The organism is uncultured Lacinutrix sp. (genome assembly GCF_947500605.1).
GTDB lineage: Bacteria > Bacteroidota > Bacteroidia > Flavobacteriales > Flavobacteriaceae > Lacinutrix.
Window position 1 is genome coordinate 115343 of record NZ_CANMSJ010000006.1, and the last position, 57671, is coordinate 173013.

A 57671-nucleotide genomic window follows, 5' to 3' on the forward strand; every position below is an offset into this window, starting at 1 on the left:
GTTGGTCCGCCACCAACTATTACAAAATTTAGTAATGCTTCGCGATCGGCTTTATTATTACTTACTGCCGCACTTTCAAAATTTTGAAGGATTAAACTACGAATATTAAGTGCTTGAGGCACTTTTTTCATTGGCATACTATGAGCTTCAATTGTTTTATTACCAAAGTAATTTGTTTTTGTTCCTGTAGCCAGTATTAAATAATCGAAAGTAAGCGTACCAATATCTGTATGGATTTCCTTTTTGTTGGCATCTATTTCTTCTACTTCCGTTAAACGGAAATAAGTATGCTTATGGTTTTTTATAATTTTTCTAAGTGGATAGGCAATAGAATCTGGTTCTAATCCTGCCGAAGACACCTGGTATAATAAAGGCTGAAAAGTGTGGTAATTCCGTTTGTCTATTAATACTACTTGTACATTCTTGTTTGCTAAAGACTTAGCCATACTTACACCTGCAAAACCGCCACCTACAATGACAACTCTGGGTAATTTAGATTCTGGAATATTCATAAAGTAAGATAATAAAAATAGAGAATCAAAGATACGGTTTACTGCTTACAAAGACTATTGATTGTAGGTTAAACAAATGGTTAAATAGATTATTCGATTGTTGGATTCCGCGATACTGTCATTCCTGCGCAGGCAGGAATCTATTATTCTTTTTTACTTCTCTTTATTGTGAATTCCTGCCTGCGCAGGAATGACAATATGGTTGAATAAATTTTAGCGTAATTAATTTTTAATATTGAATTAGTTGACGGATGGATACAATCGATTATTAGATTACTCGACTTGCTGGATTGTTAGATTAGTTCGATTCTACTTGTCAATGTGAGGAGAGACGAAGGAACGACGTGGCAATCTTTTGTTGAATTATTGTTTTTTTTGGGGACTTTTGGATTACTCGCTTGTTCGATTGTTGAATACTTCGATTCCGCAGTACTGTCATTCCTGCGAAGGCAGGAATCTACTATTCTTCTTTACTACTCTTTATTATGGATTCTTGCCTTCGCACGAATGACAATGTGGTTGAATAGATTTTAGCGTAATGAATTAGTATTTTATTAGTTGATGGATAGATACAATCGATTATTAGATTACTCGACTTGTTGGATTGTTAGATTAGCTCGATTCTACTTGTCATTGTGAGGAGAGACGAAGGAACGACGTGGCAATCTTTTGTTGAATTATTGTTTTTTTGGAGACTTTTGGATTACTCGCTTGCTCTATTATTGAATACTTCGATTCCGTAATACTGTCATTCCTGCGAAGGCAGGAATCTACTATTCTTTTTACTTCTCTTTATTATGGATTACAGCATGCTCAGGAATGATAAAGCATTTTAAATTACATACTTTTACATAACTCAAACCAACTTTAATGAAATCAACCTCATCATTTTTCTTTTACATTGTATTTGCCATTATTGTTTTATTTGAAACACTACTTGCTAATTGGCTAAACCTAGATTGGATACATTACATATCTAAACCATTAGTTGTAATTAGCCTTATTCTGTTTTACAAAAAACATAGTAAACTATTAAATACAAACATTAGAATACTTACAATTCTAGCATTGGTATTTTCGTTATTTGGTGACGTGCTTTTATTGTATGTTAATCATTCTCAATATTTTTTTATATCGGGATTAATTGCTTTTTTAATAGCTCACATTTTCTATTGCTTAGTATTTTTAAAACATAGAAATAAAAGCAAAAGTCCTTATGGTTTTATTGCATTACTTTTAGTTTATGCATTAGGATTATTTTGGTTATTAAAATCGGGATTAAACAATTTATTAATTCCTGTAATTTTATACATGTTTGTAATTTTAGCAATGGCAACTTTTGCATATTTAAGGCATGGAAAAGTTAATGTGCAAAGTTATAATTTGGTGTTTTATGGCGCGTTGGTTTTTATGATTTCGGATAGCCTTTTAGCACTTAATAAATTTTATTTATCATTACCATTTGCAGATTTTAGTATTATGTTTACTTATGCTTTGGCACAATTACTTATTGTTAAAGGCTTACTATCTCAAGACAAAGAAGAAACACTATAGAGAACGCCTATACAAACAATTAACACAAATACAATCAGACTATTAACCTCATTACATAAAGCTTTAATTTAATACTAAACCCCAAATTTATGATGATTTGCGTTAGGGATTGTAGCGGCATCCTTTTGTTTTTTTCGACAAAAGATATAGCGTAAAGCCCGACCTTTAGGTAACGCCCAAAAAAATAATATTATATATTTTTGTAACAAATTATATTTTTAAACTACTTATATAGTAACCTAACCAAAAACATTGAATAAAGAACTCGAACATAGTTTTGTAGAACTGCTGGAAAAACACCAGAACATCGTACACAAAGTCTGTAGATTATACACCAATAATTACGACGCGCACAACGATTTGTTTCAGGAAATTACTATCCAGTTATGGAGAGCTTACCCGAAATTTCGTGGTGATGCAAAGTTTAGTACGTGGATGTATCGTGTGGGTTTAAATACCGCAATTACACTTTACAGAAAGTCTAAACGTACTATAAAAACAACCGAGTTTGATACTGTGCAGTTTAAAATTAAGGCTGAGGATTATGATGATACTGAGGAGCAGCAATTAAAATTACTATACAGTGCTGTTCACCAATTAAATGATATTGAAAAAGCGTTAGTTTTCTTGTATTTAGAAGACAAAAACTACAAAGAGATTAGTGAAACAATGGGTATTACTGAAGTAAATGCCAGAGTGAAGATGAATAGAGTGAAAACGAAGTTAAGAACCATTTTAAATCCGTAATTATGGATGAATTAGAATTATTAAAGAAAGATTGGCAGAAGGAGGATAACAAAGATTTTCCTGTTTTGAGCTATAAAGAAATATACAAGATGATATTAAAAAAATCGTCTTCGATAGTGAAGTGGATTTTTATTATTAGTCTACTTGAACTGGTGTTTTGGCTTGCACTGTCGTTTATTTTTAAAGCGACGAGTAAAAATGATCAAATTACAGATCTTGAATCTACTACTGTTTTTATAGTTTTATCTGTAATATCTTATGCTGTATTAGTGTACTTTTTCTACAGGTTTTATATGAATTATAAAACGATAAATAGCACGGATAACGCCTCTACTTTAATGAAAAACATTTTAAAGACTAGACGTACCGTTAAACAATATGTGTTCTTTAATCTTGGTTATTTAGTGCTTAGTATGGCTATTCTATTGCCATACATTCTAGATCACGATCCTAAAACAAAAACAATTATAGAAAGTGCCACTGCTAATGGAGACCTCTTTAAGTTTTACTCTGCAATGATTGTAGGTACCGTATTAATTGTTGGTATAGTTATAGTAATTTTACTTTTATTTTATTGGTTAATTTATGGTATTCTTTTAAAACGATTAAACCATAATTATAACGAATTAAAGAAACTAGAAGTTTAAGTTTATGATAAATAAAACCATTCTTTTTCTTAAAAATTTAGCTTCTAACAGTAATAGTAAGAAAGAGATTAAGACATACAATCGTTTTATTTATATACTAAAGGATATAGAGCGTAGAGACTTAACAGATGTTGATAAACACGCTATAGAAACAGAATTGGCTATTATAAATCCTGAAGCTAATACTGATGACTTTAAAACCTTAAAAAAGAAATTTAATGCTTTTATGTGTTTTGCTAAGAAGAAACTAAATTTAACTTCTGAAGGGCATTACATGTCGCTTGGAATGACTTTAGGTCTCTCTATTGGCATGGCTTTAGGAATGTGTTTTGGTATTCCTTTTAGCGAAGACAAAAGCCTGGGCGTAGTTTTTGGGATGAATATAGGTATGATAATTGGCATGGCCTTAGGTATGGCCATTGGAGCCTACAAAGACCAAGAAGCTAAGAAAAAAGACACCATTTTAAACAGTAAAGCTTCTTAAGTTATTAAGAAGCTTTACTGTTTAAGTATAAAATGTTTTTGCTTTAAATTTTTATAAAATTCTTTTAAAACTTATTACTCTCCAAGCCACTCACGTTGCTTATTAAGCTCTTCTTGAGCCAATAATTCTTTTTGGGAAATAACTTTTAAAAATGAAGGATGTTGCTCGATAGCGTATTCTATTTTTTCTACAATACTTGCTATAGATTCGTTTTCGTAATCAATTTCTAAAGGCTTTTTAATTTCGAAAGTTTGATACACGTTTTTCTTTTTAATACGTAATCCTTTTTTATCGAAAGAGCGTCTAAAACCATCTATTACTATAGGTACTACAATAGGCTTATAACGCTTAATAATATGTGCAGTTCCTTTACGAATAGGTTTAAATGGTGTTGTTGTACCTTGTGGAAAAGTAACCACCCAACCATCGTCTAAGGCTTTTGATATGGCAGAAATGTCACTCATTTTAACCTGTCTGTTAATATTTTCTCCTTTACTTCTCCAAGTACGCTCTATACTAATAGAACCTGTATAAGCAAATATTTTTGGTAGTAAACCAGATTTCATAGTTTCTTTTGCCGCTACATAATACATGTTTAGCTTAGGATGCCATAAATAACCTACGTTTTTAATAGAGTCATCCCTATTGCTTAAACTCGCATTAAAAACATGAAACATAGATATTACATCTGCAAAGTATGTTTGATGATTAGATATAAAAAGGACGTTAGTATCTGGTAAGTCTTTTATAATTTCGGAACCTTCAATTTGCAATTCATTAAAGCCACGAAAACGCCTGTGTGTAAGCACACCAAGAATTCTAATTAGCCACTTTTTTACAAATAATATATGTCCGAAAGGATTTCGTTTAAATAAACCCATAATTTTTTTTAGTTCTTAGGATTAACAAATGTAGCGAAATACAACTATTTAAAGGTAGCCTTTAACAAGTCTTTCACTTCACTTAACATCATAGCTGTTGCTCCCCAAACCAAATGATTATTTAAATTATAAGCTGGAACACTCACTTTTAGACCGTTAGCAAGCGTTACTATTTTTGTAGTTATTATTTTTTCGTTTAAAAAATCGCTAAGTTTTATTTCTAAAAGATCTTCTACCTCTGTGTCTTGCTTAATAAACTCTGGTGTATTTTCTACAAAACCCAAAAATGGTTTAACATAAAAATTACTTGGCGGAATATACATTTGAGTCAATTCTTTTAAAACAGTAATAGTATTTTGCTTTACTCCTATTTCCTCCTCTGTCTCACGTAAAGCCGCTTGCTTGTTGGTTTCGTTAGCTTCTAATTTTCCACCAGGAAAACCTACTTGTGCAGAATGGACGCCTTTATACGTTTTTCTTAAAATTAAAATAAGATAAGTTTCTCCTTCGCTATTTGGATAAAACAAAGCCATTACAGCACTTTTTCTTGCTTTTTTTATTCTTTCTGCTTGCTGCTTAATTAAATCTCCTCTGTAAGGAGGCGACATTTTAAACTGTGAGGTTTCGGCTGGCAGCGGTAAATTTTCTATTTTTACGATAGATTTTAAAAACGATTCAAATTTCATTTATGAGAGGACTTCTAATACTTGCTATATTACTATTATTTAATTGTGAAGATAAACAATCTAAACCTAAAACTGTCGAGAAAATTACAACTAAAATCGACACTATAAAACCTGAGATTGAAGAAAAGGTAATAGAAATAGACAGCTCTAAACTAAGCTTAGAAGAACGCTACCTCCCTTTAAACGATAAGAATGCTATGGATTTCTTTCGCGAATATGGTAAAGTTCACAAAGAAAACAAAGTGCGTATTTTTACGCAATATGGCACTATAGATTTAGAGTTATTTAACAACGTAGAATACCATAGAGCAAACTTTATATTTCTTACTAAAAACAAAATATTCGATGGTACACAGTTTCATCGTGTGGTTAAAAACTTTGTTATACAAGGTGGAAATAGTGATGAACCAGAGGTTTTAAAAAAGCGTGGTAAAATTGGTCGTTACCTTTTACCTCCAGATGTTAGACATGGCTACAAGCATAAGCGTGGTATTATCTCTATACCTAGTGGAGAAATTGAAGATGCTTATAAATTAGCTTCTCCTTTCGAGTTTTTTATTACACAAAGCAATCAGTATCATTTAGATGGAGAATACACTGCTTTTGGTCGTGTTACAAACGGTTTAGATGTGGTAGATAAAATTGCAGAACAGGAAGTTGATGGAGGCCATTGGCCAATGCATAATATTTATATTGATAAGGTCGAGGTTTTAAAATAGCTAAATTTACTATTCTATTTTATTGCTTTATAAATGATTATCTATACAAACTTGGCAACCTCAATTTAAACTTTACAGCTAAAATTCTTACCGTAATAACTACCAATCCAGCAATTATAAATACAAGGTTCCCTTCTATTGGTAAACGTTTTATAATAAAATAAACAATACCTCCAAGAATACAGGCTGTTGCATAAACTTCTTTTCTGAAAATTACAGGAATTTCATTACATAAAATATCACGAATTACACCTCCAAAACAAGCAGACATTGTACCTAATGCAATACAAATAATTGGGTGCAAACCTGCGTTTATTCCTTTTTCTATTCCTACTACGGTATACAAACCTATCCCAATAGTATCGAATAAAAACAGTGATTTACGTAAATAATCTATTTTAGATTTAAAAATTACTGCTAAAATTGTTGATATTAAAACCACGTAAACAAAGGTCATATCCTTCATCCAACTTACAGGTGTATCACCAATAAGTACATCTCTTAAAGTACCACCACCAACAGCTGTTACAAATGCAATTATAAGAACACCAAAAGCATCCATTCTTTTATTAAGAGCAATTAAAACTCCAGAAATAGAGAATGCTAAAGTTCCTAAAATATCTATTATGTAAAACATTGGTTACTATACTGTTTTATTATTGAAATAATTATACTGCAAACTGCGTTAAGTGATGTTCTAAATGCTTGTAGAAAGAATTATTCCACTCTTTTGCTGTTAACTTACCAAAAGAATGAGATTCTTTACCTTCAAAATAATCTTCACCAAGCTCTTGTGTTTTTAGTATATAATCTACCAATCGTTTCTTTTCAACTTCGAATGCTCTTGCATCTGTAATTATAAATTGTGGAGCAGTTCTTCCGTTTTTAGGATACGGTTTTTCATTTACAACTGCTTTTTTTACAAACAGTTTTAACATCGTTTTTACAAAAGCATTGGGTTTTGCATGCTTATCTGTATACACCATTTCGTAAGAAACAGAACAATGTGCTAGCATTTGCGAAACAGACATTTTTCCCCAACTTGGTTGTGTTGCTTCAGTTAAATTATTAATTCTATTAACAACCTCGTTTGTAATTTCTTTATCGAAAATGTTTTTCATTTTATCTGTTTTTTAACAAAGTCAAATTTACTACTCTACTTACATGCTTTGTGTATAGTAGTTATAATCTTTTAAAATAGTTTCTACAAAATCCTTATCGTACATCTTGCTTTCAATATTTAAAATCTCACTTATTTTTTTCCTTAAAAGAATAAATGTTTTATAGTCGTTAGTCTTCTTAGCAATAGTAAAAGCTTCCTTAATTATTCTAACATCTTTATCTTTTAACTGGGTTACATTAGTAAAAACAGGCTGATAATCTTCAACTAAATCTTCTAATATGGTGCTTGAAATTTTATGTTTGTTCTTTGTTGAAATTACCACTGTACCGGCAGCAGAATCTCCTACACGTTGTTTTTTATCTGAAAACAAAATACTTAATACACCTATAGAAGCAAAAAACATCCAAATGTCTATTAAGCGTAACATCCAACGTACAAACAAATTATACCATTGTGTTGGTGATCCATCTATGCGCACCACTTTAATTTTCATTATCATTTTACCAATGGTTCTACCTTCAAATATAATATGGCATAACACCGAATAAAATAAGGCAGGCAAAGTAATTAAACCTAGTAATCCTCTTTTTCCCCAATCATCAATTTCAAAAATATCTGAAATAGAAACTAAGTTTTCCATTAAAGACATATAAGTAAGCAGAATAATACCGTCTATTAAAAAAGCAAGTAGTCTTTCTCCTAACCCAATAAGTTTGTAATCTAAGTTTACATTTTGCGCAGTGTTAATTGCTAAATTGCTCATGGAAATGTATATTCGTTAAAATTATTATTTATAATATGCGCGAGGCATCTTTTGTGAAGCAAAATAAGGAAAAATGGATTGCATTTGAAAAATCATTGCATAATAATCTCAAAATAAATCCAGACACCTTAGCTTCTTACTACATTCAACTTACAAACGATTTGTCTTATGCGCAAACATACTATCCTGATAGTAAAACTTTAGCATACTTAAACTCGTTAGCTTCAGAGGCGCATCAGAAAATTTATATCACAAAAAAAGAAACTAATAATAAGATTGTTTCTTTTTGGAAATACGAGTTTCCCTTATTTTTTAAACAATACCATAAAACCTTACTTTATACTTTTCTGTTTTTTATGGCTGCTGTAGTTATTGGAGCTGTTTCAACTATAAACGATGATAGTTTTGTACGTTTAATTTTAGGCGATGCTTATGTTAATATGACAATTGAAAACATTGAAAAAGGAGAACCAATGGCTGTATATAAAAGCAGTGGAGAAATTGGGATGTTTTTAGGCATTACAATTAATAATATAAGAGTTGGAATATTTGCCTTCGCTATGGGTATTTTGTTTAGCGTTGGTACCATTTATGTATTATTTAGCAATGGTATTATGCTTGGTGCTTTTATTACTTTTTTCTACAACTATGGTGTTCTAGAAAAAACATCTACCGTTTGGCTGCATGGTACCATTGAGATTTCTGTAATTGTAATTGCCGGATGTGCTGGGCTTGTAATGGGTAATAGTTTTCTGTTTCCAAAAACTTATTCTAGGCGCGTCTCCTTTATGAAAGGCGCTAAAGATGGTTTAAAAATTATTGTGAGCACCTTTCCATTTTTTATTATTGCTGGTTTTATTGAAGGTTTTATTACAAGATATGGCGATAATATGCATTGGATAATTTCATATAGTATTATCTTAGCTTCTGCAGCATTAATCAGCTATTATTATATTTTCTATCCTATTATACTTAACCGAAAATTGAAAATTAATTGAAAACAAAATATATAGAATTACGTACCAGAAACACTTTTGGATCCATTATAGACAACTACTTTACTTTTTTAAAATATAATTTTAAAGACTACATTAATCTGTATTTAAGATACAATGCATTAAGTGTTATTTTTGTATTACTATCTAGCTACCTATTAGTAACCGGTTTTATGGGTTTAGCAAGTAGAGATTTTAGATTTGGGATGGGAAGCGATGAAACCGAAACTCAATTATATTTAGGTTTTGGAGCTATACTACTAGTCTTAATTTATTTTATTACTGCTTTAATTAATTATAGCTTTTCTAGTTCATATATTACACAATATGTAAAGACTCAAGGAAATCAAACCTCTAAAAACATATGGGACAGTATAAAAGATAATATTGGAAATATATTCCTATTTATTCTTTTAGGTATCTTAATTTATATAGGTTATTTTGTAATTTCATTAGTACTCGCCTTTATTCCGGTTGTTGGTACTTTAGTACAATATGCTATTAGTTTTATCCTTTCTACTATGTTCGGTATTGCTTTTATGGCTATATTTTCTAACGAGTTATCTACTGTAGAAGCTTTAAAAGAAGGCTGGGATTTTTCGATTAATAATTTTTTAAAAGTAATAGGTTATAGTTTTGTTATTGGTTTTTTAAACCTGATGATTATGACTCTAATTCTAGCAATTCCTGGTTTCCTTTTATCCATTTACATTTACTTTTCTGCCGAAAGTAATATTGATATAGTTACCAGTAATTTTGCAAGTATTTTATTTACAATCTCATTTGCAGTTTTCCTTTTAACGCTTATTTTCTCTCAAGCATTATCACAATTAGCTTACGGTGTACTTTTCTATAATTTACACGAAGAAAAGTACAACACCTATTTACAAAGTAAAATAGACTTGATTGGCAAAGATGAATAAAGCACTAAAAATCACATATCTGTTATGCTTGACTTTTTTTAGTTTCACGTCTGCGAATGCGCAAGACTTAGATATTAAAAAGGATTCTTCTACTGTAAATGTTACTTATTTTAAAGATAATATAAAGGAACGCTATACAGGCAGCGATTTCAACTACTCTATTAACGATACCGGTGGTATTAATTTAGTACAAACAATTTTTAAAAAATTCTTTGGATGGCTTCAAGATATCTTCGGAATTGATATAGATGTTAACTATCAAGTTTTAGAATACATAGTGTATGCTATATTAGGCCTTGGCACCTTGTTTTTACTTATTCGCTTCCTCATGCAAACGCCAATAAGTAGTGTGTTTAAAAATGAAGCTCGCACCATAGATTCTATTCATTTTACTGAAGAAACCTTAACCGAAACTAACTTTGATAAGCTTACTAAAAAAGCCATTAAAAAAGGAAACTATAGACTTGCAACGCGTTACCTCTATTTAAGAGCTTTACAACAGCTCTCTAAAAAAGAAATAATAAAATGGAATTTCGATAAAACCAATAACGAATACATAAGTGAAATTAAAGACCACAATACTAAAGACTTATTTAAACGTGCTTCTCATGTTTACGATTATGTTTGGTATGGTGAGTTTGCTATAGACGAAGAGAAATTCGTTCAAAATCAAGAGCTTTTTAACCAATTAAATAAGGCAACTAATGGATAAACGCTCAAAAATAGCACTGTACAGCATTGGCGCAGTTATCTTGTTAATGATTATTGGAGAAATTGCAAAACCTAAAGCCTTAAGCTGGAGAGATTCTTACAATTCTCAAGATAAAATTCCGTTGGGTTGCTATGTTCTTTTTAATGAATTAGAAACATTCACAGATAAAGATATCATTACCAATACAAACGATTTCTACTCTAGTTATAAAGACATAGATTCTACAAAAAAATCTACTACAATTTTTATAAATAAAAATGTTTCTTTTTATGGAGAAGAAGCAGATGCTTTACTAAAATATGTAAACCAAGGAAATACAGCATTAATATCTACCACTAGTTTTTATGGTAAGATTGCAGATACCCTAAACATTGAAACTAGAAACGTACAAACAAGTTTCATTAAAAAAGAAACAGAACAAGAGTTTACTAACCCTAGTTTAGCAGATAATAAAACTATCTTTAAAGATGTTATCGAGAACAGTTATTTTGTTTCTATAGACACATTAAACACAACTGTTTTAGGCACCATCTATAATGATGAATTAGAAGAAAAGGTTAACTTTATAAAAGTAAAATTTGGCGAAAATAACGGTGCTTTTTTAATACATACAAATCCTTTTGCTTTTACTAATTACCATTTACTAAATAATAATGAGGATTATGCAGCAACCGTTTTATCTTACCTACCAAAAGATCAAATAATTTGGGACGATTATTATAAATCTGGACGAAGAGTAATACAAAGTCCGTTACGTTATATTTTATCGCAACCGTCTTTAAAATGGGCTTTCTATTTAGCAATAACAACCTTAATAGTGTTTGTTTTATTTAAAAGCAAACGTACACAGCGTATTGTTCCTGTTATAGAGCCTCTAGAAAATACAACGGTAGAATTTACAAAAACTATTGGCGGATTATATTTTCAGAATAAAGAATACACAAATATTATAGATAAGAAAATAACCTTTTTCTTAGAAACCATTAGAACACAATATTATTTAAACACCACCAATTTAAATAGTGATTTTATAGAAAAACTTGCTCTTAAATCGGCAACATCACTAGCAGATGTAAAAGCATTAATAGATTTAATAAAGTATTGTAAGCAAAAGCAAGTACATACAGAAAACGACTTAATTGTATTGAATACTAAATTAGAAGAATTTTTAAATAACGAAAATTAAATGGAAGATCAAAACAACCTAGAAAACCAAAATATAGACGCTACAAATAATACTAATAACGAAGCCGAAGTTAATACTACTGCCGAAACAAATAGTAACGAAACATTTAATAGCCGTATAGATTTAGCACCATTACAACACGCTGTAGAAAGTGTAAAGAATGAGATTTCTAAAGTTATTGTTGGCCAAAGCAACATGATAGAATTACTTATTATTTCTATACTTGCAAATGGACATTCGCTTATAGAAGGTGTTCCTGGTGTTGCAAAAACAGTAACAGCAAAATTACTAGCAAAGACCTTAGATGTCGATTTTAGTAGAATACAGTTTACTCCAGATTTAATGCCTAGTGATATTCTTGGAACCTCTATTTTTAATGTAAAATCTCAAGAGTTCGAATATAAAAAAGGTCCTATTTTTTCTAATATTATTTTAATTGATGAAATAAACCGTGCGCCCGCAAAAACGCAAGCAGCATTATTTGAGGTTATGGCAGAACGCCAAGTCACTATAGATGGTAGCCGTTACATTATGGAAAAACCATTTTTAGTTTTTGCAACTCAAAACCCAATAGAACAGGAAGGAACTTACAGACTTCCAGAAGCGCAATTAGATCGTTTCTTATTTAAAATTGAAGTAGATTATCCGTCTTTAGAAGAAGAAATAGAAATACTTGTTGGTAACCATAAGAGTAAAGATGCTATAGATTTCGATAACGTTACTAAGGTTTTAAACGCTAAGGAAATAGCAAAATACCAAGACATTGTAAAATCTATTTTTATAGAAGATAACTTAATAAAATACATAGCATCTATTGTAAATAATACAAGAACAAATGCTAATCTTTATTTAGGCGCTTCACCAAGAGCCTCAATTTCTATTATGAATGCTGCTAAAGCCAACGCAGCCATTAATGGTAGAGATTTTGTTACTCCAGACGATATTAAACGTTGTACTAAAGCAGTATTAAAACACCGTTTAGTGCTTACACCAGAACGCGAAATGGAAGGCTTTACAAATGCTAAAGTAATAGACCAGATTTTAGAAACTATAGAAATTCCGAGATAGTGAAATCATTTTTTAAAAATAGTTATTTAACCTCTCGATTTTTTTTAGTCGTAGGAATCATTATTGCCTTATTTATCCTGGCATACATTTTTCCTGGATTATTAAACATCATAAAAATGCTGTTTTTTGTTTTCTGCGGATTAATGATAATAGATTTTATTATTCTTTATAAGCAGAAAGGAATACATGCAACTCGTGTATTGCCAGAAAAATTAAGTAATGGCGACGATAATGAGATTGCAATATCTATAGAAAATCATTACAACTTTAAAACTTATATTAAGTTAATCGACGAGCTTCCTTTTCAATATCAAAAAAGAGATTTCAACATCAATACTGTAGTAGAAAAAGGAGATTCTAAAAAAATAAAATACACGTTACGCCCATTAGAACGTGGCGAATATCATTTTGGAAATCTAAACCTTTACACCAACTCGCCTATAGGACTCGTTTCTAGACGTTACAAATTTGGTAAAGACGAAATGGTGCCCAATTATCCATCTTTCTTACAATTAAGAAAGTATGCGCTTATGGCATTTACCAATAAACTATCGGAATATGGCCTTAAAAAAATAAGAAGAATTGGTCATACCATGGAATTCGAGCAAATTAAAGATTATGTTCCTGGTGATGATATTAGAAATATTAATTGGAAAGCAACTGCAAAACGCAACCAATTAATGGTTAATCAATTTCAGGATGAGAAATCTCAACCTGTATATTCTGTTATTGATAAAGGTCGTGTAATGCGTATGCCTTTTGAAGGTTTAAGCCTTTTAGATTACGCCATAAACGCAACGCTTGTAATTAGTAATATCGCACTAATGAAACAAGATAAGGCAGGTATGTTTGCGTTTTCTAGAAACGTAAGCAATAGAGTTGTTGCACAACGTAGGCCATCTCAAATGAATACTATTTTAGAAACCTTATATAATTTAGATACAGATTATGCCGAATCGGATTTTGCGAGGCTTTATATAGATGTAAAAAGAACTATTAACCAAAGAAGTCTATTCCTACTTTATACTAATTTTGAAACGTTAGATGCGCTACATAGACAATTAGGCTATTTACAAGCTTTGGCAAAAAACCACTTATTAGTTGTTATTTTCTTTAAAAACACCGAATTAGATAAGATTACGACTAAAAAAGCAGATAATACCTTCGAAATTTTCGAAAAAACTATTGCCGAGAAATTCATCTACGAGAAAAAACTTATTGTAAACGAGCTCCAAAAGCACGGCATCTACTCTATTCTAACTACACCACAAAATTTAACGGTAGACACTATTAATAAATACCTAGAAATTAAAGCTAGAGGCTTGCTGTAAAACCAATATTATCGTATTTTAACTAAGGTTTAAGCACTTTAATCGCTTAAGTTTCATTTATTTTTTATTTTCTAATTTTTAGTATATCTTGCTATTGCTATTAATTAATCTCAAATAAAACCCAATGAAACCATTTGGCTATATTCTTATTGCAATTGTTTCAGCTTTAAGCTTTCAAACCGTAAATTCTCAAACTATAAACAATCCTTGGACCACTAGTTTTGGAACCAATGCTATTAACAATCCTGTTCGAGAACAAGAAGCTGGCTTAGGCCGTTTTAAAACTTGGAACCTAAATCCTGCAGGTTTTAGACTATCTGCCGGGCGCTTAATAAAAAACAGAATTACTTTTGAAGCTATCGCATCGCTTAACAGTTTAGAAGAAAATTATCCTACAGAAGACACTGCCGATCTTGAATATCCATATGTTGCTTTAGATGGTATGTTTAAATATCAATTTACCAATGGACTTAGTGTATTAGATCCTTATGTTACTATTGGTGGCGGTTACACTTGGCTAGACACTATAGGTGCCGGAACTGTTAATGGCGGGATTGGTACAAATATTTGGATTGGAACTTCTTTTGGATTTAATATTCAAACAACCTATAAACACGCTTTCGAAGATTATGGTTTAAAACACTGGCAACATTCTGCTGGAATAATTTTTAGATATGGCGGAAAAGACACAGATAAAGATGGTATAAACGATGACAAAGATGCCTGTCCGGAATTATTTGGCTCGTTCGAAACTAATGGTTGTCCAGATGCAGATAAAGATGGCGTAATTGACAGCGAAGATCTTTGTCCTAATAATTTTGGTCCAGCAAACATGCGTGGATGCCCAGATAACGATGGCGATGGTACACCAGATAAATACGATAAATGCCCAGAAGTAAAAGGAGCAATTAATGATGATGGCTGCCCAGTTTTCGATACAGATAAAGATGGTGTAATAGACAGTAGAGATAAATGCCCGCAACAACCTGGACCAGCCAGTAATGCTGGATGTCCAACAAAAGAACAATTACAACAAAAAAGCATAATACAACACCAAGAGCAAACAGAACGAAATAATGCTATAAAATTAAAAGTAACTAATGAGTTAAAAGAATTTGCACAATTTGTAACGTTTAACAATAGTAAAGCAACTTTAACAAGTACAGGCATGGCAGCTTTAGATAATATTTCTAAAGTTATGCTAACGCAACCAAACATGAAATTTCACATTGCAGGACATACAGACAATTTAGGAAGCAATGAAACAAATATGTTATTATCTGAAAAAAGAGCCAATGAAGCCAAAACATATTTAATTTCTAAAGGTGTAAATGCTAAAAGCCTAACATCTCAAGGTTATGGTGAAGAAAAACCTGTTGTAGATAATAGTACTGCAGAAGGCAGATTAAAAAACAGACGAATAGAAATTTTTATTGTTAATTAATCTATTGGAATAGGTTTTAACTAAGCATAAAAAAAAAAGCGACCTAATGGTCGCTTTTTTTGTTTAAAAATGTATTAATTAGATACTCTCTCCTAACCAAGCATTCATCATCCAAAGCGTTTTTTCTTGCTCTGTAATAAAATCGCTAATCATAGAATTTGTTCCTTCGTCGCTAGCATCTCCCGCCTTATCAAGTACTTGTCTTTCTAATTTTAATAACTCAGCTAAAGAGTTTACAATTAAATGTACTGCGTCACTATCTTTAGATATGTTTTTTCCAACAGGTACTTTTGCTTTTTTAATATAATCGTCGAAAGTATGTAAAGGTGTTTCGCCTAAAGTAAGTACACGCTCTGCTATTAAATCTACTTTCATGTTCGCATCTGTATACAACTCTTCAAACTTAACATGTAAATCGAAAAAATTTTTTCCTTTAATATTCCAATGTATTCCTCTTAAATTCTGGTAATAAGTTTGGAAATTTGCTAATAAATCATTCAAATCACCTGCGATTTCTTTCGTCTTTTTTGCGTCTAATCCTAAACTATTTAATGCCATAATATTTGTTTTTTATCTGTGTTATTTATTACTCAAATTTACCACGAAAATAAATGATAATTAGTATAGCTTTTATTGATAGATTTTATATTTTTATAGTTGAAACCTATATAGAGAATGACAATCACACAACTAACATATGTTCTTGCAGTTGCAGAACAACAGAATTTCACAAAAGCAGCAGAAAAGTGCTTTGTAACGCAACCAACTTTAAGTATGCAAATTCAAAAATTAGAAGATCAATTAGATATTTTAATTTTCGATAGAAGTAAAAAGCCAATAGAACTAACAGGAGTCGGTAGAAAAATAGTTAGTCAAGCAAGGAATATTGTAAACGAATCGTATAGAATACAAGACATTGTAGATCAACAAAAAGGTTTTATTGGAGGTGAATTTAAACTAGGAATAATACCAACGGTAATGCCTACATTATTACCAATGTTTTTAAAAACTTTTATTAAAAAGTATCCTAAAGTTAAACTTAAAATAGAAGAACTTACTACAGAAGAAATAATTACTAGAATTAACGAAGGACATTTAGATGCTGCCATTGCTGCAACACCTTTAGAAAATGAATCTATAAAAGAACGCGTACTTTATTTCGAGCCTTTTATGGCATACATACCACAAAGTCATCGTTTAAGTAGTAAAAAAACAATTAGTACTGATGATCTAGACATTGAAGATATGCTTTTGCTTGAAGACGGACATTGTTTTAGAGATGGTGTTATTAATTTATGTCGTGCGTTTAAAGCTCAAAACGAAGACAGTTTTCAAATAGAAAGTGGTAGTATAGAAACACTAATAAAACTCTCTAACGAAGGACTAGGCATGACCTTACTTCCTTATTTACATACTCTTGATATTAATGAAAAAACAAGAAGTAATTTAAAAGAATTTAATGCACCTTCTCCAGCTAGAGAAGTGAGTATTATTTATCATAAAAGTGAATTAAAAATGCAAATTATTGAAGCATTGCAAGATGTTATCTCTGGAATAATTAGAGGTGCAATAGCCTTTCAAAATGTACAAATAATAAGTCCTTTAGCTAAATAACAGGTCTTTATTAAAACAACAAAAGCGGCTTAAAAGCCGCTTTTGTTGTTTTAATAGTTAACTACTTTTATAAAGCAAAATTTACATAAACTGAAAAACGTTGCTTTGACTCTACATTATCACCAAATAAACTTTGGCTTACTGGCAAAGTATAACTTGCTCCAAATATAAACTTCTCTATTGCTAATTCCGATCCTAACGACGCATTAAGGATATTTCCATCTGTGTCTTGCAAGGTTTCACCATATTGCTTTATAGAATCATAAACATCGCCAGAAAGTCCTACAAATGGCATTATATTCATTTTTTCGGTAGAGAAAGCAGTAAACATATTAACTGCATAACTAAACTGATTACCAAACTGATATTCATTCTTGTTCTCGCCTTTTAAATAATAACTTAGTAGTGTATTTACTCCTATTTTATCTCCGCCATAATTATAACCTAAAGAAAAAACACCATCCACACTTCCTGTTCCTACTTGAAAACCTGGGTTAATGTTATCTGTCAAGCGTTCTTCAAATGTACCTGTTGGTAATTTTATACCTAACCCAAACTGTATAGAATGTCCAGAAGGTTCTTTTTCCGAATTAAAATCTACAGTTTCACCTGCCTTTTTCTTCTTGTAAAAAGCTAATTTATACCAACCGATTAAACTACTATCTCCTAATCCAGAGATATTTTCGGTAGAATTTGTATAGCTTCTATTTAAGTCTTGATACGGTAAGTTTGCCGTAACATAAAAAGCATCTGTTATAGGTATTTGAGCCCATAATTGGTAAGTATTAAAGGTTTCTTCACTTTTAGGTGAATCATCGAAAATCCCATTTTTAGATTCAAAATTTTGATAGATGTAACGTACACCTATAAAATTTGCGTTACTTAATGTACCAAACCCAAAACTTCCGCTACTTGTAGAGCAACCACATAAGTCGCAAAAAAATGAAAATGTTTCATGGTTTGAACACGAGCCTTTAATCTCGTGAGCGCTAACTTTAGAGATGCCGAAAGCAATAAATAAAGTTACTATTACTATTTTTTTAATATTCTGAAAATCTTTCATCTTCTAAAAATTCGTGATCTGTTAATGTGTTTAAGAATGCTATTATGCTTTCTTTTTCGTAATCTGATAAATCGATACCATAACTACCATCTGCTTTTAATAGTAATGGATCTACATTACCATTATCTGTAATTCCAGAATCGTAAAAATCTAAAACAGCTTCTAAAGTAGCAAAACGTCCATCATGCATAAAAGGATAACTAACCTCTACGTTACGTAAACTTGGAACCCTAAAGGTGTATAAATCGTCTGGATTGTTTCCTATTTCATAACGGCCTTTATCATCTAATTGAGGATTTACAGGCAAACCATTATTTCTAAAATTTTGGTCTGTAAATAAATCACTAGAATGACAAGACGCACATTTTACCTCAAAAGTATTTAAGCCATCTTGCTCTATTGATGAAAGTGTCGTGTTTTCTTCATTTCTAACATACTTATCGTATTTAGAATTTGAAGACACCATAGTAAGCATAAACTGAGATAACGCTTTTAAAATGTTTTCCGAGTTTATTTCACCATCATCAAAAGCACGAGTAAACTGCTCTTGATAGTAAACATCTGTACTCAATTTTTCTACAATATTACCCAATGTTTCTCCCATTTCAAGATCACTTGTAATAGGTATTATAGGTTGTAAATCTAGATGCGTAGCTGCGCCATCCCACATAAATGAAGTTTGGTAAGCTAAGTTTTGAATAGGCTGCGCATTCCTTAATCCAATACCTCCATTTACACCATGACTTAAATTGTGTCCATGATGTGTAAAAGCAAAAGCTTGCTCGTGACAAAAAGCGCAAGCAATAGCGTTATTTGATGATAATCTACCTTCGTAAAACAGTTTTTTACCAAGTTCGAAACCTGCATCTGTTAAAGGATTATTGTCTAAATTATAAGTGATTTCTGGGAAATTTGAAGGCCAATCTACAGTTAAAGGAACAGCTTCGTAAGCTACTACTTCTTCTGAATTTGAACACGAACAAAACACCATTATACTTATAAAAAAAAGAACTGTTTTTTTCATAATTATTGATATAGTAAAACCATTGAAGGCAAAATACCTTCAATGGTTTAATTACTAATTAATCGTTGTGTACGTGGTGTACTTCAAACATTCCATTAATGTTATCTGCAATAATTGGAGTTTCGTTTACATCTGTATGTACTTGATCGTATCCATCGGCAAAATTAGCTGTAGTAGAACCATCGAATACTTTAGAAATATCTGCTTTTATATGTACTTCTGGAGAAGTTGTTTCTCTAACCAATACCGTGTTTGGAAATGGTAAAGTAACCTCACGGTAGTTATCTAATGATGTTCCAACGCTTCCCATGTGTACACTTAATGGCTGATCTGTAACTGTAGCTGTAGAAAAAGTACCATCTAATCTAATAAATTTGTATCCTGAAGCCCAGCTCCACATCATACCTTCGTCTGAAGCTTCATCTAAAAAGTCTCCTTGTCCTTCTGCTCCTAAAGCAAAACGCTCTTGATCGATACCAACACCAAAAGTAACTTCAGTATAATTTGCAGCATCTATATTATCTAGCGTTATGTAAATTTCTCCTGCATTGTTACCATCTGCTTCATTAACAATAAATACGTTGTTATTAATTGGATACATAAAAGTATTACCATCTGTATCTTTAACTCTTACATTACTAATAATGTATTTTAAAGTTTCTAATTGAAAAGATTCACCATTAGATTTGTTATAAGTAGTACCAAAGATAAAATCACTATCTCCAACACCGTTGTCGAATTTAAGCGTTAATTCTCCTTTTTGACCTTCTAATCCTTCTGTACTAGAAATTGAATCGTCGTCTGATGAGCATGCAAATATTGTTGCGCATAGTAATAGCGCAAATGTAGATTTTAAAGTTTTCATTTGTTTAAATTTTATTAATTGTAATTGTAATTTTTAGACTTACAAAGAATGTAAGACTAGACGAAATAAAAATTAAACTATTGGAGGTCTAAAGTGTATGTGCTCAAAAGAGAATGAGTACAATTGTTCTTGTAGTGTGTTTTTTCTTAAATCTTTTTTTAAAGATTTTTTTATGTCTTTATCGTAGTTATAGTCTACATAAAACACAGGGAAAAAAGATTCTGCTAAACTATTTAAAGTCGCATCGCCATCATTATCTGTAGTTGTAGTGGTTGCTATTTGTTTTGCCAAATGACACTTACCATTACATTGTAATTGTGGCTTTTCTTTATTTACACAATACGTTTCTATTATATAATCTATGTTTAATTCAAAATAAGCAACATAACCAACAAAGTACATTGGTCTAATTGCAAATGAAACAAAGAGTAATATAGCGAAAAAAGATTTCAGTGTAATTTTTTTTTTGCAAATATAAAGTTGAAAAGTAAACTTTACTAATTATTAACCGTTAAAAAAGCGACTACAAAGAGTCGCTTTTTATTATGCTTTAATATAGACTAAACATTGGTTTAAATCTGGATTTTCATTTATTAAAGATTCTATATAAATTTTTAGTTCTTCAATTTCGTAAGGTAATAAACGTTGTAGTGCTTTTTGTACCTCCTTACAAAACAAGTTAGCATCAAAACTAACTTTATTAAGTATCGTTTTGGTGTACTCGAACATTGCTCTAGCCATAATAGTTTGTGTTTAATTAAATAATAAAAGTAGATTTACAGAATAGGCAAATGGTTTATAAATTCGATTAAATGTAGTGAAAAAAATCAATTAAAGAAGATGATATTCTTTATTTTCATTGTTAATTTATTCACAATTAACAAATTTAGAACCTATTATCACCGTCTAATAAATCTCCTAATCCACCTAAAATACTACCTTCTCCTTTACTCTTTCCACCTTTGGGAATACTTGATAAAACACGACCAGCTAATCTACTAAATGGTAAGGATTGAATATAAACTGTACCAGGCCCTTGTAATTTTGCAAAAAACAAACCTTCGCCTCCAAAAACAGTATTTTTAATTCCACCAACAAACTCTATATCGTAATTAATGCCTTGTGTAAAACCAATAATACAACCCGTATCTACACGTAACGTTTCTCCTGCTTTTAATTCTTTTTTTGCAGTCGTTCCACCAGCATGAACAAATGCCATACCATCACCTTCTAATTTTTGCATTATAAAACCTTCGCCTCCAAAAAGACCACGACCTAGTTTTTTACTAAACTCTACGCCTATACTTACTCCTTTTGCTGCGCACAAGAAAGCATCTTTTTGACAAATAAATTTGCCGTTAAACTCGGTTAAATCTATTGGAATAATTTTTCCTGGATATGGAGATGCAAACGAAACATTGCGTTTTCCATCTAAATTATTGTAAAAAGCCGTCATAAATAAGCTTTCTCCTGTAAGAATTCGTTTTCCTGCTCCTAGAATTTTACCTAGAAAACCTTCATCTTTTTGAGAACCATCTCCAAAAATGGTTTCCATTTTAATACCATCGTCCATCATCATAAAACTACCAGACTCTGCAACTACACCTTCTTGAGGATCGAGTTCTATCTCTACATATTGCATTTCTTCTCCGTAAATTCTGTAGTCTATTTCGTGTGATGTCATAATGTCGTGATTTAAGTTATACTTTAATATGTTGATTTTATTTCCGTTTTGTTACAAGTTCTTTTTAATTATTATTAATAACTAATAACGAGTTATTCGATAATTCCTATTCCAATGCAGATTTTTATTGAAAATTAAGTTTTGTAAATTTTTCAATTCAAGATTATCAACAGCAAGCTCTTCAACATAATCAATCATTTTTTTTAGCATAGCATCTGTTAAATTTTCATTCCATATAAGTTCAGTTCCATATTTATTAACTCCATTAATATCTTTATACTCTATCGCTTTTTCAAATTTACTCCAATCTAAATCTAAGCTTACTAAATGTCTTTTTTTTCTATTTTTAATTAAAACATAAAAAAGCAATAGTATTACTACTGGGATAGTAAAGGTTATTATAAGTATTAATCCATTATTCATGCTTATATATTGATTTGTTAACTAAAATATTACAATTATCTTAACGCTTCACTCTTACAGACCACTCAAAATTAAAACTAGAAACTACTATCCCGTCTTGGTTAGTACCTATAGATTGCATCCAGAATGATTGACCATCTCCTGTCTCTATAGATTTCTTTAATGCCGCATCAATTAAATGGCCATCTACACAAGTAAACACAATACGTCCTGTCGCTTTTTTAGTAAAACTTGCATTATTATTAGTTACTAACATAGACACTTGCTTTCCAGATTCTCTAATTTTACCAAGTACTAATGCACCAGTAGATAGCTCTGCTGCCATACCTTGTACTGCCCAAAACATAGATTTAAATGGATTCTGATTTATCCAACGGTGTTTAACTCTCACTGTGCAAGAGTTATCCTCTATCGTTTTTACACGTATTCCTGTAAAGAATACAGAAGGTAATTTAAAGAGGTTGAAAGTGTTTATTTTACTTGGTGTAAGCTTCATATATAATTAGATTTCTTCAAAACTATCGAAAATATTTCATATTTCAATATGTTAAAAATTTGTTAATTTCTAGTACTATGCGTAACACAATACCTTTTTAAAGACATATATTTGTATAAGCAACTATTATATACTTTTAAAATGGAAGAAAAAAATCACACTAATATCGCAACCTTTATTCACCTATCTACCTTTTCAAGATTTCTTGTTCCTTTCGGGAATTTTTTAGGACCATTAGTATTATGGATAATAAATAAAGAGAAATCTCAATTTATAGACGAAAATGGAAAACAAGCGTTAAACTTTCAAATAAGTATATTAATTTATTCTTTAATTATTGGATTAATAACTATTCCGTTTTTTGCCTTTAGTATATTTAGTGGTTTCGATTTTATGGATTTTAATTTATTTGAAGGCATTCATTTAAACCTTAGCAAACCTTCTCCTCTATTTTATATAGGAGGTTCTTTAGGCTTTTTAGCAGTTGTAGGCTTTGTTCTTGAAATCGTTTTTATTATTAAAGCAAGTTTAAGAGCAAGAGACGGAGAAATTTATGAGTATCCATTAAGTATTAAATTTTTAAAATAAATATAGCTGAAGTTATTTTCAGTTTCATCAATAATCAATCAATCAAAAAATGAACAGTTTAACATCATTAAATCGCATGACAATATGAAGATAGAAAACACAAAAGCACAAATGCGTAAAGGTGTTTTAGAGTATTGCATTTTATCGGTATTAAAAGACAAAGATGCTTACGTTGCCGAGATTTTAGGCACTCTAAAAGACGCTAAGTTGCTGGTAGTAGAAGGTACAATCTATCCTTTACTTACACGACTTAAAAATGCAGGTCTTCTTAATTACCGTTGGGAAGAAAGCACCTCTGGACCACCAAGAAAGTATTACGGATTAACAGAAACAGGACAATTGTTTTTAAAAGAACTAACCACTACTTGGGACGAATTACAAACAGCAGTTAACATTGTAACACCATCTAAAAACAACACTAATGAATAAAACAGTCAACATAAATTTAGCAGGTATATTTTTTCACATAGATGAAGATGCATACTTAAAATTACAGCGCTATCTTGAGGCTATAAAACGTTCATTTACAGATTCTCAAGGACGATCAGAAATAATTGCAGATATAGAATCTCGTATCGCAGAATTATTTTCGGAACGTATATTAAACGAAAAACAAGTTATTGGAAACAAACAAGTAGACGAGGTGATTACCATTATGGGACAACCTGAAGATTATCTTGTAGACGACGAAATATTTGAAGACGAACCAAAACAAAGAACACATACTACTGGTAGATCTAAGAAATTATATAGAGACACAGAAACGTCTTATGTTGGTGGTGTATCTGCTGGTTTAGCACATTACTTTGGCATCGATGCTTTATGGATTAGAATTATCTGGCTAGTATTAGTTATTGGTGGTTTTGGTACAGGAATATTAATTTACATTTTACTTTGGATATTAGTACCAGAAGCTAAAACTACTTCTGAAAAGATATTAATGACTGGAGAAAACGTAACCATTTCTAACATCGAAAAAAAAATTCGTGACGGCTTTGGAACAGTTTCAGATAGTGTTGGGCAAAATCTTCAAACCGCTGGAGACAAGCTAAAAGAAGGTTTTGAAAGCGCAAGTGATAATATTTCTAATTCTGTAAAAAATATAGATGTTAATAAATCTACAAACAGAATAAAATCAAGCTCACAAACGTTTTTCGATACTATCGCAGATATTTTCATGTTCTTTTTAAAACTGTTTGCTAAGTTTATTGGTATAATATTAATGTTTACTGGAGCCGTAGGATTTATTGCAACTACTGTTGTTTTTATTTCTTCAATATTTATGGGACGAATGGATCAAATTCATTTAGGAAATTCAGATTTAGTATATCTAGCTGAAGCATCAAGTACTCCTATTTGGTTAGTATTCTTAATAGTCTATTTTTTAATTGGCATCCCACTATTATTACTTTTCTATCTAGGTCTTAAAATTCTAGTAAATAACCTTAAATCTATTGGTAGTGTTGCCAAGTTTACTCTTTTAGGAGCATGGTTATTGTCTTTAATTGGAATTTGCATTATTGGTGCAAAGCAAGGTTTATCTTACAGTGAAAAAGCACCTTCTATTTCAACAGAGAAACTAGAAAGCATAACTAAAAAAGACACGTTATATTTATCTATGAGAAGCAACGAAACTTATTCTGATAGTAATAATAACAACTTCAATAGTTTTGACACAGCTTTTAACGATAATGGAGATAAAATAACTTTTGCTAGAAGCGTAGCGTTTAAAATTCGCTCTACAAGAGATAGCGTTGCTAAAGTTAAAGTTATAAAAACAGCTAGAAACTCGTCTTTTGAATCGGCAAAAGTATTAGCCGAAAATATAAGCTACGAATACGAATTGATAGGTAACGAGTTGCTTTTAGACAACCATATTCTTATACCAAATGACGACATTAAAAGAAGCCAAAGAGTAGAAGTTACAATTTATTTACCAGTAGGAACAACACTTTTTCCAGACGAAAACACGCACAGGTTCCATACTAATAATTGCTTATTATCTAAAACCAAAGAAGGTCATTTTTTAACCGTTTCAAACGGAAAATTATTATGTAACGATTGTAATGATGAAGACGATGATGACGACGATTTTGAGATAGATGTAAACATTAATAAAGATGGTGCAAAACTTAAAATAAATTCTGAAGGTATTGAAGCTACAAGCAATACAAATTCATTAGAGATTAATGAAAATGGAGTTAAAAGTAAAACCAATAACGTAGAAGTTAATATAGACGAAGATGGTATTAAAATAACATCAGACAAAGAATAGCAATAACCAATAAAAACAGAAATTATGATAACCATAGCAGCGTTTTTAATTGCATTAATACTAAATATATTTGTGTAAAAACAACCAAAAATTAACCAACCAAAATCCATCCCATTCTTTATAAAAAGTTTGGGATGATTTTTGTTATATATTTGCTGAACAATAAATAAGAGTTCCGCTTTCTCGGAAAATAAATATGAAAATAAAAATACAACACCTTATTATCGCTTGCTTAATAGCCTTTTCTGGATTTTCTCAAAGTACAGAAAAAGTAAAAGGAAGTAGAAATGTTACTACACAAACTACAGAAATAGATCCTTTTAATAGACTAGTAATTGGTGACGATTTTAAAGTCAACCTAAAACAAGGTGAAACACCATCTGTACAAGTAGATACAGACGATAATTTACACGAGGTTATAGCCTTTAATGTACAAGAAGGTAGTTTAAGTTTTAAAACAAACAAAAGAATTACTTCTAGTAAGAAAATGGAAATTACAGTAATATATAAAGACTCTTTAAATATTATTGAATTGAAAGAGGATGCAGAATTAAGAGGTGCAAGTACTATTAAGGTTGATAATTTAATAATAAGAGCTAAAGAATCTACTGAAACATATTTAACTATTGAAGCAGAATCTTTTGAATATATTGCAGCAGGAAAAACAAAAGCTGAACTAAACGTAACATCGAAATCTACAATTTTAGATTTAAGCGACAACACATCTATTGAAGCTTTGATAAACTCTGAAACTATTACATTAGAAATGTTGCAACGTGCCAATGCTAAAATTGAAGGAGATGCAAGCGAGTTAATAATTAACACCGATAACTCTTCTGTTTTAAAAGCTGAAAAACTTACCGCAGAAACATGTAATTTAATTACAGAAGGCAGAGCCGATGTACATGTAGAAGCTACAAAAGATTTAATAATTGAAGCTTCAGGAACGTCTGAAACATACATATATGGTAGTCCAAAAATTGAATTGAAAAAATTTGAAGACGACGCTATTTTAAGGAAGAAATAGAAAAACTAGTTAATCATAAAAACAAAAAAAACCGAAGCAATTGCTTCGGATTTTTTATATTCTAATATTTATATTTCTAACGTAAGTTAGAATAAAACTAATTAATTGTAATTAGAAGTGCTTACCTCGAAAGTAGAGTCTTTAGCTGCTAAGTAACGTTCTGCATCTAAAGCTGCCATACAACCTGTACCTGCTGCTGTTACTGCTTGTCTATAAACATGATCTGCTGCATCACCACAAACAAATACACCTTCTACATTTGTTAATGCACGTCCTGGAACATTTTTAATGTATCCTGTTTCATCCATATCTATAAAACCTTTAAAGATATCTGTATTTGGTTTATGTCCAATAGCGACAAAAAATCCAGTTGCATCAATATCTTGTGTTTCGTTTGTTTTATTATTTTTTACACGAACACCAGTTACTACTTGTCCATCACCTAAAACCTCATCAGTTTCAGTATTAAATAGTATCTCTATGTTTTCTGTATTTTTTACTCTTGTAGCCATAATTTTAGAAGCTCTAAACTCGTCTCGCCTAACTAGCATAGTTACTTTTTTACAAAGCTTAGAAAGGTAATGTGCTTCTTCACAAGCACTATCTCCCGCTCCAACTATTACAACTTCATGATTTCTGTAAAAGAAACCATCGCAAACTGCACATGCCGAAACACCTCCACCAAGCTTTAAATATTTTTGTTCAGACTCTAAACCTAAATATTTAGCACTTGCTCCTGTAGAAATTATTACAGTATCTGCGTGTATTTCTTTTTCTTCGTTTACCCAAACTTTATGCACATCTCCAGAGAAATCAACTTTAGTAATCCAACCATCTCTAACATCTGTTTCAAAACGTTCTGCTTGCGCTTGAAGTTCCATCATCATTGCAGGTCCGGTAATTCCTTCTGGGTAACCTGGAAAATTTTCAACTTCGTTAGTTGTTGTTAATTGTCCACCTGGTTGTGTTCCTTGATATAAAACAGGTTTCATATTCGCTCTGGCAGCATATATGGCAGCAGTATAACCTGCTGGTCCAGATCCTATAATTAGGCATTTTACTTTTTCTATTGTATCAGACATGTTTTCAATATTTATTATAACAAAAGTAGCTTTTTTAGTAGATAACTTACAGCTAAGTTATCAACAGTTACTATTGTTTAATAAGTTTAACTTATTAATCTATCAAGCTTTAATTTTTCTTATATTATTCAAAAATAAGAATCAGTTTTTCATTCTATTCATTGGTAAAAGTAAGATATACGGCTAAGTACTAAATATAAAATATTGCAAAAAAAAAGAATCCCTCTTCAGAAATTCTCTTTTTATAAACTACTATATAATTGTATCCTTTTGTTAAAATCTTTAATTTTTAATAAACTACCTGTTTTTATTAATATACTCTTGATATTCTTTAGAAAGTGAAGATTTCTCTTTATCTGTTAATACTTTGCCTGCCATCTGAAAAATGGTATGCTCCTCATCGTCTAAATGATGTTCAACATCATGTTTCAATTTCTTAGCAATTGTTAACCAACCTGTAGAGTCATAATCCATTTCTTCAAGCTTATCAAGTAATTCATCGATTTCATGGTGTTCAGCTATTGCATGTCTTGATTGCTCTTGTGTTAAATCATCTTCGATTAAAGGCAGATAAAAGTAACGTTCCTCTCCATCCTCATGAATTTTTAATTCATGTTTAACTGCTTTAAAAATTTCGTCTCGTTTTTTAGTATCTCCAGATGTATTTACTAATTTACTCAATAAATCGCGTTGTATGTCATGGTCTTTTCTAAGTGCTTCAAATATGTTCATATATTCCTTATTTTGTGGGTTATATAATTAATTTTTAAAATAGATACAGACAAATTTTAACCTAAATACATCTATCTTCTAAAGAGTTTTTTAAGTAGTACCATAGAGCCTATTTTACCTACCATTTTTACACCGGTCTGCATCCATTGCGCAGGTTGCAAGCTCTCTTTTAAATCTCCTTTTACAGCTTTAATTTCCTCTTTAGCAATTTGTCGCTCTAGCTCCAAACGCCTTAACTCTTCATCAATTTCATTAAAATTACGGTAAACTTTTTTCATGGTTAAAAAAATGTTTTAGAAAGTTTTTGAATCACTTTTTCATCAATATAGCCTCTAAACACATACAGTAATATTGCACATAATGAGAATATTAAACCAACCACAACAAATCCCATAGTATAACTACCTAGTAGTTTACCTATGTAAAATGCTAATGCAATCGATAAAAATATTAAACCAATTAAAAAAACACCTCCTATGGCAACAGCTTTAAATATCATACTTACAGATATAGAAAGTTGTTGGAATATTTTAAGTTTATAAAAATCGTGAGATTTCCTTAAATATTCTTCAGATTGGTCTATAGCTTTATTTGAAGCTTCATTTATAGAATCTATTACAGACATAAATTATGATGTTTTCTGTAACTTCTTATTTCTAGCTTTTAACACTTCTAACTTCTTCTCTAATGTGGTAATTACATCTTCTGCTTTATAACTTGCATTCTGTACAACACTTTCTATTTGCGATTCTAGTGTTGCTTTACCAGACACCATTTCTTCTTCCAATTGCGCTCTTAAATCTGTAGCAGTAGCTGCAACTTTATCTTTAGCTAAAACAGCTTCTTCTGTTAACTTTTTTCTTGTATTACTTCCTTTATCCGGTGCAAATAATATTCCTAATGTTGCTCCAATTGCTGATCCTAATAATATTCCTAATGCTGCATTTCCATTCTTGCTCATAATTATTTTTGTTTTAGTTGTTAATATTTATTTTCTGAGTTAACTATATGACGCTAACTTCATTACAAAGTTACAAAACAACTTCTAAAACTCTCTTAAATAGAACATAATGAAATATTAAATCTTTGTTAATTCAATAATTAAATTGCTTTTTTTAAGAATTTTTATATTAAATTATCAACAAATCAATTATAAAATGAATAAAACAATAACCACTTACAACCCATATAATGGTGATGAATTAAATAGATATACTCTTTTTTCTACCGAAAAAACCCAATCTATTTTAAACGCAGCCGAAAACACTTTCCACGATTGGAAACTTACACCTATTAAAAAGCGCGCAAAATTACTTAGAAAGCTTGGAGACGTTTTAAATGAGAATATTGAAAAGTATAGCGAATTAATAACACTCGAAATGGGAAAACCCATAACAGAGAGTAGAGCCGAAATAAAAAAATGTATTCTATTATGTGATTTCTACGAAAAGAATGCTGCTCGTTTTCTTTCAGATCATATTATCGATACTGAAGCTCACGAAAGCTTTATTAGTTACGATCCTCTTGGTGTTATTTTAGCTGTAATGCCATGGAACTATCCTTTTTGGCAAGTATTTAGATTTGCTGTCCCAACATTAACCGCTGGAAATACAGGCTTACTAAAACATGCTTCTAATGTTACTGGATGCGCTTTGGCTATTCAAGAATGTTTTGAACAAGCGGGCTATCCTATTGGATGTTTTCAAACATTACTATCAAATCATGAGGATATTGAAACACTAATTAAAAATGATAAAGTAAAAGCGATATCATTAACAGGTAGCGAAAAAGCAGGAATAAGCATCGCCGGAACAGCAAGTACTGTCTTAAAAAAATCTGTTTTAGAATTAGGAGGAAATAATGCTTGTATTGTTTTAGATGATGCCGATTTAGATAAATACCTAAATACAATGGTAAAAGCCAGATTTCAAAATTCTGGGCAAAGTTGTATTGCAGCAAAGCGCTTTATAGTTACCGAAGGTATATACGATACGTTTTTAACACGTTTTAAAGCTGAAGCTGAAAAACTTAAATACGATAATCCTTTAAAGGAAACTACTGAAACCTCTGTACTTGCAAGAGAAGATCTTGCTGATGAATTACAAAAACAAGTTGATGCTTCAATAAAAAAAGGAGCAAAAGTTGTGCTTGGTAACATTAAAAAAGGAGCTTACTTCTCTCCAACAATCCTCACAGAGGTAACCGAAGACATGCCAGTTTTCACCGAAGAAACTTTTGGTCCTGTTGCACCAATTATAAAAGCAAAAGATTTAAATCATGCTATTAGTTTAGCCTCTAACAGTAGATTTGGATTAGGAACAATGCTATTTACCAAAGATATAGAAACTGCAAGAAATAAAATAGGAAGTATTAACGATGGTGCTTTTTTTATTAACGACATGGTAAAATCTGATCCTAGACTTCCTTTTGGAGGAACTAAAGCTTCGGGTTATGGAAGAGAATTATCTCAAGAAGGCATCTTGGAATTTGTAAACATTAAAACGATATATATTAATAAATAAATTAAAACAAAAAAACATGAGTTTAATTAAAGAAGAAAACGAAGAAAGAGAAAACTATATTTTACAAAAAGATAAAACAACTAAAGGCGTTTCGGCTTTTGTAATCATCACATTAGTAGTGTTAGTGATTGCGGTAATAGCTTCAGGTCTATTTTTTAAATGGTTTTAATACCATAACTTTAAGTATAGAAAACAAAAAAGCCCAGTATAAAACTGAGCTTCTAAAGTCGGGGTGGCAGGATTCGAACCTGCGGCCTCCACGTCCCAAACGTGGCGCGATAACCGGGCTACGCTACACCCCGAATGATTATCTTTCTAAAACCTTAAATTTTAGAAGTGCAAATATACTCTACTTTTTCACATAACAAACTATTTTATTGTAAATTGTTGAAAATATTTCAATTTAATTATGCGCGCTCAAAAATCGATTTACTTTTTACTGTTATTATTCGCCTTTTCTGCATGTGCTCAAGACAAGAACCCTATCAACCAAAACAACAGCTATGAGGTTGTTGTAGAAGACTTAACCAATCCTTGGGGATTTGTATTTTTACCAGACAACTCTATGTTAATTACAGAGAAAGAAGGAAAACTAATTCATTATAAAAATAAAGTAAAAAAAGAGATAAAAGGCCTGCCAGAAATTTATGTTCGTGGTCAAGGTGGCTTATTAGACATTAATATTCATCCAAATTATAACGAAAATGGTTGGATTTACTTTTCTTACGCTTCTCCCAAAGGAGAAGGAAAAGGTGGTAACACCGCAATTATGCGAGCAAAAATTAAAAATAATGCACTTGTAGAAAAAGAATTACTTTATAAAGCGGAGCCAAACACAACTAAAGGACAACATTTTGGTTCACGAATTGTTTTCGATAATGAAGGTTACCTCTACTTCTCGGTTGGAGAACGCGGTAATCGTGATGAGAATCCGCAAGACTTAAAAAGAGATGGTGGAAAAATCTATCGCTTAAATGATGATGGTTCAATACCAAACGATAATCCTTTTGTAGATTCTAAAGGAGCTAAAAAAGCCATTTGTTCCTATGGACATCGCAATCCGCAAGGCATGGAGCTTCACCCAGACACTCAAGAAATCTGGACACACGAGCATGGACCAAAAGGAGGAGATGAAATAAATATTATTAGAAAAGGCAAAAATTACGGCTGGCCTGTTATTACTTATGGTAAAAACTATTCTGGCACATCAATTACCAACGAAACTAAAAAAGAAGGTATGGAAGAGCCGCTTCATTATTGGAATCCTTCTATTGCACCTAGTGGCATGTCGTTTATCTCTTCAAATAAATATGGCGATTGGAAAGGCAGCTTATTGGTTGGCTCTTTAAAATTTAGCTATTTAGATCGTTGCGAGCTAAAAGACGGTAAAGTTATTAAAGAGGAAAGACTCCTTGATGGTATTGGCAGAGTACGCTCTATAGAACAAGGCCCAGATGGTTATATTTACGTAGGAGTAGAAAACTTAGGTATTGTTAAATTGATAAGACATTAAATATAAATGAAAAACTTAAGCTTCAGCTTAGCGCTTCTTTTTTTGCTTTGCGCTTGTAATTCTTCAGATAAAAAAACAGACAAAAATAGTCTTGCAATAAATTATGTAAATCAGGATTTTTCTGAGGGCAAAGAAATTTATAACGACTTTTGTGCACAATGCCACATGCCAAACGGTAAAGGTATGCCTAAGGTTATTCCGCCATTAGCGAAGTCCGATTTCTTAATAAATAACAGAGAGGAAAGTATTAAAGTTATTAAATACGGGCTTTCGGGTGAGATTACTGTAAATGGAGAACACTATAACTCTGTTATGGAAGCTCAAGGTTTAAGCAACGAAGAAATTGCTAATGTAATGAACTACATTACAAATAGTTGGGGTAACAAAAACACATCGTTAATAACTGAAGAAGAAGTTTCGAAGGTTGAACGCTAATATTTTATTTCAAATTCCTAAATTTGCTCGGTTAAATTAAAAATAAAAGAATGTTAATAATAGGAATTGCTGGTGGTACTGGATGTGGTAAAACTACTGTGGTAGATCAAATAATGAATGAATTACCAGAAGGAGAAGTGGGAATAATTTCTCAAGACTCTTACTACAAAGATACATCGGAGATGACGTACGAGGAGCGTACTAAAATAAACTTTGATCACCCAAAATCTATAGATTTTAAATTATTAAGACAGCATTTAACAACTTTAAAAGCTGGAAATAGTATTGAGCAACCTGTTTATTCTTTTGTAGACCATAACAGAACAAAAGAAACAGTAACTACACATCCAAAACATGTGATGATTGTAGAAGGTATTCTTATTTTAAGTAAACCTAAAATTCGTGATATGTTCGATATTAAAATATTTGTACATGCAGATAGCGATGAGCGTTTAATTAGACGTGTAAAACGTGATATTGCAGAACGTGGTAGAGATATAAACGAAGTGCTTACACGTTACCAAACAACGCTTAAACCAATGCATCAACAGTTTATTGAACCAATGAAAGAGTATGCAGATTTAATTATACCGAACAATAAATACAACACTGTTGCTGTTGATATTGTACGTACAATAATTAACGAAAAACTAACTTAATGCTTAAATATTTCAAAAATATATTCTTGATTATCTTTATAGCATTTACTATATGGATGCTGTTTTTTGATGGTAACTCACTAATAATTCACAATGAATTAAATAATGACATCGAAAAACTTGAAAAAGAAAAAGAGTATTATAGAAAAGAAATAGTTAAAGACAACAAAGCCATTAAGGAATTAAAAAGAGAAGAAGGTCTAGAGAAGTTTGCTCGCGAAGAATATTATATGAAACGCGACAACGAAGACATCTATATTATTGAATATCAAGACAGTTTAAAAGTTAAAAAAGATGAGTAAAAAACTATTTAGCGATTTTGATAGTGTTTCTGCAAAAGCATGGAAACAACAAATTCAGGCAGATTTAAAAGGCGTAGACTATAACTCTACTTTAATTTGGAATACTCCTGAAGATATTAATGTAAAACCATTTTATCACGCAGACGATTTTAACGGAGAACCTTTTCCAGAGATTCCATCAAACTCATGGTCTATATGCCAATCTATATTTGTTTTTGATGTTGAAAAATCGAATGCAAAAGCTATAAACGCAATCGAACGCGGTGCAGAAAGCATTACATTTATTATTCCAAATAAAGACGTTGCAATAGAAAGCTTATTAAAAAATATAGATACCACTTCTACTCCATTCTATTTCGAATTACAATTTTTAGACGCAGATTATGCTAAGCAACTATCTGCTATTCCTGGAGTTTCTTTATTAACAGATAGTATTGGAAACCTTGCTAGATCTGGTAATTGGTTTAATACTTTAAAAAGTGACCATGAAGAATTAGAGAAAATTGTTTCAGAAAAAAACAACACTCTTAGCGTAGATTTAAGTTTGTACCAAAATGCTGGAGCAACCATTGTACAGCAATTGGCTTATAGTTTAGCACATGCTAACGAATATTTAAATATTTTAAATAGCGACTTAAAATCTCAAATTACTTTTAAAGTCTCTGTAGGTACAAATTACTTTTTCGAAATAGCAAAGCTTCGTGCTTTAAGGCTACTTTGGAAAACTTTAGCATCAGAATATGGTGTTATAGAAGATTGCCATATTATGGCTACACCAACAAAACGTAATAAAACACTTTACGATTATAACACAAATATGTTGCGCACAACTACAGAATGTATGAGTGCTATTCTTGGTGGTGCAAATACTGTTTGCAATCTTGCTTACGATGCTATTTACCATAAAGACAACGAATTTGGCGAGCGTATTTCTAGAAACCAACTTTTGGTTATAAAACACGAAAGCTATTTTGATGTAGTACAAAATGCATCAGATGGTGCATATTACATCGAGAGCTTAACACAACAACTGTCGGAAAAAGCATTAGCATTATTTAAAGATATTGAGCAAAAAGGAGGCTTTCTTAAATTATTAAAAGAAGGAATCATTCAGAAAAAAATAAAAGAAAGCGCAGCTAAAGAGCAAGCAAGTTTCGATAATGGTGATATTACATTACTAGGCACAAACAAGCATCCAAATACAGAAGATAGAATGAAAGACAACCTTGAACTCTATCCTTTTTTAAAAATGAATGCCAGAAAAACGCTACTTGAACCTATTTTAGAAAGACGATTAGCAGAAACAATAGAACAAAACCGATTAAAAACTGAATAAACATTTTACAAATGCAAACAACTTTTAAATTTTTAGCTTTATTAATTTTTGTTACATTTTCAAGCTGTAACAATTCTAAAACAATCGATTACAAATACTCAGAAAGCCCTAAGGTATTGGCTTGCGATTTCCCAAATGGAGATTTATTGCAAGAAGCCGTTTATGCTTTCGAGAACGATATTATTAACAGTTACGATATGCAATACAGAAATGCAGCAAAATCGTATTCTAAACTTATTAGCACTCGATTAAGAGGACAATTAAAGCTAACCGATATTGCTAGCGAACACAGTTTAAAAATTGCGAAAGCCTTAAAAGAAGATTCTAGTTTATGGGTTACTAATAATGGTGTAACTTCGCTTAACACCTCGCATCCTGTAGTAGATTGTATAGCCAACAATATAAAAGACAAAGGCATTAAAACAACCTACAATGCTTTACTATCTACTAATAGCTTAAAACCGAATTTAATCTTACCGCTTTTAAGTGGTAGCACAAGATTTATTCAAGCAGATGGTAGTTTAAAAACTTATGTGGCTTTAGAATTTTTTTACTCTCAATTACTAAACACAACAGTAGAAGAACTAAAAAATCCTAATCCGCAAGCACAACCTGAGCCAGCAAAGCCTAGTGTTAATGGTGTTGATTTAAATAGAACACCTAAACAAGAAGTTCCTAAAAAAGGAGCTACAAATGATCCTCACGCAGGACATAACCATGACTAATGAACAGAAAAGACCTTCAACATATCGCCATTAAATCTGAAGTAAAAAGTCAAGAAACAAAATTTGTTTCCTCTTTAACTGCTGAAGACATTCCTGTAAAATCGAAGTATTCAAAATCCGATTTAGAAAACTTAGAGCATTTAGGTTTTGTAGCAGGAATTGCTCCAAATTTACGCGGACCATACTCAACAATGTATGTGCGTAGACCTTGGACTATTAGACAATATGCAGGGTTTTCTACTGCCGAAGAAAGTAACGCTTTCTACCGTAGAAATTTAGCCGCAGGACAAAAAGGACTTTCAGTAGCATTCGATTTGGCAACGCATAGAGGTTACGATAGTGATCACGAACGTGTTGTTGGAGATGTTGGAAAAGCAGGTGTTGCCATAGATAGTGTTGAAGACATGAAAGTGCTTTTCGACCAGATTCCGCTAGATAAAATGAGCGTTTCTATGACTATGAATGGTGCTGTTTTACCAATCTTAGCCTTTTATATTGTTGCTGCCCAAGAGCAAGGCGTAGCACTTAAAGATTTAGCAGGAACCATACAAAACGATATCTTAAAGGAGTTTATGGTACGTAATACATACATCTATCCTCCTACACCATCGATGCAAATTATCTCAGATATTTTTGAATACACGAGCAAGAACATGCCAAAATTCAATAGTATTAGTATTTCTGGTTACCACATGCAAGAAGCTGGAGCCACATGCGATATTGAGTTGGCTTACACGCTTGCAGATGGTTTAGAATACATAAGAAAAGGATTAGCCGCAGGAATGGACATTGATACTTTTGCACCAAGACTCTCTTTCTTTTGGGCTATTGGTATGAACCATTTTATGGAAATAGCAAAAATGAGAGCTGCTAGAATGTTGTGGGCAAAAATGGTAAGTCAGTTTAATCCTAAAAATCAAAAATCGTTGGCATTACGTACGCATTGCCAAACTAGTGGATGGAGTTTAACAGAACAAGATCCATTTAATAATGTAGCACGTACAACTATTGAAGCTGCTGCTGCTGCCTTTGGTGGCACACAAAGTTTACACACCAATGCCTTAGATGAGGCTATTGCATTACCAACAGATTTTTCTGCTAGAATTGCAAGAAATACACAAATATATTTACAAGAAGAAACCAATATTACCAAAACGGTAGATCCTTGGGCTGGTAGTTATTATGTTGAAAAACTAACCGATGACATCGCACAAAAAGCATGGTCTTTAATTGAAGAAGTTGAAGAACTTGGTGGTATGACCAAAGCTATTGAAGCCGGTATTCCTAAATTAAGAATTGAAGAAGCTGCCGCAAGAAAGCAAGCACGAATAGATTCTGGACAAGACCTTATTATTGGTGTAAATAAATATGTTTTAGACGAAGAAGATCTGCTTCATATTTTAGAAGTCGATAACCAAACCGTTAGAAAACAACAAATAGAGCGCTTAGTAAAAACAAAGGCAGAACGTGACACTAATAAAGTAACCGAAGCTTTACATAATTTAACCGAAGCGGCTCGCTTATCTAATAAAACTAAAAATTCTAGCGTTAGTGCCGAAAATAATTTACTACATTTAGCTGTAATAGCGGCAAGAGAACGCGCTACTTTAGGCGAAATTAGTGATGCTTTAGAAGCCGTTTATGGCAGATATAAAGCACAAATAAAATCATTTTCTGGTGTGTATAGTAAAGAAATAAAAGACGATAAATCTTTTGCAAAAGCAAAAGAACTGGCCGATACCTTTGCAGAGCAAGATGGTAGACGACCACGTATTATGATTGCAAAAATGGGACAAGATGGCCATGACCGTGGTGCAAAAGTAGTTGCAACTGGTTATGCAGATATTGGTTTCGATGTCGATATTGGTCCGTTATTTCAAACACCACACGAAGCTGCAAAGCAAGCCATAGAAAACGATGTTCATATTCTTGGTATTTCGTCTTTAGCTGCTGGACACAAAACATTAGTGCCACAAGTTATAGAAGAGCTTAAAAAATACGGTAGAGAAGATATTATGGTTATTGTTGGTGGAGTAATACCAAAACAAGATTACCAGTATTTGTTTGATGCTGGTGCAGTTGCTGTATTTGGTCCTGGAACTAAAATTAGCGAAGCTGCTATTACTATTTTAGAGGTTTTAATCGATTAAAATCTCTAAAATAGTGCTTGATACCGCTATATTAATACTCTGAATTTATAGCATTTATTCTCATTAAACATGGGAATAAATCGACTAAAAAAATAGTACCTAGTAACAATATCTTAGTGCTTTATATTGTAAAAGCACAAAACAAATTAAAGCAATAAAAAGCTAAAGTAACTTCCAGAAAAGTCACAAAATAGTAAACGTAATCACGTTTTTTTAAGTTTAATTTGAAACTTAGATTCAATATAAAACACTCCTTTTGCAATGCCATTTATAAAACTAAAACCATTCATTTTATTCTTATTAATTGCAACCATTACTATAAACTACGCTTTTTGTCAAGAAGAAAAAATGGAAAATAAAATAGAGACTACAAAAGCTTTAGGTAAAGACGCTATAATAAAACAGGCCATTAGTATTCTTAAAAATAAACATCCTGATTTAAACATAAAACTGGAAGATTACGAAATTACTGCTTGGGCCAACAAGGAAGAAATTATCGTCAACTTTCATAGAATTTTAATGTTTACACCTCTTAAAGAACAAAAAACGACCTATTACAACCTTATCATTAATGTATTAACGCAAAATATAAATCCTTTTGATGCTTTTGGAACCAGTGGTTTCTACATTCCAACAGCAGAAGATGTAATAAAAATAGAAACACTTAAAAAACAAGTCGCTTTTAAAGCCGGCTTTATTAACGAAGTTAAAGAGCAAGCAGATACTTATTTTGTTTCCATTAGTAATGATTCGTATTTTTATAACTATGAAATAGATAAAAGTACAGGAGAAACAATAGAAAATTCCGAAATTCAAGGCCATTGGGAACCCGAACCACATTTTGAAGAAGATACTATTAGTAACAAAGATCCATTGGTGAAAATAGAACAGTAATCGTACTTAACCCAAAACATGAAAACCTACCAAAAGATTACCGACTTACTAAAAGACCTCAACGTTACAAGTACGTCTATAGATTCTGGTTTTCATATTTTTAAATTTAACGAAACCAATAACATTGCAAAAGAGGCATTAAATCCACATTTTAAAACCTTTTTTACTATAGATTTTTATGCCGATAATCAATCTAAAAGACAAATAGGCGCGACAAAAGTTGAAGACTTAACCAATGCCATTGCTTTTAATTCGCCATTGCAATTATTTTCGGTGCAACCGTTCGAAGGCAATCCTGGCGGAGAAGGTTATTCGTTATTATTTTCTTCAGACTTTTTTATTCCTAAAAAACACCAATACGAAATACAACACGAGTTCCCATTCTTTAAGCTAAATTCGAGTCCGTCTTATAAATTAATTCCATCAGATTTACCACTAATTAAAAATCTGTTCGATACCATTTACGAGGAGTTTCATAAAAACGATACACATAAAGTAGAATTGGTTCGCTCCTACCTTATTGTATTATTGCTTCAAATAAAACGTGTGGTTGGCAATGCAAACGGCAACATTCCGTTAAAACGTTATCAAGAAATTACAGCAGATTTCGAAGCATTAATACTTAAAGAAACCACCAAATACAAAACCATTGCTGCTTATGCTCAGCAATTAAACATTACACCCATTTACTTGTCGGAATGCGTTAAAAAAACAACAGGCATTTCCTCTAAAAAAGTATTATCTAATTACATGACCTTGCGTGCCAAGGCATTATTACAACAAACCACCAAATCTGTTGCCGAAATTGGTTACGCTATGGGCTTTCAAGAACCTACCAATTTTATCAAGTTTTTTAAAAACAACGAAGGCATTACACCAGCCGCTTTTAGAAAACGACCTCAAAAAGTATCATTTTCTATATAATACTCACCTTACACAACAGGTTATTCTACGTTAATTTTGTGCCATAATACATAATAATGCACACCACAGAAACCAAACCTTTAAAAAATAAACTGCTATTTATAATGGCAACCGCTATTGCAGCAACAGCAGCCAATTTATATTACAATCAGCCATTAATACCATCCATAGGCAAAGCTTTAAACCTAAGCGATGGTGTATTAGGTTTCATTCCGTCGGCATCGCAAATAGGTTATGCTATGGCTATTTTCTTTATTTCACCTTTAGGCGATGTTATGAACAGGAAATTAGTAATAAGAAACCTATCCATAATCTTAGTCATTGCATTACTTGGTGTCTATTTAGCGCCAAATTTCGCTATTTTAATAACGTCCACTTTTGTAGTGGGTTTAGGCGCTAACATTACACAACAATTAATACCATTAGGTGCCTCTTTATCTACGCTAGAAAATAAAGGAAAAGTAATGGCTACTTTAATGACGGGTTTAACAACAGGTATCCTATTATCCAGAACACTAAGTGGTTTTATCGCTCAGCATTTTGGGTGGCGCGCTGTCTTTTTAGGCGCTGCCATTATTGCTGCAATTATTGGTGTGGTTTTACAACTAACGCTACCATCAAACAAGCCAGCAGTAAAACTAAAATATACGCAATTACTAGGTTCTATGTTTACTTTGGTAAAAACAAAACCACAATTACGCGAAGCGGCCTTTGTTGGTGCGTTATGGTTTGCGGCTTTTAATGCCATGTGGGCAACAATTGCAATACATGTAATGGATGCGCCCTTTTTACTCTCTGTACAGCAAGTTGGTTTATTAGGTTTTGTTGGTGCAGCAGGTATTTTTGGCGCTAAAATAGCCGGTAAATGGGTCGATAAAATTGGCGTTAGAAAAGTAATGACCGTTTCTATCTCACTAGTACTCTTAAGCTTTGTTGTATTGGCACTTGGACAAAACAGCATGCTCATGCTTTGTATTGGTATTATCCTGTTAGATTTAGGTGTTTTTGGCTCGCAAATACCAAATCAAGTGCGTGTATTTGCTATAGACGAAAACGCAAGAAGTAGAACCAACGCAGTCTATATGTTGTTTTACTACATTGGTGCAGCTGTAGGATCGGCAGTTGGCGTAAAAGTGATTAGCACGTATGGTTGGACAGGTTTAACCATTTTCGGATTTGCCTTAGCAGCTATCGCACTACTCTTTCATTTAACACGAAAAGCGAAAAAATAATTTAATTAATCTGAAGGTTTTTTTATTCTGAAAAACGAAACCTTTAACAGCGACTTTACTACATTAAAATTGTAGCAACGCTTAACTATTATACATTATGGATACTACAGAACATACAAAATTACAAGACGTATTAAGTGCAAAACAAGCCGGTTGGGAAGCGAAAGCAACAGACGCTCAAAAAACAATGACTACCGAAAACCTGCAAGCCATTGTAGACACTCATTTTAAAGACAACGCTATTAATCTTGGCGATAAAGCAATCGATTTTACCCTAAAAAATGCCTTAGGCGAATGCACCAATTTACAAACTACTTTAAATAACGGTCCAGTAATACTAACATGGTACAGAGGTGGCTGGTGTCCTTACTGTAATTTAACCTTACAGTTTTTACAAAATAGCTTGCCAGAATTTAAAAAATACGGAGCAAACCTACTGGCTTTAACTCCAGAATTACCAGACAAATCGCTTTCTACAACCGAGAAACACAGTTTACAGTTTCAAGTGCTAAGCGATGTTGGTAACAAAGTAGCCAAACAATACGGATTGGCTTTTAAACTAACCGATGCTTTAGCCGAAGTCTATAAAAACGGTATACGTTTACATAATTATAATGGCGATACTAGTAGCGAGTTACCTATTACCGCAACCTACGTTATAGATAAAAACGGTATTGTACAATACGCCTTTTTAGATGCCGATTACCGTAAACGTGCTTCTATTACAGCTATTCTTGATGCTTTAAAAGCATTGGAAAACAAATAGCAATTAACTATAAAATTAGTAGTATTTAAAACCACTTAGTGAAAACTTAGTGGTTTTTTTATGCTTTTACGGTTTACCGTAAAATAGATTTATTAGGGTTTAGTAACTTGGCTTTTGTTGAGTAAAAATACGTAGTTCTACGTATTTTTTACTCGGTAAATAAGAGCTAAATTCGTTGCTTGTGTCTTTTAGATGTAAACAATACTAAACTTACAATAACCTGCATTATTTACGGGAAATGATTAATAAAAGTAATTATATAACACATTGTGTGTAAGTAAAAAAAAACGCTGATGAACGAACTAAAACTAAACATACAAAAAGACAACATTCTATTCTTTGATATGGACGGAACATTGGTGGACACAGATTATGCAAACTTATTATCGTATAAAAAAGCGATACAATCGTTAATTAAAGCCGAGAATAAAATTAACATTGAATTCAACCCAAATGAAAGATTTAATCGTGCTTCATTAAAAATTGCAATTCCAAATCTGACAGAGACGGAATTTGAAAAAATAATTAAACAGAAAGAGGAAAATTATAAAGAATATTTATCGGAAACAAAACTCAATAAACCTTTAGTGGACATTCTTTTAAAACATCACAAAACGAATAAAACAGTATTGGTAACAAACTGTAGAGAAGATAGAGCTTTGATTACATTAAGCTATCATAACTTAACTGATAAGTTTAGCAATATATTTTTTAGAAAGGTTTCGGAAAACAAAAAGCGAATAAATAAATACAAAAATGCAATATCAAGTTTGAGCCTATCGGCTCAAACTGTTATTGTTTTTGAAAATGAAACACTTGAAATTGAAGATGCTATTCTCGCAGGAATATTTGCTAAAAACATAATAAAAATTTAATATATGAAAGGATTTACAATTGAAGAAAATGAAATTTTAAAAAAAGATACAAAAGGTTATTATTACACTGATTACATAGCTTACGAAAGACGTGATGAAGTTGAGAACTATCCAATGTTTTTACTGACATTAAAAAATGACCCAGAAAAAAATTGGTGGGAATCTAAACTCAACGATGCTAAAAAAAAATTATTGAAGGTGATTTTGAATAACCTTCCCGAAATTAGTAGTAAAGTTAAATTAAACCCATTGACAGTGTGTGTTATACCTAGGTCCAAAGCAGATAATACATATCGCCCAGACCAACTCCTTTTTAAAAAGACCATTAAGGAAGCTGTAAATCAATTAGGTGATGATTTTATAGATGGTACAGATTATATTGAACGACATACCAATACTGAAACCACACACCTTCGCCAACCAATTAAAGGATTCACAAATGATGGTTCATCACCTTACGCTGGTATTACTAGAGACACTTGTGATATTTCAGAAGAGGTTATTGGAAAAAACATTTTACTTATTGACGATATTTATACAAAAGGCATTAATATTGATGAAGATGCAATTCAAGCATTAATAGACAAAGGTGCTAATTCGGTTTTATTCTATGCAGTAGGAAAAACAATTTAATAAAGTAAAAATGAAATACACAGATAACGCAATTAATATACTAACAACAAAGACCTACAAGGGAATCGGTAGAGCTTGGATAGTTAAAAGTTTAAAAGGTAATGAAAGTGTAGAAAAAATCGTTTCATTAATCAATAGCAATTCAAAACAAAAAGAATTAATAACAGTTGATGATTTCGAATTTAACAAGAACCAAACTATAAATCAAATCAAAATATTTGAAGAAAATTGTGATGGTCTTGTAGCAATCGGAGATAAGAATTTTCCAAAATATAGAGGAAATGTAAAAGAAAGTGAAAGACCAATATTTCTTTTTTACAAAGGAGATTTAACGTTAATTAATTTTGATAATAATAACGTAACTGTAATTGGACTTCTAAATCCCGATGAAACAATAGAAAGTAGAGAACAAAAAATAGTTTCAGAAATTGTAAAAAAAGGGATAACAATTTTAAGTGGTTTAGCATTTGGCTGTGATAGTATCGCTCATAAACAAGCACTTATTGGTGGAAAAACTGTTGCTTTTTTGCCAAGTCCTCTTTATAAAATAATGCCAGCAAAAAATAAGGGTTTAGCATTCAAGATAGTTGAAGAAGGCGGACTTTTGGTGTCTGAATATTTTGACGAGCATAAATCAGGGATGGACTTGAGTAGTCGATATAAAGACCGTGACAGATTACAAGCATTATATTGTGATACTATAATTTTGGTTGCAAGTTATGCTCAAGATACAGCTGAAAGATGGAAATTATTTGGTCAAAAATTAGATAGTGGAGCAAGATTGGCGATGGGTTTTGCAAAAGATTATAATATTCCAAGAGCTGTTATGTATGACCAAAATCTTGATGTTAATAATCCAATGTTTGATTTAAATCGTGAGTTAGTTAATGACGACAAATCAGTTACAACTTTGACTCAAAATAGTTTGGAAGAAATTATAAACAATATTGATTTAAATAAAGAAAAAGCAATTAAACATCACAATTTTAAGACTGATTTATTCGGATAAATGTTGAATAGAAATATTAGGAATGAAAGAACACATATGCCTAACGTATTGTAAATCAATTACTTATTTTGGCCTGTTTAAGAAAGACCTCGCTCTCTTTCTTGGACTGTAACTTTTACAATATAGTTACTTTAAACCTTAAAAAACCATACAAAAAAACGTTAAGATCAATTCCTAATAAATATATTTTTTTAGATGCATGTTGTTGAAGAACCAAATAAGGTGTTCCTCTTTTCACGACTGCAAAGGCTCTTGCAATTAGTTTATTTCTAAAATTGTTTATTGTTACATTTTATCTTTTCCTTCGACTACTTTTCGTTATTATATTGTCTTAATTCACAATCATGTTATATTGCAGAAATACTTGTCGCTTTATATTTTCTTATCGCCTAAATAATGACATTTTTAGCTTATAGATACTGGTTTCATAGAGATGCTCAAATCTGCTGTATCGCAACTACTCGAAAAAGCTCTCCAATTTGCAAAGTGTGTAAAGTTTCCTGTATGATAAATAAGTTGGCAAGCAACAACACGTTGTATGCCATTAAAAACGAATCCGTATATTTGAATTCAATTAGAAATTAAATGAAAGTAAAGTTAAGTCAAGCTGTAAAAATGTTCTTCGGTAATTCATCTTTAGAAATGGTGTATTTTGAAGCTATTGCAAATGCTTTAGATGCAAATGCAACAGATATTTCAATCAAGATTTCTGTAGAAGCATTAAACAAGCCTGAAACTTTAAAAATCAAAATTTCCGATAATGGAGAAGGATTTACAGATGAAAGATATGAAAAATTCTCAAACCTGTTTGATGTAAGTGAAAGTTCGCATAAAGGATTAGGACGATTAGTTTATCTATGCTATTTTCAAGATGTTTCAATTACAAGTTTTTATGATAATTTTTTTAAGAGAGAATTTGATTTTTCAGATGGTTTTGACGAAGAGAATTTTGAAGTCTCAAAAGTAAGTGACACAAAATCTGGAACAATATTTAAAATGAATAATTATGCTCTTCAAAAAATTGCTAAAGGAGAGTATATTCATCCTATAAAAATAAAGCAACGCATTCTTGAAGAGTTTTACTCTAGATTATTCCATCTTAAAAAAGAAAAAAAATCAATTAAAATTCAAATTGAATCAGTAATTGAAGGTAAAAAAAACGAAGAAACATTAAACAATTCAGATATTCCTGAATTTAAAATGATGGAACTTTCTAGTTCCATAAATCTTATAGATAAGTTTGATTTATATTATTCAATTAAAGAAGTTGACCCAATAGAATCTTCATTATTAGCCGCAATTTCAGTCGACAACAGAACTGTTAAAGTTGACTTAGTAGCTAATGAAAATAGACCTCTAGGCTATCAAATGGTTTTCCTTTTATATTCAGATTATTTTAAAGGAAAAATAGATGCTGCAAGACAAAATTTGACATTATCTAAACAAGAATTAAAAGAAATTCAAATTTTATTAAGAAAAGAGGTTGTGTCTTTAATAGAAACGAGTGTTCCATCTATCAAAAAAAGAAATAAACAAACAAAAAAGAACCTGATTAATAAATATCCACATTTAAATGGTTTTTTTGATACTGAAAATATTGGTTATGTTTCTCGTTCAGAAATTTTAAAAAAAGCACAAGATGAATTTTTTAAAATTCAGAAAGAACTTTTAGATGCAACTTCTTTAACAGATGAACAATTTGAAAAATCTATGGAGATTTCCTCTAGAGCACTTACCGAATATATATTATTCAGGCAATTAACAATTGAAAAATTAAAAAAAACAACATCTGGTAATAGTGAAACGGAACTTCATAAACTTTTCGCATCAATGAGAAGTGAAGGAAAATTTGAAAAAGATAATCTTTCGGAAGATTTGTATAGAAATAATGCTTGGCTACTCGATGATAAGTATATGACTTATGAAACAATATTGAGTGACCGTCAAATGGGGGAATTAGTACAAGTTATTACAGATAACGAAACAGATTCTGACGAAAACAGACCAGATATTGCGTTAATATTTTCTAATAACCCTAATAATAACAAACCTTTTGATGTCGTAATTGTAGAGCTTAAAAAGCGAGGGATTTCACTTGAAGAGAATATGAAAGTGGTAACACAACTAGAGAAAAGAGCTCGTAAATTAATGAAATATTATAACAATCAAATTCAACGCATTTGGTTTTATGGTATTATTGAGTTTGATGAAGAAGTTGAGATGCAACTTGCAGGTGAATATACCGAATTATATTCTTCAGGTAAAATGTATTATAGAGAAACAAATGTTGCTATTTCTTTAGACCCAAAAATAACATTACCTATTGGTGTATTCGTTTGGGACTTAGATGCAGTAATAGGAGACGCTGACTCTCGGAATTCTGCTTTTTTAAATCTTATTAAAAATAAAATGTCTGACCTATAACGATATACAACACGCTCTTACAATAATACAATCAAAAACACTTTGCAAAAACAAGCTGTTTTTTATGTCATAATTTAAAAACACGTACAACTACGTATTTATTTTTAAACAAACAAAAACCAACTTAATCCCACCTAACCCACTCTTTAAAAAAAATAAAACCACTACACCACACGTTGCGCTTTATGTTTAGTTGTCTCTAATAAAGGCCATGCATTTTAATAGAACCTATTAAAAAATTGATAACGCATTAAATATAAAAATTATGACAACAGACAAACAATTACTAATTGGCAAGTTTTACGTATTTTAAGTATTTTATTTTCACCTAATTTACTGTTAACAACTTCCGTTTTCTTGCCTTATAATTGTATTTTTGAGATGAATTGAAGTACAACTTAACCAAACCTATGGTTATTCATTAGTACAAAATAAAAAGCTTTTATAACAACAATGAAAAATAACATCCTAAAACAGACGCACTTAAACTGTATCCTTTTAGGTCTTTATTTTGTTGTTAGCCTACAAACAAAAAGCTTTGCACAGCATATACCTTTACAAAAAAACTTAAAAAAAGACAGCCTTCTTAATAGCGCTCCTACTCCCAAAAAGCAAAAGAAAACAAAACTTGTACGCTTTAGCGGAAGCGATGGCCCGTACATAATAAACGACTCGTTATTATATAGGGTTACCTCTAAAAACAGACTTACGGTTTCTCCTTTTTTTAATAGAGATTCTATAGTTGTAACCATAGATAACACCGATGAAAACGAATTTTACTTATCGCTAAAAAAGGAACATACAATTCCTGAAACCGTTTATAGCTTGCCGGAAAAAATGGTTGTTATTTCGGACATTGAAGGTAAATACGATGCTTTTGCTGGTTTCTTATATGCAAACAAAGTAATTGATGAAAATCATAATTGGATTTATGGTAATGGTCATTTGGTTTTAGGAGGCGATTTTGTAGACAGAGGCGAAAACGTAACACAAATACTCTGGTTAATTTACAAACTTGAAGATCAAGCAAAACAACAAAATGGAGTTGTACACTTTATTTTAGGAAACCATGAAATACTTAATTTTAATGGAGACCATAGATATAACCGTGTAAAGTACGTAAAGGCAGCGCAAGAAATAAGCCAAATAGAAGATAAAAAAGAGGCTGTTAAATATTTATATTCTAAACATACCGAATTAGGAAAATGGCTAGCCTCTAAAAATGTGATTGAAAAAATTGGCGGTTATTTATTTGTACATGCAGGATTAAGTCCGGAGCTTATAGAATACAAATTAGACCTCGAAGCCATAAACAAACGCGTACGTTTACGCATTAATGGTTTACATACCGAAGACAAAATAACCGATTTCCTTTTTAGTTTAAAAGGTCCGTTTTGGTACAGAGGTCTTGTTAAAACAAGGTTTCAATACAATAAAATAAAAGAGACAGAACTAGAGGCTATTTTAAAATACTACGATTCGCAAAAAATAGTCATTGGGCACACACCTGTTAAAGAGATAGCTACCAGTTTTAATGGTCGTATAATTATAACCGATGTTAACCACGGAAACACGAAGTTTTCTGGAAAAACAAAAGGATTACTTATAGAAAACAATCAAGAGTTTATTATCGATGATAAAGCCATAAAAACACCTTTAGAAAATGAATTACAAAGCCTTAAAATGGGCATCGAGAAAGAGTAATCTATCTTCTAAAAACAATTTTAAATAATTGTAATGCTCCAGATTTGAATTTTCATTTAATTTATTTTGCCACACCAATTGTTCTCTTTCGTAAACTTTTTCTTCGGTAAACTTAGTATAGATTTTATCAATTTTAGACTGCAAAGCTTCATTACTAAAAGCTGTTGCTCTTAAGGCAATCCATCTGGCTTTTACTTTTGCTTTATAAGCATTTGGGTTAACCTCTAACAACCTATTAAAAAGGCCATTTCCTAAAACACTATTGGTAATGCGTTCGCGTTTTCCGTCTTGAATAATGCCTAAAACACCATCTAAATCCCAAGCTATAAAAAAGTAAGGTTCCTCTTTATCGTACTTTCCTAAGTAGTAATTCTTACCTAAATTATCGGTCGCTCGCATGGTATTTACAAACAGGTAATAATCTATAACATTAGGAATATAAACCTCTTTTTCTATGTTTTTAGCAAACGACTCGTTTGTTGCATTAACAACTAAATCTGTAAACTGCGATAAATCTCCAAAATCTGAAGAATAATTTATAAAAGGATATTCGGTTTTCCAACCATTCCAGTGCGGAAAAAGGTTGTTATATTTACTTGGAGATCTGCTAAAATCTGGTCCGCCATTATAAGAATTAGCTTTGTACAGCCTACCATTAATAGTATTGCCTTCGTTCTTTTTTAGCTTTAATTGCTTTCTATCTACAGATTCTGAAAACTGATAAATACCAAAATATTCGTTATTTCTAAAAACTTCAGCGTACTTAACTTCGAATCCGCTTTTTGCTTTTGGTTCTTTTTCTAAGTAATATGGCTTGTAGATTTCTGTCCATAAATTGGTTGCCATAAAAGAGCGTAAACGCAATGGCTCGTTGTACATGCCATCAAGAATCCAATCATCATCAGATCGCATACCTTTAAACTTTACATCTTTCTTCTCTTTAGTCTTGCCATCGGTCCAAAACTCTAAATCGTAAGATTTCTTTGGGAAGCCTAACGATAAATTTCCACGATGCCTCACTCCCATTGTACTTTCTATAAACTCACCATTATTAAAATAAGTAAAATGTCCTGCAATTTTTGCGTCGCTAGTAATTGCAGAAGTATCAATAGTAATATGTATTAATGGTATTTTAGAAATATATAAAACGTAATCTTCTCCATTTTCTACACCAATTCCTTGCGTATACGACAATTGATTTGATGCGTCTTTTAATTTAAAATTATCATTAAATTGTATGCTAGAAATATTTTTATTTTTTGAAACAATGGAGTCTAAATTCTTTTGATGCCAGACAATAATTTTATTCTTTATATCTATGCCGTAGCTTCCTTTTTCTGCTGTAATTTCTTGCGCACAACCAGTTAAACTATAAAGTAACGTGCATGCTATATGCAAAGTATGAGATAATTTCTTCATTATAAATTGAGCTTAATTATGGGCTAAAAATAATGATATATATTTTAACCACTTGTTCTATTTCTATTTATACAATTTCTATGCCTTAAGTCTAAATTAGATATTATTTATATTGTAACTACGCGTGGCAATATGTGCTATTAAAGCACTTAAGCAAAGTACTCTTTTAAGTTTAACCAACTGTTAACAACTTCCGTTTTCTAAACCCATAAATAATTGTATTTTTACATCTGGACTTTTAAATTGAAGTTCTCTAATAAAACCAAATCAATTAATGGGTAAAATAATTGCCATTGCCAATCAGAAAGGAGGAGTTGGAAAAACAACAACTTCTATAAACCTAGCAGCTTCCCTAGGTGTTTTAGAGAAAAAAGTATTACTTATTGATGCAGATCCACAAGCGAATTCGACTTCTGGATTAGGTATTGATGTAGAAAGTGTAGAGATAGGAACCTATCAACTTTTTGAGCATACAAACTCTGCTACTGAAGCAATAATGCATACCAATACACCTAACTTAGATATTATTCCTGCGCATATAGATTTAGTAGCTATAGAAATTGAGCTTGTAGATAAAGAGGATAGAGAATACATGCTTAAAAGAGCATTGGAAGATGTAAAAGACGTTTACGATTTTATAATTATAGATTGTGCGCCTTCTCTAGGTTTATTAACTCTTAACGCTTTAACAGCTGCTGATGCTGTAATAATACCAATACAATGTGAGTATTTTGCACTGGAAGGTTTAGGTAAGTTATTAAACACTATTAAAAGTGTTCAAAAAATACATAATACAGAATTAGATATTGAAGGTTTATTATTAACCATGTACGATTCTCGTTTACGCCTTTCTAACCAAGTGGTAGAAGAAGTGCAAAAGCATTTTAACGATATGGTTTTTAAAACCATAATACAACGTAATGTTAAACTTAGTGAAGCACCTAGTTTTGGTGAAAATATTATTAATTATGATGCGTCTAGTAAAGGTGCAGCAAATTATTTAAGTTTAGCAAAAGAAGTAATAAATAAAAACTCCTAAGCAAAATGGCGAAGGCAACAAAAAAACAGGCTTTAGGTAGAGGCCTTTCGGCTTTATTAAAAGACCCAAGTAACGATATACAATCTGTACAAGACAAAAATGCAGATAAAGTTATTGGTAATATTGTGGAATTAGAATTGGATTGTATTGAAATGAATCCGTTTCAACCACGTACAAGTTTTAACGAAGAAATGTTACGCGAATTAGCATCTTCTATTAAAGAACTTGGTGTAATACAACCTATAACGGTAAGAAAATTAGGTTTTGAAAGTTACCAATTGGTTTCTGGAGAACGTCGTTTTCGTGCTAGTAAATCTATAGGTTTAGAAACAATACCTGCATACATACGTATAGCAAACGATCAAGAAAGTCTAGAAATGGCATTGGTAGAAAACATCCAACGTCAAGATTTAGATCCTATTGAAATTGCTTTATCCTACCAACGTTTAATTGACGAAATTCAATTAACACAAGAGCAAATGAGTGAGCGTGTTGGTAAAAAACGTTCTACAATTGCAAACTATTTACGTTTATTAAAGCTTGATCCAATTATTCAAACAGGAATGCGTGATGGCTTTTTATCTATGGGTCATGGTCGTGCCATTATTAATATTGAAGATCAAAGCATTCAATTAGATATTTACGAGAAAATATTAGCCAATAAATTATCGGTTCGTGATACAGAAGCATTAGTTAAAAACTACAATGCTACAGACGAAGTTGTTGTACCTAAAAAACCAACAAAAGAAGAATTGCCAAAGTTTGTTAAAAAAGGAGTAGCCGCTTTTTCTGAATACTTTGGACATAAAATAGACGTTAAAGTAGCTAGTAATGGTAAAGGAAAAATAACAATTCCTTTTCATTCTGAAGAAGATTTTAACCGTATTAAAAAGTTAGTTGAAGGTGAGAAATAAATTCTTTATATCCATCTTTTGTTTACTGCTTAGTCTTTCCGCTTCAGCGCAAAAAGGCAAAGAGAAAAAAGCAGAAGACAAAAAACCTGAATCTACAGAAAACGTAGAGGGCTTAGTTATTGTACCAGCAGATTCTGCATTGGTACGTAAAGAAATAGACCCATTACGTCCTGCTAAAGCAGCATTCTACTCTGCTGTTTTGCCTGGTTTAGGTCAAGCTTACAATAAAAAGTATTGGAAAATACCTATTGTTTATGCTGCTCTTGGAACTGGTATTTATTTTTACATTGATAACAACAAACAATACAACCGTGTGCGTGATGCATACAAACGCCGTTTAGCAGGTTTTGAAGACGATGAATTTCAAGACAGATTAACTGATGATGGTTTAATTGAAGCTCAAAAAACACTTAAATCTAACAAAGAGCTATCGCTATTGGTAACTATAGGCTTGTATGCTTTAAATATTATAGATGCCAATGTAGATGCGCATTTATTACAATATAATGTAGACGAGAATTTAAGCTTAAAACCACATTATAAAATTGATGAATTCGATAAAACAGGATCCTTTGGTTTAACAATGAGTTTAAAATTGAATTAAGCATTAAAAAAAAATAGTTCTATTTTTACTAAAGTGAAATTTAGAAACATAAAATAAACAGTCTCCATTCTTCAATGGGATTTAAAAACAACTTTTAATGAAAATTGCTTTACTAGGCTATGGTAGAATGGGCAAAACAATTGAAGCTATTGCTTTAAGTCGTGGCCATGAGATTGTTATTAAAACATCTGAAACCGTAACTAACGATATTACAAAGGCAGATATTGCTATAGATTTTAGCGTACCAAGTGCTGCTTTTGGTAACATTTCTAACTGTATTAATAATAATATTCCTGTAATTTCGGGAACTACAGGTTGGCTAGAAGACTATAACAAGATTATAGATTTATGCAAACAAAAAAATGGCGCTTTTATCTATGCTTCAAATTTTAGTTTAGGTGTAAATATATTCTTTGAATTAAATAAAACACTAGCAAAAATGATGTCTGCTTTAAAAGATTACAATGTTGGTCTTGAAGAAATACATCACACTCAAAAATTAGATGCACCAAGCGGAACAGCAATTTCTTTAGCCGAAGATATTGTAGAAAACCACAACCAATTTAATTCTTGGGAATTAGATGGTAATGAAGAAAATGTACTACCCATTACTGCCAAGCGTATTGAAAATGTGCCAGGAACACACAACATTACATACACAAGCGAAGTAGATACTATAAAGATAGAACACATAGCACATAGTCGCCAAGGTTTTGCCTTAGGTGCTGTGGTTGCTGCCGAATGGCTCGTTGGAAAAACAGGTGTTTACACAATGAAAGACGTGTTAAATATTAGTTAACTAAAAATAAAAATGTAACATTTGCGAAAGCAAAAACACTAATAGCTTTTATTAACTATTAGTACAAAATATAGATTATGGACGGAACACAATGGATTATATTTTTCTTGATTATTCAATTAATTCATGGATTAGCCACTTGGAAATTATATATAAAAGCAGGTCGTAAAGCATGGGAAGCCTTTGTTCCTGTTTACAATGCTGTTATTTTAATGAAAATAATTAATAGAGAGTGGTATTGGACTATCCTACTCTTCTTACCAATTGTAAACCTAATTATGTTTCCTGTAATCTGGGTAGAAACAGCAAGAAGCTTTGGTAAAAACTCTAGATTAGATACCATTTTAGCAATAGTTACTTTAGGTTTCTATAACTTTTATTTAAACTATGTTGCAGAGGTTAATTATGTTGAAGACCGTAGTTTAAAAGCAAGAACTAGTGCCGGAGATTGGATAAGCTCTATCCTATTTGCTGTTGTTGCAGCAACTATTGTGCATACGTATTTAATTCAGCCATTTGTTATTCCTTCATCTTCTTTAGAAAAAACATTATTAGTTGGAGATTTTCTATTTGTAAGTAAGTTTCATTATGGTGCCAGAGTACCAATGACAACAGTTGCCTTACCAATGGTACACGATTCTATTCCGAAGACAAAAATGAAATCGTATTTATTTGACGATAAATATGAAGAGCGTAACACCTCATGGAAAAACAAACTGCAATTGCCTTATATGCGCTTGCCAGGTTTCCAAAATATAACTCGTAACGAAATTGTTGTTTTCAATCAGCCAGCAGATACGTTGTTGGATATGAACGATTTTACACCAGATAGAAATTACTACAAACCAATAGACAAGAAAACCAACTTAGTAAAACGTTGTGTTGGTATTCCTGGAGATAATTTAGAGCTTAGAGAAGGACACGTTTATATTAACGGTGAGAAAAATGTACTACCAGACCGCGCACGTTTACAGTTCTTTTACAAAGTAAAAACTAGTGGAGATATTCGTACATTATTTAATAAATACGAAATCACAGAAAGTAGTGCCAACGAAACGTATTACATAGAAAACAAATACTTAGACGACCCGAAAATAAAAGATTTTATAAGCGCAAGTACCGATGTAAGTCTTAACATTATTAAAAGAGACTCGCTAAGAACAGAAGTTTCTGGTAGATTAAACCAACGCTTTTTTAATCGTTTAAAAATGTCTGTTGCAAATACCAACTATATTGGTAACATGACGGAAGAACTTGCTGCTAAAGTGGCTAAAGATCCTACTGTTATTTCTGTAGAAAAAGTAAACTCTGAAACTCCAGATTCTCGTTTATTTCCTCAAGATTCTGAATACAGTTTTACAGCAGATAATTTTGGACCAATTTACATTCCTAAAAAAGGAGAATCTTTAGATTTAACTATTAAAAACTTCCCATTATACAAACGTGTTATTGGTGAGTACGAAAGAAATACAATTACCTCTCGCGGAAACCAAATTTTAATAAATGGTGAAGTTGCTACAAGTTATACTTTTAAGCAAGATTACTATTGGATGATGGGAGATAACAGACAAAACTCTATAGATTCTAGATATTGGGGATTTGTACCTTTCGATCATGTTGTTGGTAAGCCTGTTTTAGTATGGATGAGTTTCGATACTATTAAAAAGAAAATACGTTGGGACAGACTATTTACTACTGTACATGGTACTGGAAAAACAACATCTTACTTAATTCCTGTATTAATTTTAATTGCTGGAATAGTTGGTTTTAACCGCTTTAGAAAGCGCAAGAAAAAATAAACTATGGATAATTCGTTACTAGAAAGCTTATTAAAAGCACTTGAATTTTCGCCAGAAAATAACGAGTTACGCTTTCAAATTGCAAAGATTTATCTTAATAGTTTTAATTATACTGAAGCTGAAAAACATCTTATTTCTCTATTAGACAGAGACAATAAGAAAGCATACAAGTATTTATTAGCCAAATGTTATTACAATCAAGAAAAGTATAATTTAACCGAAGTTATACTAGAAGAACTTACAGAGAATAGCAATGACATAGACCATCTAGAATTGTATTGTAGTGCGCTACTAAAGCTAGAAAATCATGCCGAAGCATTATCTATTTATCAAACGATTTTAGAAATAGATAATAGATATTATAATCCTGATTTCGAGTCGGTTTTTAAACTTGCTGTTACTAGTGAAGCTGACGATTTTATTGACGAAGACGCAATTTCAATGCTAAAAAAACCAGACGTTAATTTTAGCGATGTTGGTGGTATGGAAAATGTAAAGGAGGAAATAGATTTAAAAATTATAAAACCACTACTCCACAAAGATTTATATAAAGCTTACGGAAAAAAAATTGGAGGTGGTATTTTACTTTACGGTCCTCCAGGTTGTGGAAAAACACACATTGCAAGAGCAACTGCTGGAGAAATTGATGCCAATTTTATAAATATTGGTATTAATGATATATTAGATATGTGGTTGGGAAATTCTGAAAAGAATCTTCATGAAATCTTTGAAACTGCAAGAGAAAACAAACCTTGTGTTATTTTTATAGATGAAATTGATGCTCTAGGTGCCAATAGAAACGATATTAATAAAACAGCAGGACGTACAGTTATTAATCAATTCCTATCCGAATTGGATGGTATAGATTCAGACAACGATGGCATTCTTGTTTTAGGTGCAACAAATGCGCCTTGGTATATAGATCCTGCTTTTAGAAGGCCAGGACGTTTTGATCGTATTATTTTTGTAGCACCTCCAGATGATAAAGCTAGAGAATCTATTTTTAAAATTCAGTTAGAAGGAAAACCAACAGAAGATATTGACTTAAAGCAATTAGCAAAAAAAAGTAAAGAATATTCTGGTGCAGATATTAAATCTAGTATTGATATTGCTATAGAACAAAAGTTATTAGAATCTTTTAAAGATGGTATTCCAAAGCCTCTAAAAACAAAAGATATTATTAAAGCTTTTGGTAAAATGAAACCTTCTACTAAAGAATGGTTTAGTTCTGCTAAAAACTATGCTCTATATTCTAACGATTCTGGATTATACGACGATATTTTGACTTACTTGAAAATAAAAAAATAATGGAAAGTCCTAATTTACAAAGAGGTCTGCAATTATTTGAATTAGGAAGATTTAAAGAATCTATACCATATTTTCAAAATGCTTTAACAGAAAATGCAGAAGATTTTGATGCCAAATACTTTTTAGCACAATGCTACTTTCAGTTAGATGATATCGACAAAGCTTTTACAGTTATTACAGATTTAAGAAAAATTTATCCTAACGAAGCTGAAATATACTTTTTATTGTCTCAAATTCACCTTCACGAAAGTAGATTTAAAGAGGCAAACGAAAACGTTGATATAGCCATTGAAATAAATCCAGATAACGAAAACTATTTTGGACAAAAGGCCTATATCCTTATTAATACCAAACAATTTGAAAGTGCTTTAGATTTTGCAAACGAAGGCTTAAGAATCAACTCTAAAAATACCTTTTGTTTAAACGCAAGAACAACTGCACTTACCAAATTAAACCGAAAAGATGAAGCGGCTTCATCCATAGAAAACCTTCTTAACGATAACCCAGAGAATGCTTATTCTCATGCTAATGTTGGATGGTCTCACCTGGAGAGTAACAAGCCTAAGGAAGCTTTAAAACATTTTAAGGAGGCTTTAATGTTAGATCCTAATTTAGATTATGCCAGAAGCGGAATGCTAGCTGCCATGAAATCTAAAAACAAGATTTACAATCTGTATTTAAGATATTCTTTTTGGATAAGTAACAAGTCGCAAAAAAACCAATATATTTTTATAATAGGTTTATACATTGCCTATCGTGTTGCATTAAAATTACTATCGGCAAGCGGATTAACAATAATAGCAATTCCTTTAATAATTGCATACTTACTATTTGCTTTAGGCAGTTGGATTATGGGTCCTTTATCTAATATGATTTTGCTATTTGATAAATTCGGAAAATACCTTTTAGATAAAAAAGACAAGTTAAGCGGACAAATTATGTTTGGGCTTTTAGTGAGTTCATTACTATTTTTCGGAGTCTATTTTATACTTAACAATCCGCTTTATGCACTTATTAGCGCTGCATGTTTAGCTGCTA

General features: G+C 31.5%; 63 protein-coding genes and 1 tRNA gene (2 of these 64 running past the window's edge). 42 read left to right on the forward strand and 22 right to left on the reverse strand.

Annotated elements, in window-relative coordinates:
• On the reverse strand, positions 1 to 512 hold the 5' portion of the coding sequence (locus tag Q0935_RS10310; protein ID WP_299385595.1) for an NAD(P)/FAD-dependent oxidoreductase. The gene continues 763 nt to the left of window position 1, outside the view; only the first 512 of its 1275 coding nucleotides appear in the window; the start codon lies at positions 510 to 512; its stop codon lies beyond the left edge, outside the window.
• Positions 513 to 1382: 870 nt separating this feature from the next.
• On the opposite strand from Q0935_RS10310, the gene Q0935_RS10315 reads away from it, so the two are divergent.
• The 4 genes from Q0935_RS10315 (at position 1383) to Q0935_RS10330 (ending at position 3944) form a co-directional block, all read left to right on the forward strand.
• The gene (locus Q0935_RS10315; protein WP_299385597.1) at positions 1383 to 2066 is read left to right on the forward strand and encodes a lysoplasmalogenase; all 684 of its coding nucleotides are present in this window, start codon (positions 1383 to 1385) and stop codon (positions 2064 to 2066) included.
• Between the two features lie 252 nt (positions 2067 to 2318).
• Positions 2319 to 2813, forward strand: a complete 495-nt coding sequence (locus Q0935_RS10320; protein WP_299252372.1) for an RNA polymerase sigma factor — start codon at positions 2319 to 2321, stop codon at positions 2811 to 2813.
• A gap of 2 nt (positions 2814 to 2815) precedes the next feature.
• Positions 2816 to 3460, forward strand: a complete 645-nt coding sequence (locus Q0935_RS10325) for a hypothetical protein (RefSeq protein ID WP_299252369.1) — start codon at positions 2816 to 2818, stop codon at positions 3458 to 3460.
• A 4-nt stretch (positions 3461 to 3464) separates the two neighbouring features.
• Positions 3465 to 3944, forward strand: a complete 480-nt coding sequence (locus Q0935_RS10330) for a hypothetical protein (RefSeq protein WP_299385600.1) — start codon at positions 3465 to 3467, stop codon at positions 3942 to 3944.
• 74 nt (positions 3945 to 4018) lie between these two features.
• On the opposite strand, the gene Q0935_RS10335 is transcribed toward Q0935_RS10330, so the two are convergent.
• Positions 4019 to 4825, reverse strand: a complete 807-nt coding sequence (locus Q0935_RS10335) for a 1-acyl-sn-glycerol-3-phosphate acyltransferase (protein ID WP_299252364.1) — start codon at positions 4823 to 4825, stop codon at positions 4019 to 4021.
• A gap of 44 nt (positions 4826 to 4869) precedes the next feature.
• The gene (locus tag Q0935_RS10340; protein ID WP_299385603.1) at positions 4870 to 5511 is read right to left on the reverse strand and encodes a CoA pyrophosphatase; all 642 of its coding nucleotides are present in this window, start codon (positions 5509 to 5511) and stop codon (positions 4870 to 4872) included.
• 2 nt (positions 5512 to 5513) lie between these two features.
• On the opposite strand from Q0935_RS10340, the gene Q0935_RS10345 reads away from it, so the two are divergent.
• Positions 5514 to 6230 (forward strand): peptidylprolyl isomerase, encoded by a 717-nt coding sequence (locus tag Q0935_RS10345; RefSeq protein WP_299252358.1) that lies wholly within the window; start codon positions 5514 to 5516, stop codon positions 6228 to 6230.
• A 37-nt stretch (positions 6231 to 6267) separates the two neighbouring features.
• On the opposite strand, the gene Q0935_RS10350 is transcribed toward Q0935_RS10345, so the two are convergent.
• Genes Q0935_RS10350 through Q0935_RS10360 form a run of 3 tightly spaced genes read right to left on the reverse strand, consistent with a single transcriptional unit; the run spans position 6268 to position 8116 of the window.
• Entirely contained in the window at positions 6268 to 6867 is a 600-nt protein-coding gene (locus tag Q0935_RS10350; RefSeq protein WP_299385606.1) for a trimeric intracellular cation channel family protein, read from the reverse strand.
• A 31-nt stretch (positions 6868 to 6898) separates the two neighbouring features.
• Positions 6899 to 7351: a DUF1569 domain-containing protein gene (locus Q0935_RS10355; protein ID WP_299252352.1), complete on the reverse strand. Its 453-nt coding sequence runs from the start codon at positions 7349 to 7351 to the stop codon at positions 6899 to 6901.
• 39 nt (positions 7352 to 7390) lie between these two features.
• Positions 7391 to 8116, reverse strand: coding sequence for an RDD family protein (locus Q0935_RS10360; RefSeq protein WP_299385609.1), 726 nt, complete (start codon positions 8114 to 8116; stop codon positions 7391 to 7393).
• Between the two features lie 35 nt (positions 8117 to 8151).
• Here Q0935_RS10360 and Q0935_RS10365 point away from each other — a divergent pair, with 35 nt between their 5' ends.
• The 7 genes from Q0935_RS10365 (at position 8152) to Q0935_RS10395 (ending at position 15775) form a co-directional block, all read left to right on the forward strand.
• Positions 8152 to 9114 (forward strand): stage II sporulation protein M, encoded by a 963-nt coding sequence (locus Q0935_RS10365; RefSeq protein ID WP_055437522.1) that lies wholly within the window; start codon positions 8152 to 8154, stop codon positions 9112 to 9114.
• Positions 9111 to 10034, forward strand: coding sequence for a hypothetical protein (locus tag Q0935_RS10370; RefSeq protein WP_299385611.1), 924 nt, complete (start codon positions 9111 to 9113; stop codon positions 10032 to 10034). The genes Q0935_RS10365 and Q0935_RS10370 overlap by 4 nt, the downstream gene beginning before the upstream one ends.
• Complete coding sequence (locus Q0935_RS10375; RefSeq protein WP_299385614.1) at positions 10027 to 10746, forward strand: hypothetical protein; 720 nt, start codon at positions 10027 to 10029, stop codon at positions 10744 to 10746. The genes Q0935_RS10370 and Q0935_RS10375 overlap by 8 nt, the downstream gene beginning before the upstream one ends.
• On the forward strand, positions 10739 to 11932 hold the full coding sequence (locus tag Q0935_RS10380; RefSeq protein WP_299385617.1) for a DUF4350 domain-containing protein: 1194 nt from the start codon (positions 10739 to 10741) through the stop codon (positions 11930 to 11932). Before Q0935_RS10375 ends, Q0935_RS10380 begins: the two co-directional genes overlap by 8 nt.
• Positions 11933 to 13000, forward strand: coding sequence for a MoxR family ATPase (locus Q0935_RS10385; RefSeq protein ID WP_299385619.1), 1068 nt, complete (start codon positions 11933 to 11935; stop codon positions 12998 to 13000). It abuts the gene before it with no gap.
• On the forward strand, positions 13000 to 14331 hold the full coding sequence (locus Q0935_RS10390) for a DUF58 domain-containing protein (RefSeq protein ID WP_299385622.1): 1332 nt from the start codon (positions 13000 to 13002) through the stop codon (positions 14329 to 14331). Before Q0935_RS10385 ends, Q0935_RS10390 begins: the two co-directional genes overlap by 1 nt.
• 124 nt (positions 14332 to 14455) lie before the next feature.
• On the forward strand, positions 14456 to 15775 hold the full coding sequence (locus Q0935_RS10395) for an OmpA family protein (protein ID WP_299385624.1): 1320 nt from the start codon (positions 14456 to 14458) through the stop codon (positions 15773 to 15775).
• A gap of 78 nt (positions 15776 to 15853) precedes the next feature.
• On the opposite strand, the gene Q0935_RS10400 is transcribed toward Q0935_RS10395, so the two are convergent.
• A complete protein-coding gene (locus Q0935_RS10400; protein WP_299252321.1) occupies positions 15854 to 16333 on the reverse strand; it encodes a Dps family protein in 480 nt (159 codons plus the stop codon).
• 117 nt (positions 16334 to 16450) lie between these two features.
• Here Q0935_RS10400 and Q0935_RS10405 point away from each other — a divergent pair, with 117 nt between their 5' ends.
• Entirely contained in the window at positions 16451 to 17389 is a 939-nt protein-coding gene (locus tag Q0935_RS10405) for a hydrogen peroxide-inducible genes activator (protein WP_299385627.1), read from the forward strand.
• A gap of 67 nt (positions 17390 to 17456) precedes the next feature.
• On the opposite strand, the gene Q0935_RS10410 is transcribed toward Q0935_RS10405, so the two are convergent.
• The 8 genes from Q0935_RS10410 to Q0935_RS10445 all read right to left on the reverse strand — a co-directional run bounded on the left by Q0935_RS10410 (position 17457) and on the right by Q0935_RS10445 (position 22944).
• Positions 17457 to 18452 carry a hypothetical protein gene (locus Q0935_RS10410; protein WP_299385630.1) on the reverse strand — a complete coding sequence of 332 codons (996 nt, stop codon included), beginning with the start codon at positions 18450 to 18452 and terminating at the stop codon, positions 17457 to 17459.
• Positions 18430 to 19476, reverse strand: coding sequence for a cytochrome-c peroxidase (locus Q0935_RS10415; protein WP_299385633.1), 1047 nt, complete (start codon positions 19474 to 19476; stop codon positions 18430 to 18432). Before Q0935_RS10415 ends, Q0935_RS10410 begins: the two co-directional genes overlap by 23 nt.
• 58 nt (positions 19477 to 19534) lie before the next feature.
• Positions 19535 to 20341: an MbnP family protein gene (locus tag Q0935_RS10420; protein ID WP_299385635.1), complete on the reverse strand. Its 807-nt coding sequence runs from the start codon at positions 20339 to 20341 to the stop codon at positions 19535 to 19537.
• Positions 20342 to 20413: 72 nt separating this feature from the next.
• A complete protein-coding gene (locus Q0935_RS10425; RefSeq protein ID WP_299385637.1) occupies positions 20414 to 20743 on the reverse strand; it encodes a hypothetical protein in 330 nt (109 codons plus the stop codon).
• Between the two features lie 141 nt (positions 20744 to 20884).
• Entirely contained in the window at positions 20885 to 21082 is a 198-nt protein-coding gene (locus Q0935_RS10430) for a hypothetical protein (protein ID WP_299252303.1), read from the reverse strand.
• A gap of 145 nt (positions 21083 to 21227) precedes the next feature.
• Positions 21228 to 22025, reverse strand: a complete 798-nt coding sequence (locus tag Q0935_RS10435) for a TIGR00266 family protein (RefSeq protein ID WP_299385640.1) — start codon at positions 22023 to 22025, stop codon at positions 21228 to 21230.
• Positions 22026 to 22106: 81 nt separating this feature from the next.
• Entirely contained in the window at positions 22107 to 22448 is a 342-nt protein-coding gene (locus Q0935_RS10440) for a hypothetical protein (RefSeq protein WP_299385643.1), read from the reverse strand.
• Positions 22449 to 22488: 40 nt separating this feature from the next.
• The gene (locus Q0935_RS10445) at positions 22489 to 22944 is read right to left on the reverse strand and encodes a DUF4442 domain-containing protein (protein WP_299385645.1); all 456 of its coding nucleotides are present in this window, start codon (positions 22942 to 22944) and stop codon (positions 22489 to 22491) included.
• A gap of 141 nt (positions 22945 to 23085) precedes the next feature.
• On the opposite strand from Q0935_RS10445, the gene Q0935_RS10450 reads away from it, so the two are divergent.
• The 4 genes from Q0935_RS10450 (at position 23086) to Q0935_RS10465 (ending at position 26834) form a co-directional block, all read left to right on the forward strand.
• Positions 23086 to 23532: a DUF4870 domain-containing protein gene (locus Q0935_RS10450; RefSeq protein ID WP_299385648.1), complete on the forward strand. Its 447-nt coding sequence runs from the start codon at positions 23086 to 23088 to the stop codon at positions 23530 to 23532.
• A gap of 84 nt (positions 23533 to 23616) precedes the next feature.
• The gene (locus tag Q0935_RS10455) at positions 23617 to 23961 is read left to right on the forward strand and encodes a PadR family transcriptional regulator (protein ID WP_055437507.1); all 345 of its coding nucleotides are present in this window, start codon (positions 23617 to 23619) and stop codon (positions 23959 to 23961) included.
• The gene (locus tag Q0935_RS10460; protein ID WP_299385650.1) at positions 23954 to 25807 is read left to right on the forward strand and encodes a PspC domain-containing protein; all 1854 of its coding nucleotides are present in this window, start codon (positions 23954 to 23956) and stop codon (positions 25805 to 25807) included. Before Q0935_RS10455 ends, Q0935_RS10460 begins: the two co-directional genes overlap by 8 nt.
• Positions 25808 to 26003: 196 nt before the next feature.
• Positions 26004 to 26834, forward strand: a complete 831-nt coding sequence (locus Q0935_RS10465) for a DUF2807 domain-containing protein (protein ID WP_299252287.1) — start codon at positions 26004 to 26006, stop codon at positions 26832 to 26834.
• A 101-nt stretch (positions 26835 to 26935) separates the two neighbouring features.
• On the opposite strand, the gene trxB is transcribed toward Q0935_RS10465, so the two are convergent.
• The 5 genes from trxB to Q0935_RS10490 all read right to left on the reverse strand — a co-directional run bounded on the left by trxB (position 26936) and on the right by Q0935_RS10490 (position 29609).
• Complete coding sequence (gene trxB / locus Q0935_RS10470; protein ID WP_299385653.1) at positions 26936 to 27916, reverse strand: thioredoxin-disulfide reductase; 981 nt, start codon at positions 27914 to 27916, stop codon at positions 26936 to 26938.
• A gap of 297 nt (positions 27917 to 28213) precedes the next feature.
• Positions 28214 to 28648 carry a hemerythrin domain-containing protein gene (locus Q0935_RS10475; RefSeq protein WP_299252281.1) on the reverse strand — a complete coding sequence of 145 codons (435 nt, stop codon included), beginning with the start codon at positions 28646 to 28648 and terminating at the stop codon, positions 28214 to 28216.
• A gap of 71 nt (positions 28649 to 28719) precedes the next feature.
• Positions 28720 to 28926: a hypothetical protein gene (locus tag Q0935_RS10480; RefSeq protein WP_299252278.1), complete on the reverse strand. Its 207-nt coding sequence runs from the start codon at positions 28924 to 28926 to the stop codon at positions 28720 to 28722.
• 2 nt (positions 28927 to 28928) lie between these two features.
• Complete coding sequence (locus tag Q0935_RS10485; RefSeq protein ID WP_299252275.1) at positions 28929 to 29273, reverse strand: hypothetical protein; 345 nt, start codon at positions 29271 to 29273, stop codon at positions 28929 to 28931.
• A gap of 3 nt (positions 29274 to 29276) precedes the next feature.
• Entirely contained in the window at positions 29277 to 29609 is a 333-nt protein-coding gene (locus Q0935_RS10490; RefSeq protein WP_299252272.1) for a YtxH domain-containing protein, read from the reverse strand.
• 196 nt (positions 29610 to 29805) lie between these two features.
• Here Q0935_RS10490 and Q0935_RS10495 point away from each other — a divergent pair, with 196 nt between their 5' ends.
• Together Q0935_RS10495 and Q0935_RS10500 are read left to right on the forward strand one after the other, a co-directional pair.
• A complete protein-coding gene (locus Q0935_RS10495; RefSeq protein WP_299385657.1) occupies positions 29806 to 31170 on the forward strand; it encodes an NAD-dependent succinate-semialdehyde dehydrogenase in 1365 nt (454 codons plus the stop codon).
• Between the two features lie 16 nt (positions 31171 to 31186).
• Positions 31187 to 31339, forward strand: coding sequence for a hypothetical protein (locus tag Q0935_RS10500; RefSeq protein WP_299252266.1), 153 nt, complete (start codon positions 31187 to 31189; stop codon positions 31337 to 31339).
• Positions 31340 to 31397: 58 nt separating this feature from the next.
• On the opposite strand, the gene Q0935_RS10505 is transcribed toward Q0935_RS10500, so the two are convergent.
• Positions 31398 to 31472: transfer RNA gene (locus tag Q0935_RS10505), tRNA-Pro, on the reverse strand.
• Positions 31473 to 31579: 107 nt separating this feature from the next.
• Here Q0935_RS10505 and Q0935_RS10510 point away from each other — a divergent pair.
• The 16 genes from Q0935_RS10510 to Q0935_RS10585 all read left to right on the forward strand — a co-directional run bounded on the left by Q0935_RS10510 (position 31580) and on the right by Q0935_RS10585 (position 48751).
• Positions 31580 to 32683, forward strand: a complete 1104-nt coding sequence (locus tag Q0935_RS10510; RefSeq protein ID WP_299385659.1) for a PQQ-dependent sugar dehydrogenase — start codon at positions 31580 to 31582, stop codon at positions 32681 to 32683.
• A 6-nt stretch (positions 32684 to 32689) separates the two neighbouring features.
• A complete protein-coding gene (locus Q0935_RS10515; protein WP_299385662.1) occupies positions 32690 to 33118 on the forward strand; it encodes a cytochrome c in 429 nt (142 codons plus the stop codon).
• 50 nt (positions 33119 to 33168) lie between these two features.
• Positions 33169 to 33777, forward strand: coding sequence for a uridine kinase (udk, locus tag Q0935_RS10520; RefSeq protein ID WP_299385665.1), 609 nt, complete (start codon positions 33169 to 33171; stop codon positions 33775 to 33777).
• Positions 33777 to 34079 carry a septum formation initiator family protein gene (locus Q0935_RS10525; protein ID WP_055437495.1) on the forward strand — a complete coding sequence of 101 codons (303 nt, stop codon included), beginning with the start codon at positions 33777 to 33779 and terminating at the stop codon, positions 34077 to 34079. Before udk ends, Q0935_RS10525 begins: the two co-directional genes overlap by 1 nt.
• On the forward strand, positions 34072 to 35415 hold the full coding sequence (locus tag Q0935_RS10530; protein ID WP_299385667.1) for a methylmalonyl-CoA mutase subunit beta: 1344 nt from the start codon (positions 34072 to 34074) through the stop codon (positions 35413 to 35415). The genes Q0935_RS10525 and Q0935_RS10530 overlap by 8 nt, the downstream gene beginning before the upstream one ends.
• An 11-nt stretch (positions 35416 to 35426) precedes the next feature.
• Positions 35427 to 36140 carry a hypothetical protein gene (locus Q0935_RS10535; RefSeq protein ID WP_299252246.1) on the forward strand — a complete coding sequence of 238 codons (714 nt, stop codon included), beginning with the start codon at positions 35427 to 35429 and terminating at the stop codon, positions 36138 to 36140.
• Complete coding sequence (scpA, locus tag Q0935_RS10540; RefSeq protein ID WP_299385670.1) at positions 36140 to 38290, forward strand: methylmalonyl-CoA mutase; 2151 nt, start codon at positions 36140 to 36142, stop codon at positions 38288 to 38290. Before Q0935_RS10535 ends, scpA begins: the two co-directional genes overlap by 1 nt.
• A gap of 261 nt (positions 38291 to 38551) precedes the next feature.
• Positions 38552 to 39184 (forward strand): hypothetical protein, encoded by a 633-nt coding sequence (locus Q0935_RS10545; protein WP_299385673.1) that lies wholly within the window; start codon positions 38552 to 38554, stop codon positions 39182 to 39184.
• Between the two features lie 18 nt (positions 39185 to 39202).
• A complete protein-coding gene (locus Q0935_RS10550; RefSeq protein ID WP_299385675.1) occupies positions 39203 to 40108 on the forward strand; it encodes an AraC family transcriptional regulator in 906 nt (301 codons plus the stop codon).
• 56 nt (positions 40109 to 40164) lie between these two features.
• Entirely contained in the window at positions 40165 to 41340 is a 1176-nt protein-coding gene (locus Q0935_RS10555; protein ID WP_299385678.1) for an MFS transporter, read from the forward strand.
• Between the two features lie 97 nt (positions 41341 to 41437).
• Complete coding sequence (locus tag Q0935_RS10560) at positions 41438 to 42106, forward strand: peroxiredoxin-like family protein (RefSeq protein WP_299385681.1); 669 nt, start codon at positions 41438 to 41440, stop codon at positions 42104 to 42106.
• 293 nt (positions 42107 to 42399) lie between these two features.
• Positions 42400 to 42981 carry an HAD hydrolase-like protein gene (locus Q0935_RS10565; protein WP_299385684.1) on the forward strand — a complete coding sequence of 194 codons (582 nt, stop codon included), beginning with the start codon at positions 42400 to 42402 and terminating at the stop codon, positions 42979 to 42981.
• Positions 42982 to 42984: 3 nt separating this feature from the next.
• Positions 42985 to 43614, forward strand: a complete 630-nt coding sequence (locus Q0935_RS10570; RefSeq protein ID WP_299385686.1) for a hypothetical protein — start codon at positions 42985 to 42987, stop codon at positions 43612 to 43614.
• 10 nt (positions 43615 to 43624) lie between these two features.
• Positions 43625 to 44623 (forward strand): DNA-processing protein DprA, encoded by a 999-nt coding sequence (locus Q0935_RS10575; protein WP_299385689.1) that lies wholly within the window; start codon positions 43625 to 43627, stop codon positions 44621 to 44623.
• 585 nt (positions 44624 to 45208) lie between these two features.
• Positions 45209 to 47047 (forward strand): ATP-binding protein, encoded by a 1839-nt coding sequence (locus Q0935_RS10580; RefSeq protein WP_299385692.1) that lies wholly within the window; start codon positions 45209 to 45211, stop codon positions 47045 to 47047.
• A gap of 453 nt (positions 47048 to 47500) precedes the next feature.
• The gene (locus Q0935_RS10585; RefSeq protein ID WP_299385694.1) at positions 47501 to 48751 is read left to right on the forward strand and encodes a metallophosphoesterase; all 1251 of its coding nucleotides are present in this window, start codon (positions 47501 to 47503) and stop codon (positions 48749 to 48751) included.
• On the opposite strand, the gene Q0935_RS10590 is transcribed toward Q0935_RS10585, so the two are convergent.
• Entirely contained in the window at positions 48716 to 50170 is a 1455-nt protein-coding gene (locus Q0935_RS10590; RefSeq protein WP_299385697.1) for a CotH kinase family protein, read from the reverse strand. The genes Q0935_RS10585 and Q0935_RS10590 overlap by 36 nt on opposite strands.
• Before the next feature lie 274 nt (positions 50171 to 50444).
• Between Q0935_RS10590 and Q0935_RS10595 the strand changes: the two genes are divergently transcribed.
• The 7 genes from Q0935_RS10595 to Q0935_RS10625 all read left to right on the forward strand — a co-directional run.
• Positions 50445 to 51209, forward strand: coding sequence for a ParA family protein (locus Q0935_RS10595; protein ID WP_299252210.1), 765 nt, complete (start codon positions 50445 to 50447; stop codon positions 51207 to 51209).
• Positions 51210 to 51214: 5 nt separating this feature from the next.
• Entirely contained in the window at positions 51215 to 52123 is a 909-nt protein-coding gene (locus tag Q0935_RS10600) for a ParB/RepB/Spo0J family partition protein (RefSeq protein WP_299252207.1), read from the forward strand.
• Positions 52113 to 52727: a DUF5683 domain-containing protein gene (locus Q0935_RS10605; RefSeq protein WP_299385700.1), complete on the forward strand. Its 615-nt coding sequence runs from the start codon at positions 52113 to 52115 to the stop codon at positions 52725 to 52727. Before Q0935_RS10600 ends, Q0935_RS10605 begins: the two co-directional genes overlap by 11 nt.
• Before the next feature lie 97 nt (positions 52728 to 52824).
• Positions 52825 to 53526, forward strand: a complete 702-nt coding sequence (gene dapB / locus Q0935_RS10610; protein ID WP_299385703.1) for a 4-hydroxy-tetrahydrodipicolinate reductase — start codon at positions 52825 to 52827, stop codon at positions 53524 to 53526.
• Between the two features lie 77 nt (positions 53527 to 53603).
• The gene (gene lepB, locus Q0935_RS10615; protein WP_299385706.1) at positions 53604 to 55325 is read left to right on the forward strand and encodes a signal peptidase I; all 1722 of its coding nucleotides are present in this window, start codon (positions 53604 to 53606) and stop codon (positions 55323 to 55325) included.
• A gap of 3 nt (positions 55326 to 55328) precedes the next feature.
• Positions 55329 to 56633 carry an AAA family ATPase gene (locus Q0935_RS10620; protein WP_299385709.1) on the forward strand — a complete coding sequence of 435 codons (1305 nt, stop codon included), beginning with the start codon at positions 55329 to 55331 and terminating at the stop codon, positions 56631 to 56633.
• On the forward strand, positions 56633 to 57671 hold the 5' portion of the coding sequence (locus Q0935_RS10625) for a tetratricopeptide repeat protein (protein ID WP_299385712.1). The gene runs 191 nt beyond the window's last position; only the first 1039 of its 1230 coding nucleotides appear in the window; its start codon is at positions 56633 to 56635; its stop codon lies off the right edge, out of view. Before Q0935_RS10620 ends, Q0935_RS10625 begins: the two co-directional genes overlap by 1 nt.

Bases quoted from the DNA above. Each gene is read 5' to 3' on its own strand.
- Q0935_RS10315 (WP_299385597.1), top strand. From the start codon at position 1,383: ATGAAATCAACCTCATCATTTTTCTTTTACATTGTATTTGCCATTATT.
- Q0935_RS10575 (WP_299385689.1), top strand. From the start codon at position 43,625: ATGAAATACACAGATAACGCAATTAATATACTAACAACAAAGACCTAC.
- lepB (WP_299385706.1), top strand. From the start codon at position 53,604: ATGGACGGAACACAATGGATTATATTTTTCTTGATTATTCAATTAATT.
- Q0935_RS10485 (WP_299252275.1), bottom strand. From the start codon at position 29,273: ATGTCTGTAATAGATTCTATAAATGAAGCTTCAAATAAAGCTATAGAC.
- Q0935_RS10560 (WP_299385681.1), top strand. From the start codon at position 41,438: ATGGATACTACAGAACATACAAAATTACAAGACGTATTAAGTGCAAAA.
- Q0935_RS10340 (WP_299385603.1), bottom strand. From the start codon at position 5,511: ATGAAATTTGAATCGTTTTTAAAATCTATCGTAAAAATAGAAAATTTA.
- Q0935_RS10535 (WP_299252246.1), top strand. From the start codon at position 35,427: ATGCAAACAACTTTTAAATTTTTAGCTTTATTAATTTTTGTTACATTT.
- Q0935_RS10595 (WP_299252210.1), top strand. From the start codon at position 50,445: ATGGGTAAAATAATTGCCATTGCCAATCAGAAAGGAGGAGTTGGAAAA.
- Q0935_RS10580 (WP_299385692.1), top strand. From the start codon at position 45,209: ATGAAAGTAAAGTTAAGTCAAGCTGTAAAAATGTTCTTCGGTAATTCA.
- Q0935_RS10465 (WP_299252287.1), top strand. From the start codon at position 26,004: ATGAAAATAAAAATACAACACCTTATTATCGCTTGCTTAATAGCCTTT.
- Q0935_RS10385 (WP_299385619.1), top strand. From the start codon at position 11,933: ATGGAAGATCAAAACAACCTAGAAAACCAAAATATAGACGCTACAAAT.
- Q0935_RS10360 (WP_299385609.1), bottom strand. From the start codon at position 8,116: ATGAGCAATTTAGCAATTAACACTGCGCAAAATGTAAACTTAGATTAC.
- Q0935_RS10430 (WP_299252303.1), bottom strand. From the start codon at position 21,082: ATGGCTAGAGCAATGTTCGAGTACACCAAAACGATACTTAATAAAGTT.
- udk (WP_299385665.1), top strand. From the start codon at position 33,169: ATGTTAATAATAGGAATTGCTGGTGGTACTGGATGTGGTAAAACTACT.
- Q0935_RS10440 (WP_299385643.1), bottom strand. From the start codon at position 22,448: ATGAATAATGGATTAATACTTATAATAACCTTTACTATCCCAGTAGTA.
- Q0935_RS10330 (WP_299385600.1), top strand. From the start codon at position 3,465: ATGATAAATAAAACCATTCTTTTTCTTAAAAATTTAGCTTCTAACAGT.
- Q0935_RS10570 (WP_299385686.1), top strand. From the start codon at position 42,985: ATGAAAGGATTTACAATTGAAGAAAATGAAATTTTAAAAAAAGATACA.
- Q0935_RS10395 (WP_299385624.1), top strand. From the start codon at position 14,456: ATGAAACCATTTGGCTATATTCTTATTGCAATTGTTTCAGCTTTAAGC.
- Q0935_RS10420 (WP_299385635.1), bottom strand. From the start codon at position 20,341: ATGAAAACTTTAAAATCTACATTTGCGCTATTACTATGCGCAACAATA.
- Q0935_RS10565 (WP_299385684.1), top strand. From the start codon at position 42,400: ATGAACGAACTAAAACTAAACATACAAAAAGACAACATTCTATTCTTT.
- trxB (WP_299385653.1), bottom strand. From the start codon at position 27,916: ATGTCTGATACAATAGAAAAAGTAAAATGCCTAATTATAGGATCTGGA.
- Q0935_RS10325 (WP_299252369.1), top strand. From the start codon at position 2,816: ATGGATGAATTAGAATTATTAAAGAAAGATTGGCAGAAGGAGGATAAC.
- dapB (WP_299385703.1), top strand. From the start codon at position 52,825: ATGAAAATTGCTTTACTAGGCTATGGTAGAATGGGCAAAACAATTGAA.
- Q0935_RS10515 (WP_299385662.1), top strand. From the start codon at position 32,690: ATGAAAAACTTAAGCTTCAGCTTAGCGCTTCTTTTTTTGCTTTGCGCT.
- Q0935_RS10590 (WP_299385697.1), bottom strand. From the start codon at position 50,170: ATGAAGAAATTATCTCATACTTTGCATATAGCATGCACGTTACTTTAT.
- Q0935_RS10490 (WP_299252272.1), bottom strand. From the start codon at position 29,609: ATGAGCAAGAATGGAAATGCAGCATTAGGAATATTATTAGGATCAGCA.
- Q0935_RS10475 (WP_299252281.1), bottom strand. From the start codon at position 28,648: ATGAACATATTTGAAGCACTTAGAAAAGACCATGACATACAACGCGAT.
- Q0935_RS10425 (WP_299385637.1), bottom strand. From the start codon at position 20,743: ATGTACTTTGTTGGTTATGTTGCTTATTTTGAATTAAACATAGATTAT.
- Q0935_RS10460 (WP_299385650.1), top strand. From the start codon at position 23,954: ATGAATAAAACAGTCAACATAAATTTAGCAGGTATATTTTTTCACATA.
- scpA (WP_299385670.1), top strand. From the start codon at position 36,140: ATGAACAGAAAAGACCTTCAACATATCGCCATTAAATCTGAAGTAAAA.
- Q0935_RS10355 (WP_299252352.1), bottom strand. From the start codon at position 7,351: ATGAAAAACATTTTCGATAAAGAAATTACAAACGAGGTTGTTAATAGA.
- Q0935_RS10380 (WP_299385617.1), top strand. From the start codon at position 10,739: ATGGATAAACGCTCAAAAATAGCACTGTACAGCATTGGCGCAGTTATC.
- Q0935_RS10400 (WP_299252321.1), bottom strand. From the start codon at position 16,333: ATGGCATTAAATAGTTTAGGATTAGACGCAAAAAAGACGAAAGAAATC.
- Q0935_RS10555 (WP_299385678.1), top strand. From the start codon at position 40,165: ATGCACACCACAGAAACCAAACCTTTAAAAAATAAACTGCTATTTATA.
- Q0935_RS10405 (WP_299385627.1), top strand. From the start codon at position 16,451: ATGACAATCACACAACTAACATATGTTCTTGCAGTTGCAGAACAACAG.
- Q0935_RS10525 (WP_055437495.1), top strand. From the start codon at position 33,777: ATGCTTAAATATTTCAAAAATATATTCTTGATTATCTTTATAGCATTT.
- Q0935_RS10545 (WP_299385673.1), top strand. From the start codon at position 38,552: ATGCCATTTATAAAACTAAAACCATTCATTTTATTCTTATTAATTGCA.
- Q0935_RS10455 (WP_055437507.1), top strand. From the start codon at position 23,617: ATGAAGATAGAAAACACAAAAGCACAAATGCGTAAAGGTGTTTTAGAG.
- Q0935_RS10600 (WP_299252207.1), top strand. From the start codon at position 51,215: ATGGCGAAGGCAACAAAAAAACAGGCTTTAGGTAGAGGCCTTTCGGCT.
- Q0935_RS10500 (WP_299252266.1), top strand. From the start codon at position 31,187: ATGAGTTTAATTAAAGAAGAAAACGAAGAAAGAGAAAACTATATTTTA.
- Q0935_RS10375 (WP_299385614.1), top strand. From the start codon at position 10,027: ATGAATAAAGCACTAAAAATCACATATCTGTTATGCTTGACTTTTTTT.
- Q0935_RS10495 (WP_299385657.1), top strand. From the start codon at position 29,806: ATGAATAAAACAATAACCACTTACAACCCATATAATGGTGATGAATTA.
- Q0935_RS10365 (WP_055437522.1), top strand. From the start codon at position 8,152: ATGCGCGAGGCATCTTTTGTGAAGCAAAATAAGGAAAAATGGATTGCA.
- Q0935_RS10350 (WP_299385606.1), bottom strand. From the start codon at position 6,867: ATGTTTTACATAATAGATATTTTAGGAACTTTAGCATTCTCTATTTCT.
- Q0935_RS10450 (WP_299385648.1), top strand. From the start codon at position 23,086: ATGGAAGAAAAAAATCACACTAATATCGCAACCTTTATTCACCTATCT.
- Q0935_RS10550 (WP_299385675.1), top strand. From the start codon at position 39,203: ATGAAAACCTACCAAAAGATTACCGACTTACTAAAAGACCTCAACGTT.
- Q0935_RS10345 (WP_299252358.1), top strand. From the start codon at position 5,514: ATGAGAGGACTTCTAATACTTGCTATATTACTATTATTTAATTGTGAA.
- Q0935_RS10415 (WP_299385633.1), bottom strand. From the start codon at position 19,476: ATGAAAAAAACAGTTCTTTTTTTTATAAGTATAATGGTGTTTTGTTCG.
- Q0935_RS10410 (WP_299385630.1), bottom strand. From the start codon at position 18,452: ATGAAAGATTTTCAGAATATTAAAAAAATAGTAATAGTAACTTTATTT.
- Q0935_RS10335 (WP_299252364.1), bottom strand. From the start codon at position 4,825: ATGGGTTTATTTAAACGAAATCCTTTCGGACATATATTATTTGTAAAA.
- Q0935_RS10620 (WP_299385709.1), top strand. From the start codon at position 55,329: ATGGATAATTCGTTACTAGAAAGCTTATTAAAAGCACTTGAATTTTCG.
- Q0935_RS10530 (WP_299385667.1), top strand. From the start codon at position 34,072: ATGAGTAAAAAACTATTTAGCGATTTTGATAGTGTTTCTGCAAAAGCA.
- Q0935_RS10480 (WP_299252278.1), bottom strand. From the start codon at position 28,926: ATGAAAAAAGTTTACCGTAATTTTAATGAAATTGATGAAGAGTTAAGG.
- Q0935_RS10435 (WP_299385640.1), bottom strand. From the start codon at position 22,025: ATGACATCACACGAAATAGACTACAGAATTTACGGAGAAGAAATGCAA.
- Q0935_RS10585 (WP_299385694.1), top strand. From the start codon at position 47,501: ATGAAAAATAACATCCTAAAACAGACGCACTTAAACTGTATCCTTTTA.
- Q0935_RS10445 (WP_299385645.1), bottom strand. From the start codon at position 22,944: ATGAAGCTTACACCAAGTAAAATAAACACTTTCAACCTCTTTAAATTA.
- Q0935_RS10510 (WP_299385659.1), top strand. From the start codon at position 31,580: ATGCGCGCTCAAAAATCGATTTACTTTTTACTGTTATTATTCGCCTTT.